Here is a 56,440-nt window from a genome sequence, read left to right as displayed (position 1 = left end):
TCATAACAGGGGCAAAAGTGCTGCCTGACACAATGACAAAAACATCAGATGATATCAGCATACAAGCGGAAAAAGACGGAGAAACCGTTACCTACTCTGCTGAGAAAATGCTTGTTTCCATCGGCAGACAGGCAAATATCGAAGGTATTGGCCTAGAGAACACCGATATTGTTACTGAAAATGGCATGATTTCAGTCAATGAAAGCTGCCAAACGAAGGAGTCTCATATTTATGCAATCGGAGACGTAATCGGTGGCCTGCAGTTAGCTCACGTTGCTTCACATGAGGGAATTATTGCTGTTGAGCATTTTGCAGGTCTCAATCCGCATCCGCTTGATCCGACGCTTGTGCCGAAGTGCATTTACTCAAGCCCTGAAGCTGCCAGTGTCGGCTTAACCGAAGACGAAGCAAAGGCGAACGGGCATAATGTCAAAATCGGCAAGTTCCCGTTTATGGCGATTGGAAAAGCGCTTGTATACGGTGAAAGCGACGGTTTTGTCAAAATCGTGGCGGACCGAGATACAGATGATATTCTCGGCGTTCATATGATCGGCCCGCATGTCACCGACATGATTTCTGAAGCCGGTCTTGCCAAAGTGCTGGACGCAACGCCGTGGGAGGTCGGGCAAACGATTCACCCGCATCCAACGCTTTCTGAAGCAATTGGAGAAGCAGCGCTTGCCGTAGATGGCAAAGCCATTCATTTTTAAAAGCATAAAGGAGGGGCTTGAATGAGTACAAACCGACATCAAGCACTAGGGCTGACTGATCAGGAAGCCGTTGATATGTATAGAACCATGCTGTTAGCTAGAAAAATCGATGAAAGAATGTGGCTGTTAAACCGTTCTGGCAAAATTCCATTTGTAATCTCTTGTCAAGGACAGGAAGCAGCACAGGTAGGAGCGGCTTTCGCACTTGACCGTGAAATGGATTATGTATTGCCGTACTACAGAGACATGGGTGTCGTGCTCGCGTTTGGCATGACAGCAAAGGACTTAATGATGTCCGGGTTTGCAAAAGCAGCAGATCCGAACTCAGGAGGCCGCCAGATGCCGGGACATTTCGGACAAAAGAAAAACCGCATTGTGACGGGATCATCTCCGGTTACAACGCAAGTGCCGCACGCAGTCGGTATTGCGCTTGCGGGACGTATGGAGAAAAAGGATATCGCAGCCTTTGTTACATTTGGGGAAGGGTCTTCAAACCAAGGCGATTTCCACGAAGGGGCAAACTTTGCCGCTGTCCATAAGCTGCCGGTTATTTTCATGTGTGAAAACAACAAATACGCAATCTCAGTGCCTTACGATAAGCAAGTCGCATGTGAGAACATTTCCGACCGTGCCGTAGGCTATGGGATGCCTGGCGTAACTGTGAATGGAAATGATCCGCTGGAAGTTTATCAAGCGGTCAAAGAAGCACGCGAAAGGGCACGCAGAGGAGAAGGCCCGACATTAATTGAAACGATTTCTTACCGCCTTACACCACATTCCAGTGATGACGATGACAGCAGCTACAGAGGCCGTGAAGAAGTAGAGGAAGCGAAAAAAAGTGATCCCCTGCTTACTTATCAAGCTTACTTAAAGGAAACAGGCCTGCTGTCCCATGAGATAGAACAAACCATGCTGGATGAAATTATGGCAATCGTAAATGAAGCGACGGATGAAGCGGAGAACGCCCCATATGCAGCTCCTGAGTCAGCGCTTGATTATGTGTATGCGAAGTAGGGAGGAAGAACAAATGTCAGTAATGTCATATATTGATGCAATCAATTTGGCGATGAAAGAAGAAATGGAACGAGATTCTCGCGTTTTCGTCCTTGGGGAAGATGTAGGAAGAAAAGGCGGTGTGTTTAAAGCGACAGCCGGACTCTATGAACAATTTGGGGAAGAGCGTGTTATGGATACGCCGCTTGCTGAATCTGCGATCGCAGGAGTCGGTATCGGAGCGGCAATGTACGGAATGAGACCGATTGCTGAGATGCAGTTTGCTGATTTCATTATGCCGGCAGTCAACCAAATTATTTCTGAAGCGGCTAAAATCCGCTACCGCAGCAACAATGACTGGAGCTGTCCGATTGTCGTCAGAGCGCCATACGGCGGAGGCGTGCACGGGGCCCTGTATCATTCTCAATCAGTCGAAGCAATTTTCGCCAACCAGCCCGGACTGAAAATTGTCATGCCGTCAACACCATATGACGCGAAAGGGCTCTTAAAAGCCGCAGTTCGTGATGAAGACCCAGTGCTGTTTTTTGAGCACAAGCGGGCATACCGTCTGATAAAGGGAGAGGTTCCGGCTGATGATTATGTCCTGCCAATTGGCAAGGCTGACGTAAAACGGGAAGGCGACGACATCACAGTGATCACATACGGTCTGTGTGTCCACTTCGCCTTACAAGCTGCAGAACGTCTCGAAAAAGATGGCATTTCAGCGCATGTGGTGGATTTAAGAACAGTTTACCCGCTTGATAAAGAAGCCATCATCGAAGCTGCGTCCAAAACTGGAAAGGTTCTTTTGGTCACAGAAGATACAAAAGAAGGCAGCATCATGAGCGAAGTAGCCGCAATTATATCCGAGCATTGTCTGTTCGACTTAGACGCGCCGATCAAACGGCTTGCAGGTCCTGATATTCCGGCTATGCCTTATGCGCCGACAATGGAAAAATACTTTATGGTCAACCCTGATAAAGTGGAAGCGGCGATGAGAGAATTAGCGGAGTTTTAAAGACGTAAGGGAGGATACAATCATGGCAATTGAACAAATGACGATGCCGCAGCTTGGAGAAAGCGTAACAGAGGGGACGATCAGCAAATGGCTTGTCGCCCCCGGTGATAAAGTGAACAAATACGATCCGATCGCGGAAGTCATGACAGATAAGGTAAATGCGGAGGTTCCGTCTTCTTTTACTGGTACAATAACAGAGCTTGTGGGAGAAGAAGGCCAAACCCTGCAAGTCGGAGAAGTGATTTGCAAAATTGAAACAGAAGGCGCGAATCCGGCTGAACAAAAACAAGAACAGCCAGCTGCATCAAAAGCCGCTGAGACTCCTGCTGCAAAAAGTGTCGAAGCCGCTGATCAGCCCAATAAAAAGCGCTACTCGCCAGCTGTACTCCGTTTGGCCGGAGAGCACGGCATTGATCTAGAACAAGTAACAGGAACAGGTGCCGGCGGGCGCATCACACGAAAAGATATTCAGCGCTTAATTGAAACAGGCGGCGCGCAAGAACAGAAGGCTGAGGAGCCGAAAACAGCAGCTCCTGCACCGAAGTCTGCATCAAAACCTGAGCCAAAAGAAGAGACATCATATCCTGCGTCTGCAGCCGGTGATAAAGAAATTCCTGTCACAGGTGTAAGAAAAGCAATTGCTTCCAATATGAAGCGCAGCAAAACAGAAATTCCGCATGCTTGGACGATGATGGAAGTCGACGTCACAAATATGGTTGCATATCGCAACAGTATAAAAGATTCCTTTAAGAAGACAGAAGGCTTTAATTTAACGTTCTTCGCCTTTTTTGTAAAAGCGGTCGCTCAGGCGTTAAAAGAATTCCCGCAAATGAATAGCATGTGGGCGGGGGACAAAATTATTCAGAAAAAGGATATCAATATTTCAATTGCAGTTGCCACAGAGGATTCTTTATTTGTTCCGGTGATTAAAAACGCTGATGAAAAAACAATTAAAGGCATTGCGAAAGAAATTACCGGCCTAGCTAAAAAAGTAAGAGACGGAAAACTCTCAGCAGATGACATGCAGGGAGGCACGTTTACCGTCAACAACACAGGTTCGTTCGGATCTGTTCAGTCGATGGGCATTATCAACTACCCTCAGGCTGCGATTCTTCAAGTAGAATCCATCGTCAAACGCCCGGTTGTCATGGACAATGGCATGATTGCTGTCAGAGACATGGTTAATCTGTGTCTGTCCTTAGATCACAGAGTGCTTGACGGTCTCGTGTGCGGACGATTCCTCGGACGAGTGAAACAAATTTTAGAATCGATTGACGAGAAGACATCTGTTTACTAAATAAGAAAAAAGAGCATTTTTTGAAGTTTTGTTTCAAAAAATGCTCTTTTTCTATTATTCAGCGATTCGTATTTTCATTTCGACACGATATTCTTCTTGTTTTTTCGGGGAGTAATGAATCGGTATGATTAACTCGTATACATCACTGACAACTGTTAATTGGCGGTCTGCGATATACTTGATAAGCTTCTGTAAGTTGAGAAAATAATGTTCAGGCGAAAAATTATACGCGATACACGCATACCTCCCTTTAGGGATCGTTTTGATTTCCATATCCGGCGTAATTGATGAAATCTGTTTATTCGTCAATACAGGCGTGAAAATATGACGGTAAGTCATTTCATCAATGCTGGTGTAGGGCTGAAAAGAGAAAGTAGCGCCGTAGCTATTGTTCGTAAATCCATCTGCTGACTCGATAAATTTTTTTAATTTGCTGTAGGAGGCATTGAGCACGTTTTCAGGCCCGATTCCTTCTGCCTCTGTCTGAATGATCCGTATTTCTTCTTCATCTAAAACAAACACCTCACCGAGCGCGGGATATTCCATCTGCCGTTTCATCCGCTTTTTCACCAATGAAATGGTTTGCTCCAGGGCTGATAAAAAGTCTAATTTCTCCCTGATTTGCCTCTCCTGCTCTGTATAAAAAGCAAACAGTTCTTCCATCTCTAAGTCCTGTGCTTTTTTCATCTCTTCTAAAGGTGTGCCGATATATTTCAATGATTTGATCAAATCCAGATGAATGAGCTGAGAATCTGTATAATAGCGGTAGCTGGTATCCGGGTCGACGTAGGCGGGTTTAAATAAATCAATTTTATCGTAATAACGGAGCGCTTTAATCGACACGTTTGCCAGTTTTGAAACTTCCCCAATTGAGTAATACGATTCCTTCATGTCATCACTCCTTCTATCATCAGTATAAAGAAGAAGCGCATTCTTTGCAGTACACAAAGAATGCGCTTCTTATCACGTGCTGGCTTTAAGATGTGCAGGCGCTTTCCAAGCAATGGTCAGTGCAATCCCTATGGCTAAGGTGACCGTTGCAAAGTAGAAAGGATAGTTTACATCAATATCGAACAGCATTCCGCCGATAATAGGCCCGAATACATTGCCGATACTTGTAAACATTGAATTCATACCGCCGGCAAACCCCTGTTCATTTCCCGCAATTTTTGACAGGTAAGTCGTTACCGCAGGCCGCATGAGATCAAATCCGACAAATACAGTGACCGTAACCAGCAGAATCGCAACATATGAATGGACTGTTGTCAGCAAGAATACCAGACTCGTAGAGAGAATTAAGCTGTACCGAATTAAATGGATTTCGCCAAACCATCTTGTGAAGCGGTCGAATAAGACGACTTGCGTAATGGCGCCAACAATCGCTCCTCCTGTAATCATAATGGCAATGTCGCTGGCCGTAAAACCGAATTTATGATCCACGAATAATGCAAATAAAGATTCAAATGATGCTAAACCAAAAGATGAAATTAAGATAATGAGAAAAGCTATGAAATACATGGGGGCAAAAATCCGTTTAAAGCCTGTCTTCTGCCCTTTTATTTCCTGATTTTCAGGGTTTCGTTCCGGCTCGCGCAGCGTGAGGATTGATAAAATGGCTGCTAACAGTGCAAAAGCTGCCGCAAAGAAAAAAGGCAGCCGGGAATGGACTTCTGCTAAAAATCCCCCGATGCCGGGGCCGATAATAAATCCTGTTGAAATAGCGGCTGACATATAACCGAGCGCTTTTGGCCTCGTTTTAATGGTCGTGATATCTGCAATAAAAGCCGTGACCCCGGGCATAATGAAGGCTGCGCTGATACCGCCCAGCATACGGGAGATAAATAACATCTCAACTGTTTTTCCAATACCGAATAAAAACTCCGACACACTAAAGAACAACAGGCCGATCACGATCATGATCTTGCGCCCGAAGCGATCAACCCATCGTCCGGCTATTGGTGAGACAATGAGCTGTGTAATAGCGAAGCAGGCAACCATATAGCCGACCGCGGTCCCCGATAAATGCAATTCATTCATAATGGTCGGCGTTACTGGAATCACAAGCCCGATCCCCAAAAAAGCAATAAATAAATTGGTTAATAATATCGTTAAGGTAATATTTTTCTTCTCCATATGACTTCCCCTTTTTCAAGTGTGTATCCCTTATACTGTAAGACCTCCTCCTAGGGGAGAGTCAACGGATTTGCAAAATCTTTCTAAAGCCTTATGACAGTTATTCATTTGCGGGAACAAGCATGTCGATATGCTGCGGCAGAACCTGAATGACTGCGGGTGTATGTGTATAAACTTCTCCATCCATATCCGCCTTTTTGGCAGTGTCTGTTTCAATTTCGATACGGGAGGCCTGGACATAGGACAGCTCTCCGGTAAAACGATCAATTGAGCCCTGTTCCATGCTCATCAGCTCCCGCAGCGCGGTGAGGTTGGTATTGCGGCATATGAGAACATCAAGTAAGCCGTCTTCAATACTGGCATCGGGCAGAGGAATTCGATTCGTTCCAATGTATTGGCCATTCATCACAAGCAGCATAACGGCTTCTTCTTTAATTTCTTCTCCATCAATTTTCAATGTCATCGGAAACGATGCAGCGGATGAGACGGTTCGCAATGCACTTGTAAAATAGCTGATTTTTCCCAATAATGCTTTTTCCGTTTCATTAATTTGATTCGACGTTTCTGCAATTAAGCCGATCCCCCAGAAATTTAAAAAATAACGGTCATTCATCTGACATACGTCTACGCTGGTTTTATTTCCTGCCATAAGTGCTTCCGCGGCCTTTGCAAGATTTTGAGGGATGCCAAGCACTCTTGAAAAGTCATTGCACGTGCCGCCGGGCAAAATTCCGACCGCGGGTTTTCTTTCTAGAGCGCTGATAGCATTTATGCATTGATGGATCGTGCCGTCGCCGCCGAGAATGAAGACGGTGTCGACAGAATCATCAATGGATCGGCAAAAATGATACGCATCATCCTTTTTCTTTGTCTGTTTAATAATCACCTCATCTAAATGGTGAGATAAAACCGGCACCACAGCACCAAGTGCTTTTTCTATATTTTTGTTGCCGGCATTTCCGTTATGAATCAGTAACGCTTTCCGGTGGCTCATATCCAACTGCTCCTTTATTTTACTTCTGGTTATATAATCCCCTTTTTCTGTAAGCAGTAAACGAAGAGCAAAAAAAGTGCACGGCGAAGCAAAGTCATTTGCCGATATGGACGTTTCCTTGCTATCATAAGAACAGATGATGAAAAAGGAGAGGTCTTCATTGAACATGGACTTTAATTTATTTATGAATGATATTGTCCGCCAAGCGAGACAAGAAATAACAGCTGCCGGATACACCGAGCTTAAAACAGCCGAAGAGGTGGATGAGGCACTTACGAAAAAAGGAACGACGCTTGTCATGGTAAACTCTGTTTGCGGATGCGCCGGAGGAATTGCAAGACCGGCAGCCTACCATTCCGTTCACTATGATAAAAGACCTGATCAGCTCGTCACCGTTTTTGCCGGACAGGATAAAGAAGCGACAGCGCGTGCGCGTGACTATTTTGAAGGTTATCCGCCATCTTCTCCGTCCTTTGCGATTTTGAAAGACGGAAAGATCATGAAAATGGTAGAGCGCCATGAAATTGAAGGCCATGAGCCGATGGCCGTAGTGGCAAAGCTGCAGGAAGCCTTTGAAGAATATTGTGAAGAAGTATAAGACGAACAACCCGGATGCCCAAGCGGCCCGGGTTTTTTTGTGCATAAATTTCCAAGGATATATGAATAAATATTAAAGGATTATTCAATCGGATTGTACAGCGATTTAATTTTTATCTAGTAATATCAGAAGAGATCACTGGAAAGATAAGCTTAAAGATAATTTTTAAAAATAGTATTGCATAAAAATGAGAAACTGTTTAAAATACAAATTAACGAATAAATATTCAAATACACCAAAAGTAATGAATACGGGGGAAATGGATCATGAAAAAATGGCTCTTATTACTTGTAGCTGCTTGCATCACCTTTGCATTAACTGCGTGCGGCTCAAGCAATTCAGGTTCAGAAAGCGGAAAGAAAAAATTAATTATGGGTACTTCGGCGGATTACAAACCGTTTGAATATAAAGAAGGCGATAATATTGTCGGCTTTGATGTAGAGCTGGCAAAAGCTCTGGCAAAGAAGGCAGGCTATGAAATTGAAGTGCAGGATATGGACTTCAACAGCTTAATTACAGCGCTTAAATCAAAACAGGTGGATCTCGTTCTGTCAGGAATGACACCAACGCCTGAGCGTAAAAAACAAGTTGATTTTTCCGATGTGTATTACACAGCGAACCATATGATTGTCAGCAAAAAAGACAGCGGCATTCAATCTTTGAAAGACCTGAAAGGAAAAACAGTTGGCGTTCAGCTTGGCTCTATTCAGGAAGAGAAGGGGAAAGAGCTTTCTCCGGAATATGGTTTTAAAACAGAAGACCGCAACAGAATATCTGATTTGGTGCAGGAAATCAAATCTGACCGCTTCGATTCCGCGATTATTGAAGACATTGTTGCAGAAGGGTATTTCAAATCAAATGATGACCTGCAAGGCTTTGTGATTCCTGATGCGAAAGCGGAAGAAGCCGGTTCAGCAATTGCTTTCAGAAAGGACAGTGAACTGACAGACAAATTCAATAAAGCGCTCAAGGAAATGGAAGATAACGGAGAGCTTGAGAAATTGAAGAAAAAATGGTTCACTGGCGAGAAGTAAAAAAAGCGGCTCAACTTTTTCGTTGAGCCTTTTTATTGAATAGGAAACTTTTTTCCTGTAAGAAAAGGAGACAAAGGCTATGAATTTGGATTTTTCAGCAACGATCCCCCAAATTCCTTTTATATTAGAAGGCTTGGCAATTACATTAAAAATTGTTGTTGTATCTGCTATTATCGGACTTATACTCGGTATTGTGCTAAGCTTATGCAAGATCAGCACATTCCGCCCGTTTATCTGGATCGCTGATTTTTATACATCAGTGTTCCGAGGCACGCCTTTAGTGCTGCAGCTTATGATTGTCTATTTTGGCCTTCCTCAGCTGCTCGGATTTCAAATTGACCAGTTTTGGGCTGCGGTTGTCGCATTGTCTTTGAATTCCGCCGCTTATGTATCGGAAATTATTAGAGCCGGAATCAATGCCATTGATAAAGGGCAAAAAGAAGCTGCTGTTGCACTCGGTGTCCCGTATGGAAAAATGATGAAGGATCTGCTGCTGCCGCAGGCCTTCAAAAATATATCACCTGCAATTGTGAATGAATTAATTACGTTAACAAAAGAATCGGCGATCGTTACCGTCATCGGGCTTGGTGATGTCATGAGACGCGCATATCAAGCTGGCGCCGCCACTTACAATTACCTTGAGCCGCTTATTATCGCGGGATTGATTTATTATGTGCTTGTCCTGATTTTAACGTTTATCGGCAAGGCTGTAGAAAGGAAGCTGAAATCCAATGATTAAGGTTGAAAAGCTGTCAAAATCATTTGGGAAACACGAAGTATTAAAAAACATTTCAACAACAATCGCTGAGGGTGAGGTTGTTGCCGTGATCGGTCCTTCAGGCTCAGGCAAATCAACGTTCCTACGCTGTTTAAACCTGTTGGAAAAGCCTAACGGCGGAACCATTACAATAAAAGACACAGAGATTACGAAGCCAAAAACCAACACATTAAAGGTCCGGGAAAACATCGGGATGGTTTTTCAGCATTTTCATCTCTTTCCGCACAAAACGGTTCTCGAAAACATTATGTACGCGCCTGTCAATGTAAAAAAAGAATCAAAACAGGCTGCAAAGGAGAAAGCTGAGGACCTGCTCCGCAAAGTCGGTTTGTTTGAAAAGCGAAATGACTATCCAAACCGTTTGTCTGGCGGACAAAAACAGCGTGTCGCGATTGCCAGGGCTCTTGCGATGAATCCGGACATCATGCTGTTTGACGAGCCGACCTCCGCCCTTGATCCGGAGATGGTCAAAGAAGTGCTACAGGTGATGAAAGAGCTGGTCGAAACCGGCATGACCATGGTGATTGTCACACATGAAATGGGCTTCGCAAAAGAAGTGGCAGACCGCGTGCTGTTTATGGACCAAGGAATGATTGTCGAGGACGGCAATCCGAAGGAATTTTTTATGTCGCCAAAATCCAAAAGAGCGCAGGACTTTTTAGAGAAAATATTATAGAATATAAAAAAGAAGAAGGCTGGCCGCCTCTTCTTTTTTATTGAAGAAACAAATAGAAATGGAGTCCGACATGTTTAAAATTGGTTATCGCACAATAAAGACCGCGCTTGGAACAGCTTTGGCTATTTATATAAGCCAGTTATTGCATTTGCAAAACTTCGCATCAGCAGGAATCATCACCATTTTGTGCATACAAATCACACAAAAACGGTCGCTTCAGGCCTCATGGGCCCGCTTTGCGGCATGCTGTCTGGCAATTGTTTTTTCTTATCTCTTTTTCGAGCTTATTGGCTACCACCCGTTTGTGATCGGAGCGCTTCTTTTGATATTCATTCCGATAACGGTTCTGTTAAAAATTAACGAGGGTATCGTCACCAGTTCCGTTATTATCCTTCATTTATACATGTCCGGCGGCATTACGCTTGCTTTCATCTGGAATGAAGTTCAGCTGATTACGGTTGGCATCGGCGTCGCTCTATTGATGAACTTGTATATGCCTAGTCTTGACCGGAAACTGATTGCCTACCGCAAAAAGATAGAGGATAACTTTGCTGTCATTTTTGCAGAAATCGAACGGTATTTGTTAACTGGTGAGCAAGATTGGTCAGGAAAAGAAATTCCGGAAACGCACCAGCTCATTACGGAGGCTAAAAACCTGGCATATCGAGATGTGCAAAACCACATTTTGCGTTATGAAAATCTGCATTATCATTATTTTAAAATGAGAGAAAAGCAATTTGAAATTATCGAACGCCTTCTCCCTAAAGTGACATCGATCTCCATTACGGTAGATCAGGGAAAAATGATCGCTGAATTTATTCATGATTTGCGGGAGGCGATACACCCTGGGAATACAGCGTACAAATTTCTGAAAAGACTTGCTGACATGAGAAAAGAATTTGAGGAGATGCCGCTTCCGGCGACTAGAGAGGAATTTGAAGCGAGGGCCGCTCTCTTCCATCTTCTCGGCGAAATGGAACAATATTTAGTGATTAAAAGTTATTTTAAAGGAATAAAAGCGCAAAAATCACTCGGATGATTCGCATGAGCTCTTCCTTCATTGGTCAACCTAATGAAAAAGGAGGAGCTTATGCGTTTTTTCTTATGTTCGATTTTTATGATGATTTCACCGATTTGGCCGCTCGGCGAAAATCCGCTGCCGGGTGATCCGTATATTATTGTCAACAAGCGAACAAATGAACTTGCTGTTATCCTCGACAACAAAGTAGAAGGCGTGTATAGTGTGGCGACTGGAAAAACAGATGATTTGACGCCTGAAGGAGAGTTTTCGGTAACGGTAAAAGCGGAAAATCCTTACTACAGAAAGAAAAATATTGAAGGGGGATCTCCTGACAACCCGCTTGGGGCCAGATGGATCGGATTTGACGCGAAAGGAACGGACGGGCGGATTTATGGAATTCATGGGACAAACCGAGAGGAATCAGTAGGGAAATTTGTGTCTAACGGCTGTATACGTATGCATAACGATGAGGTCGTTCATTTGTTTCAAACGATACCAGTAGGAACGAGAGTGCTGATCACGGACGACAACCGCTCTTTTGAGGAGATTGCCATCGAGCATAAAGCTCTGATAAAAAAGCAGGATATTCCCATTGAATAAGGCGCCTGCTTTTTTATCGTTATAAAAACATGACGATTCCTGAGAGTACAGTTGAAAGAATAAAAACTCCCAAAATCACGATCAAAACGCTTTTCATCAGTTTTTGAGACATGATTTTCACTCCTTAAACAATCTGTCTATATTTTAGCGTGTTTTGAATGGGTGGACAAGCGATATCTATTAGCGAAAGCAGGGATGCAAATGAACAGGCTTGACCATATCGGGATAGCCGTTTTTTCGATAAAAGATGCTAGAAGCTTTTATGAAAATGTATTGGGGCTTGCATTTCTTCATCAAGAAACGGTTGAAGAACAAAAGGTGAATGTTGCTTTTTTTCAAGCTGGTAGCGTCAAACTTGAGCTGATAGAGCCGTTGACAGCTGACAGCCCCGTCCGTTTATTTTTGGAGAAGAAAGGGCAGGGACTGCATCATATTGCGTTTTTGTGCAACGGCCTATCTGAACAGCTTCAAGCATTGTCTGACCGGCATGTTCGATTGATTGACAGGTATCCAAGACAGGGGGCAAATGGGAAAAAGATCGCGTTTATTTCCCCTCGGGAAACAAACGGTGTTCTTATAGAGCTTTGTGAACCGAAAGGAGACCAACACAATGAGCATGAATGAGCACATGGATCATTTATACACGAAACGCAAGCAGGCAGAAGAAGGCGGAGGACAGGAAAAGCTGGCTCAGCAGCGGCAAAAGGGCAAGCTCACTGCTCGGGAAAGGATCATATTTCTTCTAGATCAGGACAGCTTTATCGAATTAAACCCCTTCATGGAAAGTCAAGTGTTAACAAGAGAACAGCGCATGTTAGGGGATGGGGTCGTGACAGGGTACGGCACAATTGACGGCCGCTCAGTTTATGTATTTGCGCAAGACTTCACAGTATTCGGAGGGGCGCTTGGCGAAACCCATGCCAGGAAAATCTGCGCTTTGATGGATCTGGCAGCAAAAAATAAGGCGCCGATTATCGGGCTGAATGACTCAGGTGGTGCGAGAATTCAAGAGGGTGTGGTATCATTAGATGGATACGGTCACATATTTTACCGAAACGTCTTATATTCCGGAGTCATTCCGCAAATATCGGTTATTTTAGGGCCGTGCGCTGGAGGCGCTGTATATTCTCCGGCACTCACAGATTTTATATTTATGGCTGAACAGACCGGCCGGATGTTTATTACCGGCCCGAAGGTGATTGAAAAAGTGACAGGGGAACAGGTTGATGCGGAGAGCTTAGGCGGAGCGGGGATACATAATGCCGTCAGCGGAAACGCCCACTTTTCCGGACATACGGAGAAGGAGGTTCTGACAGGGGTGAGAAAACTGCTGTCTTATTTGCCGCTGAATGGCCGGACAACAGAGCCGAAGCCAGCGAAAGAGGCGTCCAGACCATTATTAAACCATCTTGTCCCTGCTGATACGACAAAGCCTTATGATGTTCGGAAGGTGATCAGGGAGCTGGCTGACCCGCAGTCTTTTTTTGAGATTCAGCCATTTTTTGCGAAGAACATTGTCATTGGGTTTGCAAGGCTGGGTGAAAAAGCAATCGGCATTGTGGCGAGCCAGCCGAAGCATCTGGCGGGAAGCCTGACGATTGACGCTGCTGATAAAGCAGCAAGGTTCATCCGTTTTTGTGACGCATTTGATATCCCGCTATTGACTGTCGAAGATGTCCCGGGGTTTCTGCCGGGTATTCAGCAAGAGCACAATGGAATCATCAGGCATGGAGCAAAATTATTGTTTGCTTATGCTGAAGCTACTGTCCCAAAAGTCACACTCATCATTAGAAAAGCGTACGGCGGCGCCTATGTGGCCATGAACAGCAAAGCGATCGGAGCGGACCTTGTGTTTGCATGGCCGAATGCTGAAATCGCAGTGATGGGTCCAGAAGGTGCGGCATCGATTTTGTATGAAAAGGAAATCAAAGCTTCAGCTGACCCGCAAAAGACGAAACGCGAAAAAACAGCTGAATACAAAAAGCAAAACGCCGGCCCATACAAAGCGGCCGCTTGTGGAATGGTCGATGACATCATTTTGCCGGAAGAATCAAGGGGAAGACTGATTCAAGCTTTTCATATGCTTGCACATAAGACAGAAGAGAGACCGAAAAAAAAGCACGGTAACATACCGCTTTAACATGGAGGGACTTACAAATGGTGAATGAAAAACGCCTGCTGGAAGAATTTTTAGAGCTTGTCCAAATTGACTCAGAAACAAAGCACGAAGCTGAAATCTGCAAAGTGCTGAAACGAAAATTTTCTGATTTAGGTGTGGACGTTAAAGAAGACGATACAATGGATATCACGGGCCACGGAGCCGGTAACCTGATTTGCACGCTAAAAGGGACAAAACAAACAGATACGATCTATTTTACATCTCATATGGACACAGTTGTACCCGGAAACGGCGTAAAACCAGTTGTAGAGAACGGTTACGTCAAAACTGACGGCACGACGATTTTAGGCGCTGATGATAAAGCGGGATTGGCTGCAATGTTTGAGGCGATTAAGGTGCTGAAAGAAGAAAACATTGAACACGGCACGATTGAATTCATCATCACAGTAGGGGAAGAATCGGGTCTGATCGGAGCGAAGGCTCTTGACCGTTCTATGATCACTGCATCCTACGGCTATGCCCTTGATTCAGACGGAAAAGTTGGAAATATCATTGTGGCCGCGCCGACACAGGCGAAGGTAAGAGCGGCAATTTTCGGGAAAACCGCTCACGCCGGGGTTGAACCTGAAAAAGGCATTTCAGCGATTACAATCGCTAGCAAAGCCATTTCAAAAATGCCATTGGGCCGTATCGATGAAGAAACAACAGCTAATATCGGCCGGTTTGAAGGCGGCACACAAACAAACATTGTGTGCGACGAAGTTCATATTCTTGCTGAAGCGCGCTCTTTAGTTCCTGAGAAAATGGAAGCTCAGGTTCAAAAAATGAAAGCTGCTTTTGAAGAGGCAGCTGCTGATATGGGCGGACGCGCAGAAGTCGAAATTGAGGTTATGTATCCGGGCTTTAAATATCAAGACGGCGACCAAGTTGTTGAAATCGCGAAAAAAGCGGCTGCTAAAATCGGACGTCCAAGCGAGCTGCAAACGAGCGGCGGCGGAAGCGACGCGAACGTAATCGCTGGTCATGGCATCCCGACGGTCAATCTTGCTGTCGGTTATGAGCAAATTCATACAAAAAATGAAAAAATGCCGATCGAAGAGCTCGTTAAAACGGCAGAAATGGTTGTTGCCATTATTGAAGAGGCGGCAAAATAAAAAAAGAAAACCCGAGTGCGATTTCCCGCATCGGGTTTTTTTAGCTCCATTTCCTAAGCGGCCAAAATAACACATCCTGTTTTTTAGCGTAATGAAGCAAGGGGTCTGACTCTGGCAATGTAATGCCGTGAGCATCAGTCACCGTATTGACTGAAATTTCCGCTTCGGCGTTTTGCAGCAGCCATGGATGATGATGGATGTCTTCGTAATAGAGCTTATTGCGATAAGTGGTGTAGAGCCTGTATCGTTCTGTCAGCCAGTAATCGAGCGAATCCTTTTCTGCTGTAAAAGGCGCTGAAATGGGCCGGTATGCGGTGTGGAATGCTGCTTCTTTGTCATCTTTCCGCTTGCTGACATAGTCAATGGCATCACCGTTTTTTTCGGCTTTCATATTCGCGTAAAAATAAGGCAGATGAAAGAATGTGCGAGCGCCAAGGACCGCCAGACGATGATCGGCATCTAAGCTAAAAAAATAAATGCCGGGCTTGCCTTTATACGTGACATAGGTGCGGAGGTTAAGCTCAGGAAATGCACGCGCACCGGGAATGGCAGGAAGATAACGCGCCCTCAGGTTCGTGAGCATAAAGGGAAGCATGCTGATCCAAGCTTGCCCGTTATATGTATCTAATTCTAAAACGGACGGTACCAAAGCGCGAAGGATAGAAACATCAACAGGCCAGTGAGCAAATAAGACATCATTCCAGGTTTGTCTCATGATCCAGATTCCTTCAGGTACAGAAATGTTTTTTTGCTGAAAGTGTTCCGTCAACGTATATGCTCCTTTCGTTTGGAGGTGAGTAAAGGTATTCCCTATTTCCTTCTTTTTAAACGATACGGCTATTTTTTGGATGGCCATTTCTGCTTCAGCGATGATAAACAAGACTGTTTGGCGCGGTATGCTTTGCAAGTAACAAAAAACAACCCCGGCTTTTCGCACGGGGTTGCTTTTTTATTTCACCGAAGTAAGAGCGGCTGTTTTTTTACTATTATGATGCGTCATCTGAAGGACGATGTTTTGCACTGTCAAAAACAGTCCGCTTGTAAACCAGTACAGCGGAAGGGCTGCCGGCACATTAAGCGAGAAAATCGTCATCATCACAGGGAAGATGAACACCATCAATTTTGCGGATTGCTGCGCCGCAGGGTTTTGCGGGACAGCGGAATATTTCGCGCTCAGTTTTTGAGCGATATAGGCTTGGACAAAATACATAATCCCTGCACTAAGGGACATGAGAATATCAGATTGCCCTAAACTGAACCATAGAAACGAGTGTGACGCAATTTCAGGTGTTGAGCGAATCGCGTAATAAAGCCCAATCATAATCGGAGACTGAATCAGCATTGGAAGACAGCCCATCGCAAGCGGGTTGATATTATGCTCCTGATACAGCTTCATCATTTCCATTTGCAGCTCTTTTTGCTTTTCCGGGTCCTTCGTCTTTTTCAACTTAACCTGGATACTGTCAACCTGAGGTTTAATAACGGCCATTTTCTCTTGGAAGATGCGCTGTTTTTTGAACTGATTGACAAACAAAGGCAATACAACTATACGCACAATAATGGTTACGAGGATAATAGAGAGTCCGTATTCTCCGTGAAACAGCCCGGCAACACCCTTAAGCAGAGCGGAAAACGGTTCGATTAAATAATCGTGGAAAAAACCTACGTTGCTGAGGCCTCCCACCTGATTAGTCGCTGCAAATGCAGCATTGCCCGAGCATAATACGATCAAAAAGATACCCATAGCCAAAAGTTTTTGATATGTTTTTAACAATTTTGTTCTCCTCCTTTTTATAAATGCGGTTTATAAAAGAAGAGAACCGGCGTCTTCCTCATCGTTCACAGGCGAATTCATGCGGAAGACTTTACGTATCCAAGTTGTAATGCGATGATATATAATAATAAGAAAGTCTGTTCGGTTAATGTGAAAGACCGTCTGATGTTCATCTGTTCGTTTTGATTTCCATTGCTCGCCCGCACGGCACTCCCGTAAGAGGAATGCAATCCCGATTGCCGTTAGAGCAGGAAGAATAATTGTGAAAAAATCGACTAAGAATAAAACGTCATTTATCGATTCCACAAACATTGTCATCACATCCATTCAATAGCTTCATTTTACTATATGTACAAGCTGTTGTCTAATGATCGAAAAGGAGATTTGTTTATGCCGGGAAAGAGCCGAATTATTTTCCATATTGATATGAATAGCTTTTATGCGTCGGTTGAAATGGCATATGATCCGGCTCTCCGGGGAAAGCCGGTCGCAGTTGCCGGAAACGTAAAGGAGCGAAAGGGCATTGTGGTGACATGCAGCTACGAAGCAAGAGCGCGCGGCGTCAAAACAACGATGCCGGTTTGGCAAGCGAAGCGCCATTGTCCTGAGCTCATCGTTCTTCCGCCGAACTTTGACCGCTATAGAAACTCTTCACGAGCGATGTTTACCATTCTCCGTGAATATACTGACCTGGTGGAGCCTGTCTCCATCGACGAAGGCTATATGGACATGACCGATACACCATACAGCAGCCGCGCTCTGGAGACGGCAAAAGAAATCCAAAGCAGATTGCAAAAAGAGCTGCTGCTTCCGTCAAGCATAGGGATTGCGCCGAATAAATTTCTTGCTAAGATGGCGTCTGATATGAAAAAACCGCTTGGAATTACGATCTTAAGAAAGAGGCAAGTGCCTGATATCCTGTGGCCGCTTCCTGTTGGAGAGATGCACGGAGTCGGTAAAAAGACAGCGGAAAAACTGAAGGGACTCGGCATCCATACAATCGGAGAGCTAGCTGCAGCTGATGAACACTCGCTGAAGCGCCTGCTTGGCATCAACGGTCCGCGCCTTAAAAATAAAGCAAATGGCATTCACCATGCGCCGGTTGACCCGGAGCGCATTTACGAATTTAAAAGCGTCGGCAACTCATCGACACTTTCCCATGATTCCAGTGATGAAGAAGAGCTGTTAGGCGTTTTTAGAAAGCTTGCCGCTTCTGTGAGTGACCGTTTACAGCGCAAGGAAGTCATGGCTTCAAAGCTATTTATTATGATTAGATATGCGGATTGGAAAACCATCACAAGAAGCACTACGCTGAGAAATCCGATCGATCAAAAAAATGAAATCCTGAAAGAAGCAGAGCACCTCTTTTTTAAACACTGGAATAAAAATCCTGTCAGACTGCTTGGCATTACCGGAACCGATTTGGTAGAAAAAGAGCAGGCCTATAAGCAGCTCGATTTGTTCAGCTTTAATGAGGATGCGAAGGATGAGCCCATTCAGCAGATGATGGAAAAGCTGAATAAAAAGTACGGTACCAAACTGATCAGAAAAGGGGCAACGTTAAAAAAAGAAGAGAGCAAAACAAAGGGAACAAGCTTTAATAAAGATTTTTTTCAAGATGAAAAGAAAAGCTGAATCGCTTGAAAAAAAGGGTGAATGTATGGTAATTTCTTTATTATAAATATCATTTTATTTTAATTTAAATTTTAAAATGATTAAACGTTTGCAGAAGGGACGTTAGAATATGTCAAAACAACAAATCGGCGTTATCGGACTTGCGGTCATGGGTAAAAATCTGGCTTTAAATATCGAAAGCCGGGGATTTTCTGTTTCTGTTTACAACAGATCAAGCAGTAAAACTGAGGAGTTTTTACAGGAGGCAAAAGGAAAAAATGTTGTTGGCACTTACAGCATTGAAGAATTTGTCCAATCCTTGGAAACACCGCGCAAAATCTTATTAATGGTTAAAGCGGGAACTGCAACAGATGCGACAATTCAATCTCTTCTTCCTCATCTAGAGAAGGATGATATTTTAATTGACGGCGGTAATACATACTATAAAGATACACAGCGCCGTAACAAAGAACTCGCTGAAAGCGGCATTCATTTTATCGGAACAGGCGTTTCCGGCGGAGAAGAAGGGGCGCTTAAAGGACCTTCTATCATGCCTGGCGGACAAAAAGAAGCACATGAGCTTGTAAAACCGATTCTTGAAGCCATTTCTGCAAAAGTTGACGGAGAACCTTGTACGACATATATCGGTCCGGACGGCGCCGGCCATTACGTAAAAATGGTGCACAACGGAATTGAATACGGAGATATGCAGCTGATCTCTGAATCATATTTCATTCTGAAACAGGTGCTGGGCCTTTCTGCTGATGAGCTTCACGAAGTTTTCGCTGAATGGAATAAAGGTGAGCTTGACAGCTACTTGATTGAGATTACAGCTGACATCTTTACGAAAAAAGACGAAGAAACAGGCAAACCGCTTGTTGATGTGATTCTTGATAAAGCAGGCCAAAAAGGAACAGGAAAATGGACAAGCCAAAGCGCACTTGACTTAGGCGTTCCGCTTCCGATTATTACTGAATCTGTATTCGCGCGCTTTATCTCAGCTATGAAGGAAGAGCGTGTGAAAGCGAGCGGCCTTCTTTCAGGACCAGAAGTGAAGCCTGTTACAGAAAATAAAGAAGAGCTGATTGAAGCGGTCAGAAAAGCGTTGTTCATGAGTAAGATCTGCTCGTACGCGCAAGGATTTGCCCAAATGAAAGCTGCTTCTGAAGAATACAACTGGGATCTGAAATATGGTGAAATCGCTATGATCTTCCGCGGTGGCTGCATCATTCGCGCGGCATTCCTTCAGAAGATCAAAGAAGCTTACGATCGCGAGCCTGAGCTTGACAACCTGCTTCTTGACAGCTATTTCAAGAATATTGTAGAAAGCTACCAAGGAGCGCTTCGCCAAGTGATTTCACTTGCAGTTGCCCAAGGTGTGCCGGTGCCATCATTCTCAAGCGCATTAGCCTACTATGACAGCTACCGCACAGCCGTACTGCCTGCAAACTTAATCCAAGCACAGCGCGACTACTTTGGCGCTCATACTTATGAGCGTACTGACAAAGAAGGCATCTTCCATACTGAATGGATGAAGTAATCAATAGAAACCCCCGAAGCTCTTAAGCTTTGGGGGTTTTGTTATTAAAGAGATTGTTATACCTTTGTTCAGCGTAAAAAAGCCGAAAATGCTTGTAAACATTTTCGGCTTTTTTCTTCTTATTATATATTCCACCAGTGTAAGCTGTCTTTCGCCAAAAGATCATCAGATTCTTTCGGTCCCATTGAGCCTGATTCATAGTTAGGAGATAAGGTTTTGTTTGCTGCCCATGTTTCAGAAATAGAGTCGACAAAGCTCCAAGAAAGGGCAACTTCATCCCAGTGTGCAAAGTTTGTTGCATCGCCAAGAAGACAGTCGTGAATTAGTTTTTCATATGCTTCAGGGGTGTTCAACTCGTCATTGCAATTGCTGCAATAATCGAGTTTGATTGGCTGTGCGTGTGCTGCTCCGCCAAGCTTTTTAGCATTTAAGTAAAGCGTAATGCCTTCGTCAGGCTGGATATGAATGACAAGCAAGTTCGGATTCATGTTGTTTTCATTACCGTAGTACAGATTCATCGGAATGTCCTTAAATTGAACGACAATTTTTGTGGTCTTTTCTTTCATTCGTTTTCCTGTACGGATATAGAATGGAACACCAGCCCATCTGAAGTTGTCAATCAAGAGCTTGCCGGCAACAAAGGTTTCTGTATTGGAGTCAGGAGCGACATTATCTTCTTCTGTATAAGAAGGAACCGGTACACCGTCAATTTCACCAGCTTGATATTGTCCGCGCACAAAGTATTCATCCACTTCGTCTTTTGCAATAGGACGCAGTGCTCTCAGCACCTTCACTTTTTCGCTGCGGATTTCTTCTGTGTTCAATTTGATAGGCGGCTCCATTGCAAGAAGGGCAACCATCTGCATAATATGGTTTTGCACCATGTCGCGAAGGGCGCCTGATTTTTCGTAATATCTTGCGCGGTCTTCAACGCCTAGTGATTCGCTAGATGTGATTTGAATGTTTGAAATGTAGCGGTTTGTCCAAAGCGGTTCGAAAATCGCATTGGCAAATCGAATCACTTCAATGTTCTGAACCATTTGTTTGCCTAGATAATGGTCGATTCTGTAAATTTGATCTTCCGTAAATGCTTCGCGGATTTCTTTATTCAATGCCTGTGCGCTTGGCAGATCATGGCCGAACGGTTTTTCGATGACAAGGCGGGACCAGCCGGTTGTAGCTGTTACACCCTCTGATTTTAATGTTTTTGCAATCGTTCCGAAGAATTCAGGAGCCATTGCCAAGTAGAACATTCTGTTGTTAGGAATTTGATATGTATCTTCCAGCTGGTTAAGCAATACGTTTAGCTCTTGATAAGAACCAGGGTTTGTCACGTCAAACGGGTGATAGTAAAAATGAGACGTGAAATCATCTATATGCTTATCTGCAGATGAGGAAATGGATGTTTTAACAGTTTGGCGAAGATCCTCATTAGACCAAGGTCTTCTTCCAACTCCTACCACTGCAAACTCTTCTCCGATTTGTCCGTTTTGATATAAACGGTGAATAGACGGATACAATTTTCGTTTTGCTAAATCTCCAGTTGCACCGAATATGACAATTACTGCTTTTGGTTGTTGGTTTGTTTTCACTAAAAGTACCTCACTTTATTCGAAGCTTTATTTTAGTACACCCCGTATATTTCCTTCATTTTAAATCTAAAATTCAACGAAAGCAAACATTTAAGCCCTTTTTTAAGCAGAATGCTGAAAAAATGTTTCTAGCACGAAAGGATTGTTCTTTTCAGAGGCAAGATTCACATTTTGAGCTTGATCCTGTATTCTTGTAGGTATCTGGTTCTAGTAGGAGGAAGGAAACGTGGAATTACTTTTTTTAGGGACGGGAGCCGGCATTCCCGCCAAGGCGAGAAATGTAACGTCGGTGGCATTAAAATTGCTTGAAGAAAGGCGTTCGGTATGGCTTTTTGACTGCGGGGAAGCCACACAGCATCAAATTTTACATACAACGATTAAACCTCGTAAAATAGAGAAAATCTTTATTACACACATGCACGGCGATCATGTATACGGACTTCCGGGGCTTCTGGGGAGCCGTTCCTTTCAAGGCGGAGAGGACGAGCTGACAGTGTACGGACCTAAAGGGATCAAGGCGTTTATTGAAACAAGCCTTGCCGTCACGAAGACCCATTTGACATATCCGCTTGCGGTCCAGGAAATTGAAGAAGGAATCGTGTTTGAGGACGATCAGTTTATTGTCACAGCGGTATCTGTTATTCATGGAGTGGAAGCCTTCGGGTACCGTGTGCAGGAAAAAGACGTACCGGGTTCCTTGAAGGCTGATGTATTAAAAGAAATGAACATCCCGCCCGGACCTGTATATCAGAAAATCAAAAAAGGCGAAACGGTAACGCTTGAAGACGGACGAATCATCAATGGGAATGATTTTCTGGAGCCTCCTAAAAAGGGAAGATCTGTTGTGTTCTCCGGTGATACGAGAGTAAGTGACAAACTAAAAGAGCTTGCGAGGGATTGTGATGTGCTTGTTCATGAAGCAACCTTTGCTAAGGAAGACCGTAAACTTGCTTATGATTATTATCACAGTACAACGGAACAAGCGGCTGTAACAGCGAAAGAAGCAAGAGCAAAGCAGCTCATTTTAACCCATATCAGCGCAAGATATCAGGGAGATGCTTCTTTGGAGCTTCAAAAAGAAGCGGTTGACGTTTTCCCCAATAGCGTGGCGGCATATGATTTCTTAGAGGTAAACGTCCCGCGAGGCTGAAGGCGGAGCTCTTATTTGACAATTTGTGATGACGTTGTATAATAAAACGTAATCATTACGCTTTATAAGGAGGTGTTAATTATGAGAGTAAATGTTACTTTAGCCTGCACTGAAACGGGAGACCGAAATTACATCACAACAAAAAATAAACGCACCAATCCAGACCGTTTGGAGCTGAAAAAATATTCACCGCGTTTAAAGAAATATACCCTTCACCGTGAAACAAAATAATATAAAAGACCGGGAATCCCTTACGGCCCGGTCTTTTTTTACGTTAATTGACTGCCTGGTAAAGAGGAGCGGCCTGCTGGCACGCTGCGCACCATACGTCATAAATAGCCAAGTGAACGATATGAGGTTCATCATGATGGATGTTGTGGGAGCTGTTTTTAGCTTGAATCCAGCCGCTTTGGTTAGATAGAGACAATATGCTGCTGTGCAAGTTTTGCCACTCCTGTTCAGCAGCGAATTTCTCAGTCCGTTCTCCTGATGACAACACAAGAAGAGGCATGTTTCCTAAGTGGACTTGCCGCTTTTTGAGCTCCTGCAGACTTTTTGAAAACTCTGCATGTGTGCCCTCAAGCATCATCTTTCTCGTATGTGATTTGTGCATTTCTTCGGGTATAAAGGTAAAGCTGGCGCAATCGCCTAAAGCTGGGTCAAGAAGGACCATGCCTATAATATCATACTTGTTTTTGCAGGCCCATAAACCGGTGATGACAGCTCCGTATGAGTGTGAAACAGCCAAATAAGGAGGTTTTACATCAGCTGCTTTAAGCAAACTCTCCAATTCTTTCACTTGTTGATCAGCTGTTCGTTTAGCTCTGCTTTGCCCGCTTTTTCCTATGCCTGCCCGATCATATGTGAAAATGCCAAATTCATCATCAATGTCCGCCATTAATGGTTTCCACGTCTCAGAAGAAGTACCATAGCCGGCCTCAAAGACAATCGTTACACCGCTTGATCCTTTCCGGTGCTGTGTATGAAACGCACATCCGTCAATTGTATATGTCTTTTCCATCCAAGCTGATTTCATTGGAGTCATCTCCTCTAATTGGTTCTACTAGGGAGACGGAGAACCTTAGCCGATCGTTTCTCTAAAAATAAAAAAAGAGATATCCTCTACAGGATATCTCTTATGGGCATTACCAGCCTCTTTCGTATTGAACAGGGGCCGGAATCTCTGTATTGAGCTGTTTCGCAGCAGTTCTTGCAAAGAATGGATCCCGCAAAAGCTCTCTGCCGATAAAGATGAGGTCGGCACGTCCGTTTTGCAGAATTTCTTCAGCCATTGAACCGTCTGTAATCATGCCGACGGCACCAGTAGCCATGTCCGCCTGTTCACGGATTTTCTCAGCGAAGCTGACCTGATAGCCAGGGAATACGTTAATGTCTGCGTGAACAAGGGCGCCTGAGCTGCAGTCAATTAAGTCAACTCCCTGCTCCTTCATCCATTTTGCAAAACCGATGTGATCGGCAATGTCCAATCCTTTATCAGTGTAGTCAGAAGCAGATACACGGACAAATAAAGGACCGTCCCATACTTGTTTGACTTCATCAATGATCTCTCTCAAGAAACGATAGCGGTTTTCAGGTGAGCCGCCGTATTCATCTGTGCGATGGTTGGAAAGCGGAGACAAAAATTCATGAATTAAATATCCGTGCGCCGCATGAATTTCAATCACATCAAAGCCGGCTTCTTTTGCGCGGGCAGCCGCTTGCTTGAACTCCTGAACTGTTTCTTTTACTTTTTCTGCTGACATTTCTACAGGTGTTGCTGATTGTTCGTCAAACGCAATCGCCGATGGAGCGAAGATATCTCCTTCAAGCTCAGCTTTACGTCCGGCATGGGCAAGCTGAATGCCGATTTTTGAACCTTGTTCTTTGACCTGCTCAGTCAGTTTGGCAAAGCCTTCAATATGCTCGTCGCTCCAAATGCCTAAGTCTTGGTCAGTGATTCGTCCTTGAGGGTTAACCGCTGACGCCTCTACAATAATCAGTCCGACCTGGCCGATTGCGCGCGATATGTAATGTGCCATGTGGAACGGTGTCAATTTTCCGTCCTTTTCATGAGAAGAATACATGCACATTGGCGACATGACAATGCGGTTTTTTAACGTCATATCTTTAATTGTAATAGGTGTGAATAATTTTCTGGCCATTTCTTTCGCCTCCCGTAAGGTTTTTAGAGATTGATTATATCAAGTCATTTCTTTCCCGTCATATAAACTGCTCAAAAGAACCGCTTTTGTCAAACATTTCTGTATAATAGACGAGAAATCAGTTTATTTTTCAGTATTGAAGCATTTTTATTCATAGGAGGGGCGGAATCAATGAATTGGCAGACGAAGGACGAATTGCTGGCACTTTTAACTTCTCTTGTGCAATACGAAAGCATCACCGGTTCAAAGGGCGAGGCAGCGCTTGCAGAGTATCTTTATTTTATTTTGAAGGACAAGCCCTATTTTCAAAAGCACCCTGATGATGTAACACTTCATCCGATGGACGATGGCAGATCTTTTCTTACGGCTCTAGTCAAAAAGAAGAATGTCAAAAAGACAGTGCTTCTGCTGAGTCATTTTGATGTCGTTGACATAGAAGATTACGGCGAATTTAAACATATGGCTTGCAAGCCTGCTGAGCTTTTGAGCTCCTTTTTAGAGAAAAAAGAGCTGCTCCCGGAACGGGTGAGAAGAGATGCCGAAAGCGGAGACTGGCTGTTCGGAAGAGGGACGATGGATATGAAAGCGGGGCTTTGTGTTCAACTGTCGATGCTGGAGAGGGCAATGAACGGGCATTTTGAGGGCAATCTGCTGTTGATAACGGTTCCGGACGAGGAAGTGAATTCAAGAGGCATGATTGAAGCGGTTCCTGCCTTGAAGGAAATGGAGAAAAAGCATGATATCACATTAACCGCTTGCCTGAATGCCGAACCGATGTTTGAAAAATTTCCCGGCGATCAGCAGCAATATTTTTATACAGGAAGCATTGGAAAGGTGCTTGCGGGTTTTTTCTGCAAGGGGATTGAGACACATGTTGGAGAGCCGTTTTCAGGCCTAAACGCAAATTTAATGGTATCTGAGATTAACCGTTTGCTTGAACTGAATGCTGATTATTGCGAAAAGGTTGATGGCGAGGTCACTCCGCCGCCGGTAAACTTAATGCAAAAGGACTTGAAAGAGGCATATTCAGTCCAGACACCGCATACAGCTGTCACATTATTTAATGTGCTGTCAATGAAACGCTCAGCTAGTGAGCTGCATCAGATGCTGCTTAAAACAGCAGAACAGGCGGCGGAGGAAATCATGTCGAACGTTCGGAAGAAAACACAGGATTTTCAACAATTTGAGCCATTTCAGCCGATTGAGCGGGATGTCACTGTTTTGACATTTGATGAGCTGGTCTCGCGTGCAAAAAAGCGTGCGGGGATCTCGGAAACAGAGCGGGCTCTAAATTATGCCTTTGCTAACAGGGGCGGGCTTGGAGACAGGGATTTTTCGACGAAAATTGTTTCTGAGCTTGCTTCGCTTTGTAAGGAGGATGCGCCGCTCATCGTTCTGTTTTATAGTCCGCCGCTTTATCCAGCTGTTTCTTCAAAGGATGATCAATTGATCAGAAATACAGCAGATCAGTTAAAGCATTATGCGGCTGAGCGATACGGCATTGCATTACGGGAGGTTCAGTACTTCCCCGGACTTTCGGACTTGAGTTATCTTCAGCTGGAAAAGCAGGAGGTTGATGCATACACAAGCAATATGCCGCTCTTTAACAGAGGATATTCATTGCCAAGCGGTAAAAATCAGGCTTTATATGTCCCGGTTTTAAATGTCGGTCCGGCTGGTAAAGACCCGCATAAATGGACGGAAAGATTGTATATGCCTTATTCCTTTGAAGTGCTTCCCGATTTGCTTTCATTTACGATCTCCGCGCTATTAAAGCAATCAGAATCTGCCGGCCAGCTGCTGCGGGAAAAATAAAAAACAGAAGGCACTGTGCCTTCTGTTTTTGTCCTTACATCTAAGAATGTCTCTCTAAGGCGGCACCGGCAAACTGTTCTTTGATTTCTGCGCTCCGTTTAGCTGTTTCTTCAATACAGTGAATAATTGCTTCTTCAAAGCGGGAGTCCTGTAAAGCGCGAAGACCTGCCTCTGTAGTGCCCCCAGGACTGGTGATTTCTTTACGCAGCTTTTCCGGCTGTTTGCCGCTTTGGAGGAGCATATCTGTTGCCCCTGCCATTGTCTGCAAAATGAGTGCTTTTGCCGTTTCTTTATCTAATCCTAATTTTTGTGCTGCTTTTTCCATTGCCTCAATATAACGATACACATAGGCCGGGCCGCTGCCTGCGATTGCAGTGACAGCGTCAAGATGCCGCTCCTCAACCAGTGTTGCATCACCGATTGTTTCCAATAGAGCTTTTGCGGCAATAATATCATTCTTGCTTGCTTCCGTGCTTACGGAAAATCCGGTTGCTGATTTTCTGATTGCCGCTGATGTATTAGGCATGACGCGAATGACCGCGAGCTTTCTGCCAAAATAATGCTGAATGGTTTCGATGGTAAGGCCTGCAAGTACTGAAATGACAAGCTGGTCCTTGATATACGGCCGGATGCTGTCGATGCTTTCCGCCGCGTCTTTCGGTTTGAAAGCGAGGATAATGATATCGGTGTGAGTGAAAAACTCATTTTTATCTCTGCATGGACGCACGCCGTACGTTTCCTTTAATTCAATCAGACGCTCGTCATTTGAGCGATTTGTAATATAGATATGTTCTGGTTTTGTGATGCCGCTTTGCAAAATGCCGTTGATCATTGCTTCTGCCATTGACCCGGCGCCGACAAATCCTATCTTTTTCATTGATATCCTCCTTCTATCAGAACAACAAAAAACCTTTTCATCACGTAAAGGACGAAAAGGTTCGCGGTACCACCCTCATTAGCACAAATTGTGCTCAGCTCAAATCCCCGTAACGCGGGAAACGTTTAGGTTTTCCTAACCGCGACTTGAGGGCAGGTTCTACAAACAAGCGGGCCGCAACACCTTTCAGCCGGGGGTATCGCTCTCTTAGGCCATTGCCTTGTATACTATTCCTCGTCATAGCGTTCCAATGGTTCTCGTTTTAGTTTGTTGTTCATTATGCAATGGCGGACAAGCTAATGTCAATAGCTTTTTCAAAAAGGTTTGTTCTCATTCTGCAATAATGACACAAGACCGAGAAAAAGCTAAAATATGAATAATGAATGAAGACAAGGAGCGAAAGGATGACAACTGAAGATGTAATTGCGATCCGCGTCCCGACGCCGTTTGCTGTCGGCGATGTTATCGTTTATCTCGTAAAAGGTGATGCGCTGACACTTATCGATGCCGGGCCGAATACAAAAGAGGCTGCCAGAGCCCTACAAGAGCAGCTTGCCGCTGTAAATGTGAAAATATCAGATATCGAGCAGGTTGTACTGACTCACCATCATGCTGACCATGCAGGCTTGCTTGATGTCTTTTCAGATGAAATCGAAGTGATTGGGCATGCGTTCAACGAACCTTATATCAGCCGAAATCAAGCCTTTGTGGATTGGCAAAAACGTTTTTTTCAAAAGCTGCTGCCTGAATTAGGCGTTCCATTTGATACGGGGAAGGCGGAAAAGCTGATTCGGTCAGCGTACGCATTTTCCTGTACGAGATCTCTGACAAAATCAATCAGAGAAGGTATGGGCATAGATGGGCTTGAGGGCTGGTCTGTGTTGGAGATGCCTGGACATGCTGAATCGCATATCGTTCTGTTCCATGAAAAAAGCGGAAGGATGCTTGGCGGCGATCTACTGCTGGCAAACAGCTCATCTAATCCGATTTTGGAAGCGCCGAAAGCGGGAGACGTCAGGTCAAAGCCTTTAGTGGATTATCAGCGGTCATTGCGAAGGCTGTCTCAACTTGATCCAACAATCGTATTTCCTGGTCACGGCGAGCCTATCACCAGTGTACAAGCGCTGATTGAGAAGCGTTTTGACAAGCAGAGGAACAGGACGGAGGATGTCCGTCGCATGCTGGATGAAAAGCCGATGACCGCTTTTCAGATCTGTCAGCAGCTTTTTCCTGCTGTATATGAAAAAGAATTGTTTTTAACGATGTCAGAAACGGCAGGTCACCTTGATGTGTTGGAGGCTGAAGAAGCCATCACGTCATATTGGGAAGGAAATACCGCATACTTTAAAACAATGAAGAGGTGAAATGGGTGAAACATATAGCGGGAAAAAGGATTTGGATAACCGGCGCTTCAGGAGGGCTTGGTGAAAGAATCGCATACTTATGCGCGGCTGAAGGAGCCCATGTCCTTCTGTCGGCTAGACGCGAGGATCGTTTGATAGAAATCAAAAGGAAAATAACCGAGGAATGGAGCGGACAGTGTGAGATTTTTCCTCTGGATGTCGGCCGCCTAGAGGATATCGCCCGGGTCCGCGATCAGATCGGCTCGGTTGATGTACTGATTAACAATGCAGGCTTCGGTATATTTGAAACGGTTTTAGACTCTACATTGGATGACATGAAAGCGATGTTTGATGTGAATGTCTTCGGCCTGATCGCCTGTACAAAAGCGGTGCTTCCGCAAATGCTTGAGCAAAAAAAGGGCCATATCATCAATATCGCCTCTCAAGCGGGGAAAATCGCAACACCGAAGTCGAGCCTGTATTCCGCGACCAAACATGCCGTGTTAGGTTACTCAAACGCTTTGCGGATGGAGCTTTCGGGAACCGGCATTTATGTGACAACAGTCAACCCGGGACCGATTCAGACGGACTTTTTTTCCATTGCTGATAAAGGCGGGGACTACGCCAAAAATGTCGGCCGCTGGATGCTTGATCCTGATGACGTGGCAGCTCAAATTACAGCTGCAATTTTTACGAAAAAGCGGGAGATCAATCTTCCGCGTTTAATGAATGCCGGCACTAAGCTGTATCAGCTGTTTCCAGCTCTTGTAGAAAAGCTGGCAGGACGCGCGCTCATGAAAAAATAATGATAGAACTGCCTGTGGTGGAGTGGCTTGTTTCTCACGAGGCAGTTTTTGATAGTGGAAGGGAGAGATTGTTGAATGTCATTTCATTCAGAAGTCCTTCATGCTCTGCTTAAAGATCTGTTTATTCAGAAACTGATTGATGCAGAGCCTGTATTCTGGGAAAATTCGGGCAAGAAAGAGGGGCCAATACCCCGTGCAGATGAGTGGGCAACCGAGATAGCGGAAGCGGAAAAAAGAATGCGGCGGTTTGCACCTTACATTGCCGAGGTGTTTCCTGAGACGAAAGGCGCTAAAGGAATCATCGAGTCTCCGCTTTTTGAGGTGCAGCATATGAAGGAAAAGCTGGAAGCAACATATCAGCAGCCATTTCCGGGAAGATGGCTTTTAAAGTGCGACCATGAGCTTCCGATTTCAGGATCGATTAAAGCGAGGGGCGGGATTTATGAAGTGTTAAAGCATGCTGAAAATCTCGCGCTTCAAGAAGGGATGCTTCAGGAAACCGATGATTACCGCATCTTACAGGAAGAGCGGTTTGCCGGGTTTTTCTCCCGCTATTCGATTGCTGTCGGTTCGACAGGAAATCTAGGTTTAAGCATCGGCATCATCGGCGCGGCACTCGGGTTTCGTGTGACAGTGCATATGTCCGCCGATGCTAAGCAGTGGAAAAAGGATCTCCTCCGCCAAAAGGGAGTCACTGTTATGGAGTACGAAACAGATTACAGCGAAGCAGTGAACGAAGGGAGACGGCAGGCGGAACAAGATCCATTCTGTTATTTTATTGATGATGAATATTCTCGACAGCTGTTTTTAGGATATGCTGTTGCCGCAAGCCGATTAAAAACACAGCTTGACTGTATGAATATAAAGCCAAGTCTTGAGACGCCCTTGTTTGTGTATCTGCCGTGCGGAGTCGGCGGAGGACCGGGCGGTGTAGCATTTGGGCTGAAGCTTTTATACGGAGATCATGTTCATGTGTTTTTCGCAGAACCAACTCATTCACCTTGTATGCTGTTAGGGCTTTATTCAGGACTTCACGAGAAGATCTCCGTCCAGGATATCGGCCTGGATAATCAGACGGCTGCTGACGGACTTGCCGTAGGGAGGCCGTCAGGATTTGTCGGCAAGCTGATTGAACCGCTTCTGAGCGGCTGTTATACGGTAGAGGACAATATGCTTTATACTTTGCTTCATATGCTGGCTGTATCTGAAGATAAATATTTAGAGCCCTCTGCTCTTGCCGGCATGTTCGGGCCGGTTCAGCTTTTTTCGACAGAAGAGGGAAGGCGCTATGCTCAGAAATATAAGATGGAACATGCCGTACATGTCGTCTGGGGAACGGGAGGAAGCATGGTTCCAAAAGATGAAATGGCTGCGTATAACCGAATTGGTGCTGATTTGCTAAAAAAACGAAATGAAAAATAAGCAGACAGTGAAAAGGTTTTCCGTTACAATCTTTGTAAGGGTTTTAACCTACAGAGAGTCAGGTGTAAACAGTGAAAAATAAAGAACTTAACCTACATACTTTATATACACAGCACAATCGGGAGTCTTGGTCTGGTTTTGGGGGGCATTTGTCGATTGCTGTATCTGAAGAAGAGGCAAAAGCTGTGGAAGGATTGAATGATTATCTATCTGTTGAAGAAGTGGAGACGATCTATATTCCGCTTGTTCGCTTGCTTCATTTACATGTCAAGTCTGCGGCTGAACGCAATAAGCATGTCAATGTTTTTTTGAAGCACCCACATTCAGCCAAAATTCCGTTTATTATCGGCATTGCCGGCAGTGTCGCAGTCGGAAAAAGCACGACGGCGCGGATCTTGCAGAAGCTGCTTTCGCGTTTGCCTGACCGTCCAAAAGTGAGCCTTATCACGACAGATGGTTTTTTATTTCCTACTGCCGAGCTGAAAAAGAAAAATATGATGTCTAGAAAAGGGTTTCCTGAAAGCTATGATGTAAAGGCGCTGCTTGAGTTTTTGAATGACTTAAAATCAGGAAAGGACAGCGTAAAGGCCCCGGTGTATTCCCATCTAACCTATGACCGCGAGGAAGGTGTGTTCGAGGTTGTAGAACAGGCGGATATTGTGATTATTGAAGGCATTAATGTTCTTCAGTCGCCCACCTTGGAGGATGACCGGGAAAACCCGCGTATTTTTGTTTCCGATTTCTTTGATTTTTCGATTTATGTGGATGCGGAGGAAAGCCGGATTTTCACTTGGTATTTAGAGCGTTTTCGCCTTCTTCGGGAAACTGCTTTTCAAAATCCTGATTCATATTTTCATAAATTTAAAGACTTGTCCGATCAGGAGGCTGACGAGATGGCAGCCTCGATTTGGGAGAGTGTCAACCGGCCGAATTTATATGAAAATATTTTGCCGACTAAATTCAGGTCAGATCTCATTTTGCGTAAGGGAGACGGGCATAAGGTCGAGGAAGTGCTGGTAAGGAGGGTATGAAATTGTGCATCATATTGAACTGTATGTCTCTGATTTGGAGGCGTCTAGGCGGTTTTGGGGCTGGTTCTTAAAAGAACTTGGCTATAAAGAGTATCAAAAATGGAGCTCAGGCATCAGCTGGAAGAAAGATCGTTTTTACCTAGTGATTGTGCAGGCGAAAGAGCCATTTCTAGAGCCGGAATACCATAGATGCCGAGTCGGTCTGAACCATCTCGCATTTCATGCTGAATCCAAGCTTCAAGTCGATCAGATGACTGAAAAATTGACGGCAAAAGGTTATCGTGTGTTGTACCGAGACAGGCATCCTTTTGCCGGAGGAGACGGGCATTATGCAGTTTTTTGTGAGGATCCAGACCGGATTAAGGTAGAGCTCGTTGCCCCAAGCTGTTAATCGTGATCTTCGGACAGGCTGTTCAGCTTTTTCTCAATGTGATCCAGCTGCGCTTTTCGGTTTTTCGCATACTTGAAGCCTGTAACAGCCGCAAAGACGACAGCGGCAAATATAATAAATACAAACAGCTGAAACATCACATCACCTATATTCATGTTCTTCACCTCATGTTTGCGGGAGAGATTCATTCTCTTCCGTTTTTTATGTAAAGCGGCTTTTCCAGACGGGAACGGTGTTTTGTGGTCTCCATTTTCATTTGCCGATAGGCGAACGCTAAAAATGGCAGGCCGAGCAGGGTAATGCCGCTCAGAACAGAAAAAATATAAATCGGCCGGCCAGCGCCAAACAGGTCTATACATATCCCCCCGACCCAAGGGCCGATGACGTTTCCGAGCTGTGAAAAACCGATTGCCCCGAAATAAGTGCCTTTTAATCCTGGTTTTGCAATCTGGTCTACATACAAATCCATCATAGAGAATAAAAGCACTTCGCCGATTGTAAATGTGATGACAATCATCACAATTGATGGAACACCGTGTGATACGGTGAAAATGGCCATGCTGATGCTAACCATCACATTACCGAGCATCAGAGAACAAAGCGGCGAAAACCGTTTTGCAAAATGGACAATGGGAAATTGCGTCGCCAACACAACGATTGCGTTTAATGTCAGCATCAGCCCATACAGCTTCGTTCCATTGCCGATCAAGGGGTTCTGCGCCATATACTGAGGGAATGTGGAACTGAATTGTGAGTAGCCGAAGGTGCATAGCGTAATGCCGACCAAAGCAATGGTAAAAAGATAATCCTTTTGCGTGACCATAAACGCTTCCCGCACGCTCCTATTTCGGGACTGGGCTGGTGCTGATAAGGATGGATGTTTTTTAAATTGGAGGGCAAGCATAATTCCGTATAGTCCGTAAATGACTGCAGGCACCAAAAAGGGCGTAGTCGATTGCGATGAGCCGAAATATAGGCCAAGCACAGGTCCGAAGACAACGCCGATATTAATAGCCGCATAGCGTAAATTAAAAACTAGCAGTCTCGTTTTTTCTTCTGTCATATCAGACAGCAAGGCCTTTGAAGCGGGCTCAAACAGTGATTTGCAAAGACCGTTTAATGCGTTTACTACAAAAAACACCCAGAGATGAGATGCCGCCGCAAAGCCTGCAAATACCAGCATCCATCCGAAAATCGATACAAGCATCATGTTTTTTCTGCCGAATTTATCTGAGATATATCCGCCGTAAAAGCTTGCGAGGATGCCGACTGATGAGCTCGCGGCGATGACCAGCCCTGCATAGGAAGCTGATGCGCCTTGGACGGCTGTCAAATAAATCGCTAAAAAAGGAATGCTCATCGATGTTGCCATTCTGCCGAAAATGGTTCCGATTATAATTGTCCAGCTGATCGGGTGGATGTCTTTCCATTTCTTCATGAATTATATTCTCTCCTGTATGTATGATCTTTCTCTATCATATATGAAAAAATTTCCTTCTCCAATAGATCGTTCAAAATATTTCGTTATTGACATGTAGTATGCCTGATTGTATGGATGGCAATATACTATGCGTTGAGGATGCGTGTGGCGGGGGTTACATCTTGAAATTGAAGGTGATGACAGAAGGAAAATGACGGTATGTCCGAATTCAGTGAGGGTGTGTTTGAAACATTAAAAGAGTTTAAGCCGCCAGGACGTAGATCATATCGGCAGTGAAACCGGCTATGAGATCAAGATGTACGCTGAAAACCGATGGACCGCATGACAGAACAAGAGAGCACATCTCTTCGAAAAAGTGTATACGCGTGATCATGGACAGCTTATTCCGTTTTGCGCGAGCATTGAGGGGAATTTTACGCCAGGCCATATGAATCTATGGAGCGTGAGAAAATCCTGCTTTTTTTCTGTAAGCCTGAGACTGTTTATTTGTTTCAGGCGGTGTTTTCAAGGGGAAGCCGCATCAGCGGCTGAAAGTCATGCGTTTAAGAGAACAAGCCTTGGTTTGTGACATAGTCATAAATGATATCTTCTATATGCGCATGCAAATCCTCATCCGGTTCTTCATTCCGTCTCTCTTGTAGAGCCGCTTTCAGGCTTTGTTTTTCATACGGGCTTAACGGATCTATAGCAACGTTTCTGCCGTATTGCCGCAATGCCTGTTCCATCATTTTTTCGACAAATTTCTCCATCATGACTCTCCTATCCTTATGCTTCGCTTTTATTCTACTAAATGTTTTTCTTCTCTCAAACCCTTGGATCATATTTTCTGTCAGACAAGAATCATTTACCAGTATAAAACGAACATACTTTCGCATATAATGAAAAACGAACATAAGTTCTTTTTAGAGGTGTGTATGATGAAAGAAAAAGTGATTTTTCTCGTTGACATGCAATCGTTTTATGCATCTGTAGAGAAAGCGGAAAATCCACATTTGAAAAATAGGCCCGTCATTGTTTCGGGTGACCCTGAAAAAAGGGGCGGAGTCGTATTGGCTGCCTGCCCGCTGGCGAAACAAAAGGGTGTGGTGAATGCTTCACGGCTGTGGGAGGCGCAGGAAAAGTGTCCTGAGGCTGTTGTGCTCCGGCCGCGTATGCAGCGGTATATTGATGTATCACTGCAAATTACGGCCATTCTCGAGGAGTATACAGACCTTGTGGAGCCTTATTCTATCGATGAACAGTTCATGGACATTACAGGCAGCCAGAAGCTGTTTGGGACGCCGATGGAGATCGCGAAAAGCATTCAGGGCAGAATCATGCGGGAGATCGGCGTTTATGCACGGGTCGGAATCGGCCCTAACAAAGCGCTGGCCAAAATTGCGTGTGACAATTTTGCCAAAAAGAATAAGAACGGTATTTTTACCTTAACGAAAGAAAATATGAAAACCGAAATGTGGCCGCTCCCGGTGGGCAGCATGTTTGGCGTCGGGAGCCGCATGAAGCATCATTTAAATCGGATGGGCATCAGCACGATCGGCGGGCTCGCGGCTTTTCCGCTCGATCTTTTAAAAAAGAAATGGGGCATTAACGGCCACGTGCTGTGGATGACGGCAAACGGAATCGACTATTCCCCTGTGTCAACTTCGTCTCTGGACGGGCAAAAGGCGATAGGCCATGGAATGACTCTCCCGAGAGACTACGAACACTTTGACAAAGAAATCAAGGTCGTATTGCTTGAGCTGAGTGAAGAAGTGTGCAGGCGAAGCCGAAACGCCGGGGTCATGGGGCAGACGGTGTCAGTGAGCTGCCGGGGTGCTGATTTTGATTGGCCGACGGGCTTCAACCGGCAAGTGAAGCTGGCAGAGCCGACTAATTCTACTCAGGATGTATATGAGGCTGTACGCCGGCTGTTTCTTACATTTTGGGACGGGAAACCTGTCCGCCGCCTCGGTGTCAATCTGTCTCAGCTCTCATCTGATGACATATGGCAGCTCAATTTATTTCAGGATTATGCAAAGAAAATGAGCCTAGGCTATGTGATGGACGGCATTAAAAATCGATTCGGCGACACAGCAATCATCAGGGCGGCGTCACTGACAGCGGCAGGCCAGGCATTTGAACGTGCGGCTAAAATAGGGGGGCATTATAAATGAACGATCATTTAAAAAGGGGCAACCTGCTGTGGGAAGGGAGCAGGATGTTTCTGCCGGAACATAAGCAAAGCCTGCTGGAGAGAAAGCGGCTTAAACAAAAGCTGCAGAAGCCGATCCTTGATCCCGATAAGCTGGAAGAGATGAATCAAACGCTTTGCGCCGCGATGGAGTTCGCTCAGGATATCACTGTCAGCTGCTTTCAGGACGGTGAGATTGTCCGCTGCACCGGGAAGATCTGCCGGTATGAAGAGTTTGAAAAAGCAGTATGGATAAAAGGAGACGAGGATCAGCTTTATAAGCTGAGACTTGATCAAGTGCTTGATATTGTGCTGTAAAGTCTCTCCTCCTGCTTGGGGGAGAAATAGGCTAAAATGATGAAACATTGTTCCCTCGGCAGTCTGGAAACGTATGATAAAGGAAAGAAGGCATTTACAATTCCAGCCAGGCAAAATATAATTTTTATATTGTGAGAAAAAGAGCTGACATTCGTTTTGCCAGACGGAGGGAGATCAAATCGTAATGGATATTCGAACAATCACGTCTTCAGATTATGAAATGGTAACGTCTGTACTGAATGAATGGTGGGGCGGCAGACAGCTGAAAGAAAAATTGCCGAGACTATTTTTTGAGCATTTTCAGGACACAAGCTTTATTACATCCGAACATAACAGCATGACGGGATTTTTAATCGGATTTCAATCGCAATCGGATCCTGAAACGGCGTACATTCATTTTTCCGGTGTGCATCCAGATTTCAGAAAAATGCAAATTGGGAAACAATTGTATGATGTATTTATCGAAACAGTAAAACAAAGAGGCTGCACCCGGGTAAAGTGCGTCACTTCACCTGTGAATAAGGTATCAATCGCATATCACACAAAATTGGGGTTTGATATTGAAAAGGGCACCAAGACGGTAAATGGCATCTCAGTGTTTGCAAACTATGATGGCCCAGGCCAAGACAGGGTACTGTTTGTCAAAAACATATGAGGGGGAAATATGATGAATTTTTTATCAAAAACACCTGAGCCTCCTTACTATGCAGTCATTTTTTCTTCTGTCAAAAGCGAAAATGACACAGGATATGGAGAAACAGCGGAGCGGATGGTATCGCTTGCGGCGGATCAGCCTGGATTTTTAGGCGTGGAAAGCGTACGTGAAGCGGATGGAAGGGGCATCACAGTTTCCTATTGGGACAGTATGGACGCAATTAACCATTGGAGGCATCACACTGAACATCAAGCAGCAAAAGAAAAAGGAAAAAGCGTTTGGTACGAGTCGTATGCAGTCCGCGTCGCAAAAGTCGACAGACAGCGGCTGTTTCAGGAGAACACGAATGATTGAATTTCTCCAGCATAAGGAAGATACGATAGCGCGTGAGATTTTAGCCGTACAGATCCCCGCCTACATAAAGGAAACAGAGATTATCGGTTTTGACGGTATTCCCGCTTTACAAGAGAAGGTGAAGGATATTCAAGCATCCCATGAACGGTTTGCGGGATATCGGAAAAACGGCAAGCTGATCGGTGTCATTTCATATGAGAAAAACATGCATCATCTCACCATTTGCAGGCTTGTTGTGCATCCTGACGGTTTCAGAAAAGGAATTGGACGAGCACTTCTGCAATTTGTCATTGATTATAATGAAGACGCTGAGAAAATCGAAGTAGTCACAGCCGAGAACAATACCCCGGCCGTGTCACTCTATACACAGGCTGGATTCCAAAAGGCAGAAACCGTCAAAGCAGCGCAGGGTCTATTGCTGTCGGTCTTTCATTTGTATCCGAAAAGAAAAGTTGAGGTCATTCTCTATAACGAAAAATGGGCAGAATGTTTCGATGAAGAAAAAGAACGGCTGAAACTTGTGTTCGGGCCGGAGATTATCGCTGTTCATCACATCGGAAGCACATCAATACCGAACATGGCAGCGAAGCCAATCATTGATATGTTAATTGAAGTCAGAAGCATTGAAGCCGTGAGCCAATTTGATGAACAAATGAAGGCTAACGGCTATACACCAAAAGGTGAGAACGGCATAGCGGGCAGGCGTTATTTCCAAAAGGGCGGAAATAAACGCACTCATCATGTCCATATGTACGAACAGGGAAACCCTGCTATTGAAAGGCATCTGTTATTCAGAGATTATCTCAGAGCTCATCCAAACATAGCGAAAGAATACGCCGTTCTCAAAAAACGGCTGGCGGCCCAGCATCCTGACAGCATCAATCAGTACATACAAGGGAAAGATGAGTGGATCAAGACTGCAGAAGAAAATGCGAAGCGATGGAAAAAAGGCAGAAACAATGCGAATGGCAGTGTTGTATGCTACAATAGCGAAAATGATGAAAACGGGGGTTTCACCTTATGAACATACATGTGACAGATGCAGCAAAACAGGCACTGCAGCAGGCGTTTGACGCCAACCCGGGGAAAAAAGCCCAGCTTCGTTACGATGCAGAAGGATGCGGCTGCGCGGTAAGCGGTGTCCCGACAATCTGGCTGGCAGAAGAATTAACGGGACAGTGCGAGCAGCTGGAAACGAACGGCATTCCGCTGTATATCCAATCGTCACAAAAAGTGTTTTTTGACGATCAAATGACGATCGATTACAATGAAAAAGCCAAAACATTGGCGCTGAAAAGCCCGGCTGAAATGCTCAGCCCCAGAATGAGCATATTAGTAAAGTAGGAGACGCGAAACGTGGAACAAAAGCTGAAGGCAATGAAGAACACAGCACAAAATAAAACGTGGGTATCCTTCCTGAATCAAAACCATCCCTATACCTTGCTTCACTGGTCAATTGGAGGAGCAGAGTCCATCAAGAAAGATGTCTGGCTATTGCAGGATGAAATGACCTTCGAGACGCAGGAGTTTACAACGATAGATCTTGCGATTGAATGGATCAGAGAAAATATGGATGGCATTACCGACGTTCTGTAACATAAAAAAGCGAAAGAGCCGAAGAGGCCTTTCGCTTTTTTATTCTGTTGAATCATTCATGTTGTCTAAAAACTCCTGCACTGTTTTTCGGTACGTATCCCGATTTTTGGTATATGACATGGCGTGTTCACCGTTCTCGGCAATGTACAGCGCTTTCGGCCCGCGTTTCTTTTCATAAAGCCGCTCGGTTGAAGAAACAGGAATGTAGTCATCATCCTTACTGTGAATAAAGAGGACCGGCTTTTCGATTTTATCAATGACAGCAAGCGGAGATACTTCACGTGCGCGATAGCCGCCTCTCAGCTTCAAAAAGAAGTCGGCGATAGGAAGCAGGGGCCAAGACGGGAGCCTGTATTCCGCTCTCAGCCGGTAGGCAAGCTGTTCATCAAAACATGCGAACGGACAATCGGCAATATAAAAATCAGCGCCATCGCTGCAGTGTGCACCAGCGTAAAGCAGGGCGGTCACAGCTCCCATCGACTCACCGTGAATTCCGATCAATCCGCGATGATTTGTTTTGTTTTTGAGCCAGCTGACAACCTTATTGAGATCATCCTTTTCGTAAAACCCGTAGCTGGTCGTCTTTCCGCCGCTTTGGCCATGCCGGCGGTGGTCATAAATGAGCACATTCCAGCCGAGATCAAGAAATAAATGCATATACTTAAGAGAATTCAGCACATTCATGGTTACCCCGTGGCAGATGATGATGGTATTTGGTGTGTCATGCGGTGCGACATGGTATCCTTTTATGTCGTACCCGTAAGCGGAGGGTATCACAAAAGCGGTTTTCTCCATTTGCTCAAATGATTCAAACACATCATGTCCGTTGTCTGTCTCTCTTTTGATAATGTCTTCATCCGTTTTTTTCTTGATGAATAGAATCATATTTGAAAAAACAATTCCGATTGCGATGACAGCTGTTACGAGAGCGCCAATGGCCAAAAGGATTTTCTTCAAAAGTCACAGCACCTTTCAACTAAATATAGGTAATTCGTGTTTAAAATCATTATACCTAAACACTGCTCCGCTGAGAAAGTGATCAGAAGAGAGTCTGCTTGTTCAGTGTATATGCTCCGTGATAAACTGTCTTCAAAACAAAACATGGGGGAAGTCTCAATGAAAAAACAAAAATCCGCTGACAAACACCAGCTAAAAGACGGCCTTCAATCCGATATCAAAGCAAAGCTTATGGAGATGAAGAGCCAATTGAAGGAAGAGGATGAAAAGAGGCAGGAAAGAGAAAAAGCAGAACAGATTAGAAAGAAAAAAGAGATCGAAAAAAATAAGAGCTTTGAAGAACTCCTAAATGAAAGCCAAATGGATTGGCATCAATATAAATAAACCAGCACCCGTACAGGTGCTGGTTTTTCTGCTATGAGCGATGAGCTTTGTAAATGTCTTGTTTCGCATGAGATTGGAGCGCTTTGATTTCCTCTTCGGTTAAACGCCGTGCATTTGCTGCCTGAATATTTTCCCGTAACTGCTCAATCTTACTGGCGCCTGTAATCACTGAAGCGACAGCCGGCTGTGCTAGCAGATACTGCAGCGACTTTTCTGTCATGGAAAGATCGGGAGCCACTTCCTCCATTGCCTTGCGTGCATTTGTCAGTTCCTCGAATGAATAGGACAAGTACCCGTTTTGTTTCATGCTGTCTGAAGCTTGATCAAGCGGTTTTTCAGTTAAGAGCCCTTTGGCAACAGGACCTCTGGCGACTACGCTGATTTGATGTTCCTCTAAAAGCGGGAGCCATTCCTCAGGGCGTCTGTCAAACAGGCTGAATTGCATCATAATGCTGACGATGTTTGATTTTTTTACATATTCTTTAATCACATTCGGGCGGATGGAAGAAATGCCGTAGTAGCGGATGACACCTTCTTGTTTTAATTCCTCAAACGCTTCGATCGTTTCATCAATGTTGTCCTCTATCGTGCCGCCGTGAAGCTGATAAAGGTCGATATAATCTGTTTTCAGACGTGTAAGGCTCTTTTTTACCGCCTCTTTTATGTAAGCTTTTGAAGGGTCCCAATACCAGCCCTCGCTTCCGTCATCCCAACGGTTTCCCGCTTTTGTTGCCAGTATAATATCCTGGCGTCTGTTTTGGATCGCATCACCGACAATTTCTTCGTTGCGTCCCCGGTCATACAAATCCGCTGTATCCAAATAGTTGATGCCAAGCTCGATCGCTTCATCCAGAATGGACAAAGCTTGGTTTTTTTCAGTTCCAAGAGACATACAGCCGAGTCCGACTTCACTAATGTCTAAATCAGATGTACCCAATTTGCGCTTTCTCATGTGCACACTCCTTTTTTAGGCTTTGTATTGACCGTAATATAAAGGAGCTAAAGTTTCAACTTTTATGGCTTTGAGATCCAATCTTTCACATATTGAAATGTGCGTCCATACTCTTTTAACTTCGCCCGAATTTCCCATGCTTTTCCGACTAAGACAACACCTTTTGGCATGCGGTGCACTTTCACGAAGAAGCCCCCTTTTGCTCTAGTATGATAAAATGTATGGGGCATCATATAGAGACAGAACGGGAGATGAAGAAATGAAATCATTAGAAGAAAAAACAATTGCCAAAGAACAGATCTTTTCGGGTAAAGTCATTGATCTTTATGTCGAGGATGTAGAGCTGCCAAACGGCAAAGCCAGTAAACGTGAAATTGTGAAACACCCTGGAGCTGTAGCGGTACTAGCCGTCACAGATGAAGGGAAAATCATCATGGTCAAACAATTCCGTAAGCCGCTTGAGCGGACGATCGTTGAAATTCCGGCCGGTAAGCTTGAAAAAGGTGAGGAGCCGGAGTATACGGCACTTCGGGAACTTGAAGAGGAAACCGGTTATACAGCAAAAAAACTGACAAAAATAACTGCGTTTTATACATCACCCGGATTTGCAGATGAGATCGTTCACGTTTTTCTTGCTGAGGAGCTTTCTGTGCTTGAAGAAAAACGGGAGCTTGATGAGGACGAGTTTGTTGAAGTGATGGAGGTGACGCTTGAAGATGCGCTAAAGCTGGTTGAATCGCGTGAAGTATATGATGCTAAAACAGCCTACGCGATTCAGTATCTTCAACTGAAAGAAGCGCTCCAAGCACAAAAATGAAAAAGATTTACGCGGATTTGCACATTCATATCGGCCGGACCTTTACAGGAAGGGCTGTCAAAATAACAGGCGCCAAAACATTAACGCTGGACAGAATTTTGGTTGAAGCCAGTGAACATAAAGGAATTGAACTCCTCGGCATTATCGACTGTCATTCTCCGGAAGTCATTCTAGAGCTTGAGGAAGGCATTTCATCTGGAAAATATCGCGAGCTTGACGGGGGAGGAATCCGTTATCGCAGCACGACTCTTTTATTGGGGAGCGAGCTGGAGATTTATGATGAAGCCTGTAGCGGACCAATCCATGTGCTCGTATTTATGCCGACGCTGGCTGATATGAAACAGTTTTCAAACTGGCTGTCAGCCCGGCTGAAAAATATTCATTTAAGCTCGCAGCGGATTTATGAAACGGGCTTAAACCTGCAAAAAAAAGTGCAGGATATGGGCGGCTTGTTTATCCCCGCCCATATCTTTACGCCGCATAAAAGCTTATATGGAAAAGGGGTTAAATCAAGCTTAACTGAGGTTTTTGATCCATCTATGATAGACGCGGTGGAGCTTGGATTAAGCTGTGATACAGACATGGCATCACAGGTATCTGAATTGAATCCGTATCCTTTTTTAACAAATTCTGATGCGCATTCGTTGGGGAAAATCGGCAGAGAATATAATGAACTATATGTGCAGTCAGCTGATTTTACTGAATTTGCTCTTGCATTAAAGGGACAAGATGACAGGAAAATTATCGCAAATTATGGCTTGGACCCGTTATTGGGGAAATATTATCAGACTGCTTGCGAAGCGTGCGGAGAGCCTGCTGTAAGCGGGGAAACAGCGTGCGTGAATTGCGGAAATGCCAGATTTACCAAGGGAGTCAGCGAAAGATTGCGTGAATTGAGTGATCAGCTTGAAGTTCGCGTCCCGCGTCCGCGATATGTACATCAGATCCCGCTGCAATTTGTTCCGGGTGTAGGCCCGAAAACGCTGGACAAACTAAAAAAAGCCTTCGGAACAGAAATGGCTGTTCTTCATGAGGCTGCAGAAGAAGATTTGGCTCGCGTTGTCCCGCCGAAAACCGCGGCGCTTATCGTAAAAGCGAGATCCGGAAAACTGGAATTGAAAGCCGGAGGAGGAGGAACCTACGGTAAAATTAAACCGTGAGCTAAAGATTAACTCAGTTCCTCCTGTACTTTTCTTTTTGTGCGTATAAAGGTAATCAGCTGGATGATTTCATCTTCACTCAGCGGCTGGCCATCAACAGAAATGGTAAAGTCAAGGCTGCTCCACGTGGCCAATTCTATGGCCTGAGGAGCAGTCTGTTTTTGTTTCTCGCGGCCTAAAAGTTCATCGCAGGTTGTGTCAAAGAGGTCAGCCAGCATGGCAAGCGCTTCAAGTGAAGGCCGTCGGTAGCCTGACTCGTAGCCGGCATATGTGCTTTTTGCGATACCGAGAAGGTCAGCTGTATATTGAAGCGACCAATTTTTCTTTTTTCTCAATTCAGTTAAACGATCTAGATTCATGAACTTCCGCTCCTTTTTCACCTTGAGCTGATTATATCATATAGGTATTAGGAAGTGTACGCGAATTGAATAATAATGTCTTGCGTATTTTATTTTCCGTGTCTATAATTGCATTAAAAGTATGCGAAAAGCGAATACCTTCTCGCAACCCATCTTTAGATACAGTGAAGAGGTGCATGGTATGAAAAAATTATTGATGTTGACAACTGGGGGAACAATTGCTTCAGTTGAAGGGGAAAATGGGCTGGCTCCCGGAGTCAAGGCTGATGAATTATTAAGTTACGTATCAAAACTTGATAACGATTACACAATGGAAACTCAGTCGCTTATGAATATAGACAGCACCAATATGCAGCCTGAATACTGGGTGGAAATAGCGGAAGCCGTTAAGGAAAATTATGATGCCTATGACGGGTTTGTTATTACTCACGGTACAGATACAATGGCCTATACATCTGCAGCACTATCGTATATGCTGCAGCATGCCAAAAAGCCGATTGTCATCACCGGCTCGCAGATTCCGATCACGTTCCAAAAAACCGATGCCAAAAAAAATATTACTGATGCCATTCGATTTGCCTGTGAAGGCGTGGGCGGCGTTTATGTTGTATTTGACGGCAGAGTCATTCAGGGAACGCGTGCGATCAAATTAAGAACGAAAAGCTACGACGCATTTGAAAGCATCAATTACCCATATATCGCTTTTATCAATGAAGACGGGATTGAATACAACAAACAAGTAACGGAACCTGAGAACGACACCTTCACAGTTGACACTTCACTATGCACAGATGTATGTCTGCTGAAGCTGCATCCAGGCTTAAAGCCCGAAATGTTTGATGCCCTGAAAAGCATGTACAAAGGAATTGTCATTGAGAGTTATGGCAGCGGAGGGGTGCCGTTTGAAGGCAGGGACATTTTGTCAAAAGTGAATGAGCTGATCGAAAGCGGCATTGTCGTCGTCATTACGACTCAATGTCTTGAAGAAGGCGAAGACATGAGCATTTACGAGGTTGGCCGCAGAGTCAACCAAGACTTAATTATCCGATCAAGAAATATGAACACAGAAGCAATTGTGCCAAAATTGATGTGGGCGCTAGGTCAGTCTTCGGATCTTCCTGTCGTCAAGAGAATTATGGAAACGCCGATAGCTGATGACGTTGTCCTGTAAAATGTAAAAACGATAACCAGCAAAGAGAAAGAAGGTTAAAGATTATGTTAAACGGCCAAAAAGAATATCGCGTGGAAAAAGACTTCCTTGGGGAAAAACAAATTGAGGCAGATGTTTATTACGGAATTCAGACGCTCCGTGCTTCTGAAAATTTCCCGATCACAGGATACAAAATCCATGAGGAAATGATTAACGCACTGGCGATTGTGAAAAAAGCTGCGGCTCTTGCCAACATGGACGTGAAACGGCTGTATGAAGGAATTGGCCAAGCTATCGTACAAGCCGCTGACGAGATTCTGGAAGGCAAGTGGCACGATCAGTTTATCGTCGATCCGATTCAGGGCGGTGCCGGAACTTCTATGAACATGAACGCGAATGAGGTTATCGGAAACCGGGCGCTTGAAATCATGGGACATAAAAAGGGAGATTATATCCATTTAAGTCCAAACACACATGTGAACATGTCACAGTCTACGAACGATGTGTTCCCGACTGCTATTCATATTTCCACATTGAAGCTCTTAGAAAAACTGCTGAAAACAATGGAAGATATGCATAGTGTGTTTAAGCAAAAAGCACAGGAGTTTGACTCTGTTATTAAAATGGGCCGGACACACCTTCAAGATGCGGTTCCGATCCGTCTTGGCCAGGAATTCGAAGCTTACAGCCGTGTTCTCGAGCGTGATATCAAACGAATCAAGCAATCGCGCCAGCACCTATATGAAGTCAACATGGGCGCAACTGCTGTTGGTACAGGGCTGAACGCTGATCCTGAATATATCAAACAGGTAGTAAAGCACCTTGCTGATATTAGCGGGCTTCCTCTTGTCGGCGCTGACCATCTTGTTGATGCGACACAAAATACAGATGCCTATACAGAGGTATCAGCTTCATTAAAAGTCTGCATGATGAACATGTCGAAGATCGCAAACGACCTGCGCTTAATGGCGTCGGGACCGCGCGCCGGACTTGCGGAAATTTCTCTGCCTGCACGTCAGCCGGGTTCATCTATTATGCCGGGGAAAGTCAATCCGGTTATGGCGGAGCTGATCAACCAAATTGCGTTCCAGGTTATCGGAAACGACAATACAATCTGCCTTGCTTCAGAAGCCGGCCAGCTTGAGTTGAACGTCATGGAGCCCGTGCTTGTCTTTAATTTGCTTCAATCCATCAGCATCATGAACAACGGCTTCCGTTCGTTCACTGACAACTGCTTAAAGGGCATTGAAGCCAACGAAAAGCGGTTGAAGCAATACGTAGAAAAAAGCGCAGGCGTGATCACAGCTGTCAATCCGCATCTTGGATATGAAGCGGCTGCCAGAATTGCCCGGGAAGCGATTATGACAGGCCAATCAGTCCGTGACCTTTGCCTGCAGCATGATGTGCTGACTGAAGAAGAATTGGATATTATTTTAAACCCATATGAGATGACCAAACCAGGTATCGCAGGGAAAGAACTATTAGAAAAATAAAATTTGTATAAAATACAGCTTATTCATCTCCGAATAGTCGGATGAATAAGCTGTTTACAACATAGGGATGAGGAAGTATAGTATACGTGTTGCACTATATATTGAAAGCGTTTTAGCTTTTACATGAAGGGGGACTTCTTTTGAAGGATGTAAGATTGCCAACACTATTTGAAATTATTATTGTACTAGGAGTATTTTTAGCACTTGTTCTATCGTTTACAGTCTTTCTCGACTTGCCGATACAGCTGGCGCTTTTTGTTTCATGGTTTATTGCAATGCTTTTAGGTATAAGACTCGGTTATTCTTATAAAGATTTACAAAATGCGATTGTACATGGGATATCAAATGGCCTTGAAGCCGTACTGATTCTCGTTTCAGTTGGGGCGCTCATCGGAACATGGATTGCCGGAGGCGTTGTGCCGACTTTGATTTATTACGGACTGGAATTTATTCACCCAAGTATCTTTTTACTGGCAACGTTAATTATTTGTTCCATTATGTCTGTGGCAACAGGAACGTCATGGGGAACAGTCGGAACTGCCGGTATTGCCATGATCGCAATTGGAGAGGGTTTAGGCATTCCGCTTCCTCTAGTAGCGGGAGCTATTCTTTCAGGTGCTTATTTCGGGGACAAGCTGTCTCCGCTGTCTGACAGTACAGTTCTAGCTTCTTCACTATCAAAAGTCGATGTATTGGCTCACGTGAGAGCAATGCTTTATTTATCAATACCTGCTTATGTCATTACAGCTATACTCTTTACAGTTGTTGGATTTATGTACGGCGGGAAAAATATTGATCTTGATAAAGTTGAATTCTTAAAATCATCTTTGCAAAACACGTTTGACATTCATATTTGGATGCTGATCCCGGCAGTTGTCGTCATAGTCTTATTGGCGATGAAAAAGCCATCTATGCCGGTTATCGTAATTGGCGCTTTACTCGGTGCAATCTGGGCTGTTGTTTTCCAAGGAATGGATATTGCCCATGCGATTGCAACTGCGTACAACGGTTTCTCTATTAAAACTGATGTTGAATTTTTGAACGGCTTGTTAAACCGCGGTGGAATTGTCGGTATGCTTGATTCTCTCGTCGTCATCATCTTTGGCCTTGGTTTTGGCGGTCTGCTTGAGAAACTCGGCGTGTTAAAAGTCATTGTTTCAACGTTTGAAAAGAAATTAACTTCAGCCGGCAATGTCACATTGTCTACACTGATCGTAGCGTTTTTAGCGAACATCTTCGGCTGTGCGATGTATGTATCTCTTATTTTGACTCCGAAAATTATGGAAGACAGCTATGATCGCTTGCATCTGGACAGAAGAGTGTTATCACGTAACTCAGAGGTCGGGGGAACATTGACTTCGGGGATGGTACCTTGGTCTGATAATGGGATTTACATGGCTGGTATTTTAGGTGTTTCTACCTTCTCTTATCTGCCGTTTATGTGGCTCAGTTTTGTAGCAATAGGTCTTGCAATTATCTATGGTTATACAGGAAAATTTATATGGTATACGAAAAACAATACAGTTAAAGCCGAAAAACTAGGCTAATAGGGGAGGATCACTGAATGATAGCGAAACACATGATTCGGACACTGATGATCGAAACGCCTTCGGTTCCCGGAAATCTTGGAAGGGTGGCTACGGCAATCGGCCTTCTGGGCGGAGATATTGGTGAAGTGGAGACGGTAAAGGTCGGACCCAATTACACAATGCGGAATATTACCGTTCAAGTGGAGAATGAAGAACAGCTTCAGGAAGTGATCGCGGCTGTACAGGCCCTCGGAGAAGGGATCAGGCTTCACACTGTATCTGATGAAGTCCTGTCCGCACATGAAGGCGGAAAAATCCAAATGAAAAGCAAAATGCCGATCCGTTCACTGGCAGAGCTGGGACGTGTCTACACACCAGGTGTTGCGGACGTGTGCCGACTGATCGAAAAAGAACCTGAAAAAGCTTCTATTTATACAACGATCAGCAATTCTGTTGCAATTGTAACGGATGGAACTGCAATTTTAGGCCTTGGGAATATCGGCTCTGTGGCTGGCATGCCTGTCATGGAAGGAAAGGCTGCTTTATTTGATCAGCTGGCGGGCATTAGCGGCATTCCGATACTGCTTGATACGAGTGATCCTGAAGAAATCATCAAAACAGTAAAACATATTTCTCCGGGCTTTAGCGGCATCCTTCTTGAGGATATCGGTTCGCCGCATTGTTTTGAAATCGAGGATCGCCTAAAAGAGGAGCTGAACATCCCTGTTATGCACGATGACCAGCATGGTACAGCTGTAGTGACGCTGGCAGCTGCCATTTCGGCATGCAGGAGTGCGGGAGTTGACCTGAAAGAAGCGAAAGTGGGGCAAATCGGCCTTGGCGCAGCAGGCGTGGCCATCTGCCGGATGTTCATGGCTTATGGTGTGAATGCTGTGTACGGCACAGACAAATCAGAGTCAGCAATGAACCGTCTCGAACAATACGGCGGACAGGCAGTTTCCAGTATTGAGGAGCTTATGGAAACATGTGATATTGTCATTGCTACAACGGGCGTTCCGGGTTTAATAAAACCGGCATTTGTACGTTCTGGTCAAGTGATTCTGGCTTTATCGAATCCGAAGCCGGAAATTGAGCCGGAGGCCGCACTGCAGGCTGGCGCCGCATATGCAGCTGACGGGCGTTCTGTTAATAATGTACTCGGTTTTCCGGGGATTTTTAGAGGAGCGCTTAACGCAAAAAGCACGGAGATTAATCATGATATGCTTGTCGCAGCAGCAGAGGCCATCGCAGCTTGCACTAAACAAGGTGATGTTGTCCCTCAGCCGCTTGATTCAAAAGTCCATCATGCGGTAGCAGCAGCTGTCGAGCATGCAGCTCTTACAGCAGTGAAATAAATGTAGCTAAACAGCACCTGTCGTAGCAGGTGCTGTTTTTTTCTTATTATTGTTCAATTTTGTTATCATTACTATGAAAAAAAGGGAGTGATCACATGGCAAAAAGCCAAGCGAAAAAGAAGCGGGAGCATCGATTGAGAAACGGCGGACGTGACGTCTTATTATCAAGAGGCAGCACACCATCTTTCAGCACACATGAAAGAATGACAAAAAGCAAAAAAGAGATTTTGAATAAACGGAAGCATAAGAATCCTTATGATCATACAGCAGTTGATGATAAGGATTTTTTTGTGCCCCAAAAAGTCGCCTAGCATTCGTCTCTATCGTTTCTTTTTGAAAAAGGGCATGTTTTTCCGTTTCTTTCATACAATCTATTAAATCAAATCACTAGAACGGGCGGGAGGAAACGGTATGCGAAAAATCTCTTATAAGGACATGTTTCTCAGGCATGTCAAAGATCATCTCTCTCTTTATATATTTGTGTCAGTGCTGTTTTTCATGGGTGTCATCTTTGGCGCGATTATTGTCAACAGTATGACCATCAGCCAGAAAGAAGATTTATACTACTACTTAAGTCAATTTTTTGGACAGCTTTCGGATGGAAAACAGGCAAGTTCAGCTGATATGTTTGGGCAAAGTATCTTTCATAATGCAAAGTATTTAGGCCTGATGTGGATACTGGGAATTTCCGTCATTGGGATGCCGATTATTTTCATTATGATCTTTCTGAAAGGGATCGTCGTCGGCTTTACTGTCGGGTTCCTAGTCAATCAGATGGGAGTAAGCGGGTTTTTCCTATCATTTGTCTCCGTTTTGCCGCAAAATGTGCTGCTGATTCCGGCTTATCTCATTATGGGCACATGTGCAATTGCGTTTTCTTTAAAGTTAATCAGACAGCTGTTCGTGAAACGAAGCCTGCATGACGCGCCGATTCAATGGTTCGGGCGGTATGCCTTTGTGCTGCTGGTCATTCTGTTTTTAGCGCTGATTTCATCTCTCTTTGAAGCATACTTATCTCCTGTTTTAATGGAAAAGCTTACATCTAGACTTTTTTAAAATCATTATTAAAAGAAAATCATTTTATTTATCAGTTTATAATAATTATAGTTGGAACTCTGCGCGTATTTTGTTATAATGAGTCATGGAATGCGGCGTAGGAGGGAAAGACATGGAAAACCGTATTGATCGAATTAAGAAACAACTGCACTCATCCAGCTATAAACTTACGCCACAGCGTGAAGCGACAGTAAGAGTGCTGCTTGAAAACGAAGAAGACCATTTAAGCGCAGAAGATGTATACCTCCTCGTAAAAGAGAAATCTCCTGAGATCGGTCTCGCTACAGTATACCGTACGCTTGAATTATTAACTGAATTAAAAGTCGTAGATAAAATTAACTTTGGAGACGGTGTGTCCCGTTATGACCTTCGGAAAGAGGGCGCAGCTCACTTTCATCACCACTTGGTGTGCATGGAGTGCGGAGCCGTTGATGAAATTGAAGAAGATTTGCTTGAAGACGTGGAAGAAATCATTGAACGTGATTGGAAATTTAAGATTAAAGATCATAGATTGACGTTTCACGGCATTTGCCACCGCTGTAACGGAAAAGAAACTGAATAGACGGTGCCGAGCGCGAACCTTTTCTCATGGGGAAAGGGTTTTTTGCTGTTTCTATGTATAAAACCTTTCTGATTTGGCATATGGTTTATATAACTGGAACCATAGGAAAGGATCGATTAGGACATGGGAAGATTCCTGAAAACAGCTGTCGATGCATTGAAAGTTTTCATCCTGTTTACCGGTTTTACCGCTTTGTTCTATTATGCTATGATATGGGTGAATCAAGAGTATGAAAACTATCATCGGTATGATAAACCGGAAGGCTCCGCTGTAAAAGTTGTTGAAATGGATCAGGATGAAAAAGGCGGATGGTTCGACCGGTTGATCTTTTTTTACCAAAACGGGGAGTAGATCAAGAGTGAAAGATCAAATAAAGGATTTCATCCACTACGTCATGGTAGAGAGAGGGCTCTCTCAAAATACGATCGTATCCTATGAACGTGACTTGAAAAGCTATTCTCTCTACTTAACAGAAACCCTTCATGTTACAGATTGGAATCACGTTACCCGCATACATATTATCCAATACTTAAAGCATTTGAAGGACTCGGGGAAATCCGGCAAGACATCGGCGCGGCATTTGGCATCCATTCGCTCTTTTCATCAATTTCTGCTCAGGGAAAAAGTAACGGATAAGGACCCTTCCGTTCATATCGAAACACAAAAGACGGAACGGGCGCTTCCGAAGGTGCTCGCACTCAATGAAGTCGAGCGATTATTGGACACGCCTAAGCTGACGAGCCCTTTCGGATATCGGGATAAAGCAATGCTGGAGCTGCTTTATGCGACAGGCATACGAGTCAGTGAAATGATTGAGTTGAAAACGACAGATGTTCATTTATCTATGGGGTTTGTCCGATGCTTCGGCAAAGGAAGAAAAGAACGGATTGTGCCAATTGGTGAAGCCGCCGCTTCCGCCATTGAGGAATATATGACAAAAGCCAGGGGAAAACTGTTAAAAAATAATGTATCTGACGCCCTCTTTTTAAATCATCACGGCAAACAGATCAGCCGCCAGGGATTTTGGAAGAACCTGAAAAAAATCGCGTTGGAAGCCGGCATTAAGAAAGAGCTGACTCCGCATACACTCAGGCATTCCTTTGCGACGCATCTGCTTGAGAACGGGGCAGATTTAAGAGCGGTGCAGGAAATGCTCGGTCATGCGGATATATCCACAACGCAAATTTATACGCATGTGACGAAAACAAGGCTGAAGGATGTGTACAAGCAGTTTCATCCGCGAGCATAGCCGCAGGTGGCTGCGGCTTTTTTGTTTAGAGCGACAGAAAATATTGAAGTTTCTCATTATTTCCAAATGCATTGTCAACGGGAATGAAAACGGTTTATACTTGAGTTGTCAGACCTCTTAGCGATACAATAGACGTATAGAAAAAAAGGAGGCTTTCAAGATGCCTGCATACAAATATAATCGTGTGTTTTTAATTGTGATGGACTCAGTCGGAATCGGCGAAGCGCCGGATGCCGCTGACTTTAATGACGAAGGCGCTCATACGCTCGGTCATATTGCCGAGCATATGAACGGATTACATATGCCGAATATGGCAAAGCTCGGCCTTGGTCTTATCGAAGATATCAAAGGTGTAGAAAAAACAGAACACCCGCTTGCCTACTATGGAAAAATGCAAGAAGCGTCAAACGGAAAAGATACGATGACCGGCCATTGGGAGATTATGGGTTTATATATTGATAAACCATTTAAAGTGTTCCCGGAAGGCTTTCCTGATGAATTGCTTCAAGAGCTGGAAAAGAGATCTGGCCGCAAAATTATTGGAAACAAGCCGGCTTCCGGCACAGCGATTTTGGATGAGCTTGGTCAGGAGCACATGGAGACAGGGGCTTTAATTGTTTACACGTCTGCTGACTCTGTTCTGCAAATTGCCGCTCACGAAGAGGTTGTGCCGCTTGAGGAGCTGTATCGCATTTGCGAAACGGCGAGAGAGCTGACGCTTGATCCGAAATATATGGTTGGCCGCATTATTGCACGGCCGTTCGTCGGAGAGCCGGGTCAATTCAAACGGACGCCAAACCGCCATGACTATGCCCTTAAACCGTTTGATCGCACTGTCATGAATGAATTGAAAGACAGCGGCTTAGATGTGATTTCAATCGGTAAAATCTCTGATATTTACGACGGAGAAGGCATTACTTCTTCACGCAGAACGGTTTCTAATATGGACGGAATGGACAAGGTGATCGATACGCTGGGAGAAGATTTTACGGGTCTGAGCTTTGCGAACCTTGTTGATTTTGACGCGTTATTCGGACACCGCCGTGACCCTGAAGGCTACGGACGCGCGCTTGAAGAATTTGATGCGCGGCTTCCGGAAGTGTTTGAAAAAATGAGAGAAGACGATCTGTTAATTATTACAGCCGACCACGGCAATGATCCGATTCATCATGGGACTGACCATACACGCGAGTATGTGCCGATTCTCGCTTACAGCAAAAAACATAAGAAAGCGCAAATGCTGCCGCTTGCAGATACATTTGCCGATATTGGCGCAACGATCGCTGATAATTTCCAAACAAATAAACCGAAATACGGGAAAAGCTTTTTATCTTTATTACAATAGGGGGACTGTTTCTTGAAGGACAGAATTGAACGCGCAGCCGCTTTTATTAAACAAAACCTGCCGGAATCTCCAAAGATCGGCCTTATTTTAGGCTCAGGTCTTGGCATTTTGGCGGACGAAATCGAAAATCCGGTCAAGCTGAAATATGAAGATATACCTGAATTCCCGGTATCTACTGTTGAAGGGCATGCCGGACAGCTTGTGCTTGGCACTCTTGAAGGAGTTTCCGTCATTGCAATGCAGGGCCGCTTTCATTTTTATGAAGGCTACTCAATGGAGAAAGTCACATTCCCTGTACGCGTGATGAAAGCGCTCGGTGTGGAAGCGTTGATCGTGACAAATGCCGCAGGCGGTGTCAACACTGAATTCCGTGCGGGAGATTTAATGATTATTACCGATCATATCAACTTTATGGGAACAAACCCGTTAATCGGGCCAAACGAAGCAGATTTCGGCGCCAGATTTCCAGATATGTCTTCAGCCTATGACAAAGATCTGTCCAGCCTGGCTGAAAAGATTGCGAAAGACCTTAATATCCCAATTCAAAAAGGCGTGTACACTGCTGTGACAGGACCTTCTTACGAAACACCGGCAGAAGTCCGTTTCTTAAGAACGATGGGCTCTGATGCAGTCGGCATGTCTACTGTTCCGGAAGTCATTGTAGCGAATCATGCGGGAATGCGGGTTCTTGGCATTTCCTGCATCTCTAACGCGGCAGCCGGAATTCTGGATCAGCCTTTAAGTCACGATGAAGTGATGGAAGTGACCGAAAAAGTAAAAGCTGGATTCTTAAAGCTTGTTAAAGCGATCGTCGCTCAGTACGAATAAATATGAATCAATGCAGGACCAAAAGACAGCTGTGTCTGACATCACACAGCTGTCTTTTTTTATGCCCAAAATTCGAAACATTTTCCATCAGTGGCGTATAAAACCATCACGCTTGGAAAAAATAAAAAGGATTATGAAATGGAGGGCTTTTGAGATGAAACGTCTTTTATCCACTTTGTTGATTGGTATAATGCTGCTTGCATTTGCACCGTCTGCATTTGCAAAACAAGACGGAAAACGTACATCGGAGCTTGCTCATGAAGCGAAGTCTGCGGTGCTGATAGAACGTGACACGGGAAAAGTGCTTTACAACAAGAACAGCAATGAGAGACTGGCGCCTGCAAGCATGACGAAAATTATGACGATGCTTTTGATTATGGAAGCTTTAGATAAAGGCAAAATCAAAATGAGTGATAAGGTCCGTACAAGCGAACATGCGGCGTCAATGGGCGGCTCACAGATATTCCTTGAGCCCGGCGAAGAAATGACTGTCAAAGAAATGCTGAAAGGCATCGCAATCGCTTCGGGAAATGACGCTTCCGTCGCCATGGCTGAATTTATTTCCGGCTCTGAAGAAGAATTTGTGAAGAAAATGAATAAAAAAGCAAAAGAGCTGGGATTGAAAAATACATCCTTTAAAAACCCAACAGGACTGACCGAGGAAGGACACTACAGCTCTGCTTATGACATGGCAATCATGGCTAAGGAATTATTGAAATACGAATCAATTACGAAGTTTACCGGCACGTATGAAGATTATCTGCGTGAAAATACAGATAAAAAGTTTTGGCTTGTAAATACAAATCGCCTTATCAAATTTTATCCTGGTGTAGACGGCGTAAAAACAGGTTATACAGGCGAAGCGAAATATTGTCTGACTGCTTCGGCTAAAAAAGGAAACATGCGGGCCATAGCGGTTGTATTCGGAGCGAGCACGCCTAAAGAAAGAAACGCGCAAGTGACAAAAATGCTTGACTTCGCCTTTAGCCAGTATGAAACGCATCCTTTATATAAACGAAATGAAACAGTAGCAAAAGTAAAGGTCAAAAAAGGGAAACAAAAATTGATCGAACTCACTACATCTGAGCCGATTTCAATATTGACGAAAAAAGGCGAGGATATGAACGATGTGAAAAAAGAAATCAAGATGAAGGACAATATTAGTGCTCCGATTCAAAAAGGCCAAGAGCTTGGCACTCTTGTTCTGAAAAAGGATGGAGAAGTACTCGCTGAAAGTCCTGTTGCTGCAAAAGAAGATATGAAGAAAGCCGGGTTTATCACATTCTTGAAGCGGACGATGGGAGACTGGACAAAATTTAAGTAATTATGCCGAATGACCACTAGTTTTGTCACGGTGAAGGAATTCATTCCGTCGAAATCGAAACACTCATTATCCGATCATATCAAGGAGGAATGAGCATGAGCCTTGGAATTGACATGCATGTCAAAGAATCTGTGCTTTGTATTCGATTAACAGGCGAACTCGATCACCATACGGCTGAAACCCTGAAGCAAAAAGTGACTCAATCATTGGAGAAGGATGATATTCGCCATATCGTGCTGAACTTGGAGGACCTTTCCTTTATGGACAGCTCAGGGCTTGGCGTTATTTTAGGAAGATACAAGCAAATTAAGCAAATTGGCGGGGAAATGGTTGTTTGCGCTATCTCTCCTGCGGTGAAGCGATTGTTTGATATGTCGGGTCTGTTTAAAATTATCCGATTTGAACAATCTGAACAGCAGGCGCTCCTGACACTGGGGGTGGCATCATGAAAAATGAAATGCACCTTGAGTTTTCTGCCCTCAGTCAGAATGAATCGTTCGCCCGTGTGACAGTTGCTTCATTTATAGCTCAGCTGGACCCGACAATGGATGAACTGACTGAAATCAAAACAGTCGTGTCAGAGGCTGTCACGAATGCGATTATCCATGGATATGAAGAGAACTGTGAAGGGAAAGTTTACATTTCAGTGACGCTGGAAGATCATGTCGTATATATGACTATTCGTGATGAAGGCTTAGGCATTACAGATCTTGAAGAAGCCCGTCAGCCTCTATTTACGACTAA

At 44.5% G+C, this 56,440-nt stretch carries 65 protein-coding genes (2 of these 65 only partly in view); 47 read left to right on the top strand and 18 right to left on the bottom strand.

Annotation, left to right across the window (positions count from 1 at the left end; genetic code table 11):
* The 4 genes in view from lpdA to bfmBB are tightly spaced (at most 22 nt apart) and all read left to right on the top strand, a layout consistent with a single transcriptional unit that may run on beyond the window.
* Positions 1–710, top strand: the final stretch of a protein-coding gene (lpdA, locus tag KXZ66_RS12670; protein WP_014477284.1) for a dihydrolipoyl dehydrogenase. The gene continues 715 nt to the left of window position 1, outside the view; 710 of the gene's 1,425 nt are visible here — the last part of the coding sequence; its start codon lies beyond the left edge, outside the window; it ends in the stop codon at positions 708–710.
* Positions 711–731: 21 nt separating this feature from the next.
* On the top strand, positions 732–1,724 hold the full coding sequence (bfmBAA, locus tag KXZ66_RS12665; RefSeq protein WP_097080583.1) for a 3-methyl-2-oxobutanoate dehydrogenase subunit alpha: 993 nt from the start codon (positions 732–734) through the stop codon (positions 1,722–1,724).
* Between the two features lie 13 nt (positions 1,725–1,737).
* On the top strand, positions 1,738–2,721 hold the full coding sequence (gene bfmBAB, locus KXZ66_RS12660) for a 3-methyl-2-oxobutanoate dehydrogenase subunit beta (protein ID WP_004398638.1): 984 nt from the start codon (positions 1,738–1,740) through the stop codon (positions 2,719–2,721).
* 22 nt (positions 2,722–2,743) lie between these two features.
* Positions 2,744–4,018: a branched-chain alpha-keto dehydrogenase complex dihydrolipoyllysine-residue (2-methylpropanoyl)transferase gene (gene bfmBB / locus KXZ66_RS12655; RefSeq protein ID WP_219144582.1), complete on the top strand. Its 1,275-nt coding sequence runs from the start codon at positions 2,744–2,746 to the stop codon at positions 4,016–4,018.
* A gap of 54 nt (positions 4,019–4,072) precedes the next feature.
* Here bfmBB and bmrR read toward each other — a convergent pair whose 3' ends face one another.
* From bmrR to KXZ66_RS12640, 3 genes are all read right to left on the bottom strand, one after another.
* Positions 4,073–4,909: a multidrug efflux transcriptional regulator BmrR gene (gene bmrR / locus KXZ66_RS12650; RefSeq protein ID WP_070547513.1), complete on the bottom strand. Its 837-nt coding sequence runs from the start codon at positions 4,907–4,909 to the stop codon at positions 4,073–4,075.
* Positions 4,910–4,981: 72 nt separating this feature from the next.
* A complete protein-coding gene (bmr, locus tag KXZ66_RS12645) occupies positions 4,982–6,151 on the bottom strand; it encodes a multidrug efflux MFS transporter Bmr (RefSeq protein WP_003230328.1) in 1,170 nt (389 codons plus the stop codon).
* A 100-nt stretch (positions 6,152–6,251) separates the two neighbouring features.
* On the bottom strand, positions 6,252–7,145 hold the full coding sequence (locus KXZ66_RS12640; RefSeq protein WP_167568613.1) for a diacylglycerol kinase family lipid kinase: 894 nt from the start codon (positions 7,143–7,145) through the stop codon (positions 6,252–6,254).
* Positions 7,146–7,305: 160 nt separating this feature from the next.
* Between KXZ66_RS12640 and brxB the strand changes: the two genes are divergently transcribed.
* The 6 genes from brxB to KXZ66_RS12610 all read left to right on the top strand — a co-directional run bounded on the left by brxB (position 7,306) and on the right by KXZ66_RS12610 (position 11,852).
* Complete coding sequence (brxB, locus tag KXZ66_RS12635; RefSeq protein ID WP_003226477.1) at positions 7,306–7,743, top strand: bacilliredoxin BrxB; 438 nt, start codon at positions 7,306–7,308, stop codon at positions 7,741–7,743.
* 266 nt (positions 7,744–8,009) lie between these two features.
* On the top strand, positions 8,010–8,777 hold the full coding sequence (artP, locus tag KXZ66_RS12630) for an arginine ABC transporter substrate-binding protein ArtP (protein WP_021479986.1): 768 nt from the start codon (positions 8,010–8,012) through the stop codon (positions 8,775–8,777).
* 79 nt (positions 8,778–8,856) lie between these two features.
* Positions 8,857–9,516, top strand: a complete 660-nt coding sequence (artQ, locus tag KXZ66_RS12625) for an arginine ABC transporter permease ArtQ (protein ID WP_003230340.1) — start codon at positions 8,857–8,859, stop codon at positions 9,514–9,516.
* Positions 9,509–10,231 (top strand): arginine ABC transporter ATP-binding protein ArtM, encoded by a 723-nt coding sequence (gene artR, locus KXZ66_RS12620; protein WP_014480208.1) that lies wholly within the window; start codon positions 9,509–9,511, stop codon positions 10,229–10,231. Before artQ ends, artR begins: the two co-directional genes overlap by 8 nt.
* Positions 10,232–10,301: 70 nt before the next feature.
* A complete protein-coding gene (locus KXZ66_RS12615) occupies positions 10,302–11,270 on the top strand; it encodes an aromatic acid exporter family protein (RefSeq protein ID WP_014480207.1) in 969 nt (322 codons plus the stop codon).
* A 51-nt stretch (positions 11,271–11,321) separates the two neighbouring features.
* Complete coding sequence (locus KXZ66_RS12610; protein ID WP_043940164.1) at positions 11,322–11,852, top strand: L,D-transpeptidase; 531 nt, start codon at positions 11,322–11,324, stop codon at positions 11,850–11,852.
* Positions 11,853–11,871: 19 nt separating this feature from the next.
* Here the strand turns inward: KXZ66_RS12610 and prli42 are convergent, their stop codons facing one another.
* Positions 11,872–11,964, bottom strand: a complete 93-nt coding sequence (gene prli42, locus KXZ66_RS12605; RefSeq protein ID WP_003226489.1) for a stressosome-associated protein Prli42 — start codon at positions 11,962–11,964, stop codon at positions 11,872–11,874.
* A gap of 89 nt (positions 11,965–12,053) precedes the next feature.
* On the opposite strand from prli42, the gene mce reads away from it, so the two are divergent.
* From mce to KXZ66_RS12590, 3 genes are read left to right on the top strand one after another with little or no spacing between them, the layout of a single operon-like run.
* A complete protein-coding gene (mce, locus tag KXZ66_RS12600; protein ID WP_021479984.1) occupies positions 12,054–12,476 on the top strand; it encodes a methylmalonyl-CoA epimerase in 423 nt (140 codons plus the stop codon).
* Positions 12,469–13,992 (top strand): acyl-CoA carboxylase subunit beta, encoded by a 1,524-nt coding sequence (locus KXZ66_RS12595; protein ID WP_144500746.1) that lies wholly within the window; start codon positions 12,469–12,471, stop codon positions 13,990–13,992. Before mce ends, KXZ66_RS12595 begins: the two co-directional genes overlap by 8 nt.
* 17 nt (positions 13,993–14,009) lie before the next feature.
* Positions 14,010–15,125, top strand: a complete 1,116-nt coding sequence (locus KXZ66_RS12590) for a tripeptidase T (protein ID WP_003230352.1) — start codon at positions 14,010–14,012, stop codon at positions 15,123–15,125.
* A gap of 40 nt (positions 15,126–15,165) precedes the next feature.
* On the opposite strand, the gene KXZ66_RS12585 is transcribed toward KXZ66_RS12590, so the two are convergent.
* The 3 genes from KXZ66_RS12585 to mifM form a co-directional block, all read right to left on the bottom strand.
* Positions 15,166–15,894 carry a YqjF family protein gene (locus tag KXZ66_RS12585; RefSeq protein WP_219144978.1) on the bottom strand — a complete coding sequence of 243 codons (729 nt, stop codon included), beginning with the start codon at positions 15,892–15,894 and terminating at the stop codon, positions 15,166–15,168.
* 180 nt (positions 15,895–16,074) lie between these two features.
* Positions 16,075–16,899 carry a membrane protein insertase YidC gene (locus KXZ66_RS12580; protein WP_219144581.1) on the bottom strand — a complete coding sequence of 275 codons (825 nt, stop codon included), beginning with the start codon at positions 16,897–16,899 and terminating at the stop codon, positions 16,075–16,077.
* Between the two features lie 30 nt (positions 16,900–16,929).
* A complete protein-coding gene (gene mifM / locus KXZ66_RS12575; protein ID WP_010886563.1) occupies positions 16,930–17,217 on the bottom strand; it encodes a membrane protein insertion/folding monitor MifM in 288 nt (95 codons plus the stop codon).
* A gap of 72 nt (positions 17,218–17,289) precedes the next feature.
* Between mifM and KXZ66_RS12570 the strand changes: the two genes are divergently transcribed.
* The gene (locus tag KXZ66_RS12570; RefSeq protein ID WP_085186454.1) at positions 17,290–18,534 is read left to right on the top strand and encodes a DNA polymerase IV; all 1,245 of its coding nucleotides are present in this window, start codon (positions 17,290–17,292) and stop codon (positions 18,532–18,534) included.
* Between the two features lie 109 nt (positions 18,535–18,643).
* Entirely contained in the window at positions 18,644–20,053 is a 1,410-nt protein-coding gene (gene gndA / locus KXZ66_RS12565) for an NADP-dependent phosphogluconate dehydrogenase (RefSeq protein WP_003230365.1), read from the top strand.
* 122 nt (positions 20,054–20,175) lie between these two features.
* Here gndA and zwf read toward each other — a convergent pair whose 3' ends face one another.
* Positions 20,176–21,645, bottom strand: coding sequence for a glucose-6-phosphate dehydrogenase (gene zwf / locus KXZ66_RS12560; protein WP_151870185.1), 1,470 nt, complete (start codon positions 21,643–21,645; stop codon positions 20,176–20,178).
* 226 nt (positions 21,646–21,871) lie between these two features.
* Between zwf and rnz the strand changes: the two genes are divergently transcribed.
* Positions 21,872–22,795 (top strand): ribonuclease Z, encoded by a 924-nt coding sequence (gene rnz, locus KXZ66_RS12555; RefSeq protein ID WP_014477267.1) that lies wholly within the window; start codon positions 21,872–21,874, stop codon positions 22,793–22,795.
* 81 nt (positions 22,796–22,876) lie between these two features.
* Positions 22,877–23,026: a 50S ribosomal protein L33 gene (gene rpmG / locus KXZ66_RS12550; RefSeq protein ID WP_003226511.1), complete on the top strand. Its 150-nt coding sequence runs from the start codon at positions 22,877–22,879 to the stop codon at positions 23,024–23,026.
* 43 nt (positions 23,027–23,069) lie between these two features.
* Here the strand turns inward: rpmG and KXZ66_RS12545 are convergent, their stop codons facing one another.
* Positions 23,070–23,831: an alpha/beta fold hydrolase gene (locus tag KXZ66_RS12545; RefSeq protein ID WP_014477266.1), complete on the bottom strand. Its 762-nt coding sequence runs from the start codon at positions 23,829–23,831 to the stop codon at positions 23,070–23,072.
* 109 nt (positions 23,832–23,940) lie between these two features.
* Positions 23,941–24,957, bottom strand: coding sequence for an NADPH dehydrogenase NamA (namA, locus tag KXZ66_RS12540; protein ID WP_003230377.1), 1,017 nt, complete (start codon positions 24,955–24,957; stop codon positions 23,941–23,943).
* A 171-nt stretch (positions 24,958–25,128) separates the two neighbouring features.
* On the opposite strand from namA, the gene KXZ66_RS12535 reads away from it, so the two are divergent.
* Positions 25,129–26,772 (top strand): M20/M25/M40 family metallo-hydrolase, encoded by a 1,644-nt coding sequence (locus KXZ66_RS12535; protein WP_038829764.1) that lies wholly within the window; start codon positions 25,129–25,131, stop codon positions 26,770–26,772.
* A 40-nt stretch (positions 26,773–26,812) separates the two neighbouring features.
* On the opposite strand, the gene proC is transcribed toward KXZ66_RS12535, so the two are convergent.
* The gene (gene proC / locus KXZ66_RS12530) at positions 26,813–27,649 is read right to left on the bottom strand and encodes a pyrroline-5-carboxylate reductase (RefSeq protein ID WP_038829765.1); all 837 of its coding nucleotides are present in this window, start codon (positions 27,647–27,649) and stop codon (positions 26,813–26,815) included.
* A gap of 404 nt (positions 27,650–28,053) precedes the next feature.
* On the opposite strand from proC, the gene KXZ66_RS12525 reads away from it, so the two are divergent.
* The 5 genes from KXZ66_RS12525 (at position 28,054) to KXZ66_RS12505 (ending at position 32,642) form a co-directional block, all read left to right on the top strand.
* A complete protein-coding gene (locus KXZ66_RS12525) occupies positions 28,054–29,013 on the top strand; it encodes an MBL fold metallo-hydrolase (protein WP_219144580.1) in 960 nt (319 codons plus the stop codon).
* A gap of 5 nt (positions 29,014–29,018) precedes the next feature.
* On the top strand, positions 29,019–29,798 hold the full coding sequence (locus KXZ66_RS12520; RefSeq protein WP_015483409.1) for an SDR family oxidoreductase: 780 nt from the start codon (positions 29,019–29,021) through the stop codon (positions 29,796–29,798).
* A gap of 75 nt (positions 29,799–29,873) precedes the next feature.
* Positions 29,874–31,220, top strand: coding sequence for a D-serine ammonia-lyase (gene dsdA / locus KXZ66_RS12515; RefSeq protein ID WP_219144579.1), 1,347 nt, complete (start codon positions 29,874–29,876; stop codon positions 31,218–31,220).
* A gap of 71 nt (positions 31,221–31,291) precedes the next feature.
* Complete coding sequence (coaA, locus tag KXZ66_RS12510; RefSeq protein WP_003245966.1) at positions 31,292–32,251, top strand: type I pantothenate kinase; 960 nt, start codon at positions 31,292–31,294, stop codon at positions 32,249–32,251.
* A gap of 4 nt (positions 32,252–32,255) precedes the next feature.
* Positions 32,256–32,642: a VOC family protein gene (locus tag KXZ66_RS12505; RefSeq protein WP_004398989.1), complete on the top strand. Its 387-nt coding sequence runs from the start codon at positions 32,256–32,258 to the stop codon at positions 32,640–32,642.
* Here KXZ66_RS12505 and KXZ66_RS12500 read toward each other — a convergent pair.
* From KXZ66_RS12500 to KXZ66_RS12490, 3 genes are all read right to left on the bottom strand, one after another.
* Positions 32,639–32,797 carry a hypothetical protein gene (locus KXZ66_RS12500; protein WP_219144578.1) on the bottom strand — a complete coding sequence of 53 codons (159 nt, stop codon included), beginning with the start codon at positions 32,795–32,797 and terminating at the stop codon, positions 32,639–32,641. The genes KXZ66_RS12505 and KXZ66_RS12500 overlap by 4 nt on opposite strands.
* Positions 32,798–32,826: 29 nt before the next feature.
* Positions 32,827–34,080, bottom strand: a complete 1,254-nt coding sequence (locus KXZ66_RS12495; RefSeq protein ID WP_077671410.1) for an MDR family MFS transporter — start codon at positions 34,078–34,080, stop codon at positions 32,827–32,829.
* Between the two features lie 545 nt (positions 34,081–34,625).
* Positions 34,626–34,832: a YqzH family protein gene (locus tag KXZ66_RS12490; RefSeq protein WP_014477257.1), complete on the bottom strand. Its 207-nt coding sequence runs from the start codon at positions 34,830–34,832 to the stop codon at positions 34,626–34,628.
* Positions 34,833–34,997: 165 nt separating this feature from the next.
* Here KXZ66_RS12490 and KXZ66_RS12485 point away from each other — a divergent pair, with 165 nt between their 5' ends.
* The 7 genes from KXZ66_RS12485 (at position 34,998) to KXZ66_RS12455 (ending at position 39,176) form a co-directional block, all read left to right on the top strand.
* Positions 34,998–36,236, top strand: a complete 1,239-nt coding sequence (locus tag KXZ66_RS12485) for a DNA polymerase IV (RefSeq protein WP_010886562.1) — start codon at positions 34,998–35,000, stop codon at positions 36,234–36,236.
* A complete protein-coding gene (locus KXZ66_RS12480; RefSeq protein WP_003230403.1) occupies positions 36,233–36,571 on the top strand; it encodes a YolD-like family protein in 339 nt (112 codons plus the stop codon). Before KXZ66_RS12485 ends, KXZ66_RS12480 begins: the two co-directional genes overlap by 4 nt.
* Positions 36,572–36,755: 184 nt before the next feature.
* Positions 36,756–37,226 carry a GNAT family N-acetyltransferase gene (locus KXZ66_RS12475; protein ID WP_004398668.1) on the top strand — a complete coding sequence of 157 codons (471 nt, stop codon included), beginning with the start codon at positions 36,756–36,758 and terminating at the stop codon, positions 37,224–37,226.
* A gap of 9 nt (positions 37,227–37,235) precedes the next feature.
* Positions 37,236–37,580, top strand: a complete 345-nt coding sequence (locus tag KXZ66_RS12470; protein WP_003230407.1) for an antibiotic biosynthesis monooxygenase family protein — start codon at positions 37,236–37,238, stop codon at positions 37,578–37,580.
* The gene (locus KXZ66_RS12465) at positions 37,573–38,604 is read left to right on the top strand and encodes a bifunctional GNAT family N-acetyltransferase/GrpB family protein (RefSeq protein WP_124048149.1); all 1,032 of its coding nucleotides are present in this window, start codon (positions 37,573–37,575) and stop codon (positions 38,602–38,604) included. The genes KXZ66_RS12470 and KXZ66_RS12465 overlap by 8 nt, the downstream gene beginning before the upstream one ends.
* Positions 38,601–38,924, top strand: a complete 324-nt coding sequence (locus KXZ66_RS12460) for an iron-sulfur cluster biosynthesis family protein (protein ID WP_003226552.1) — start codon at positions 38,601–38,603, stop codon at positions 38,922–38,924. Before KXZ66_RS12465 ends, KXZ66_RS12460 begins: the two co-directional genes overlap by 4 nt.
* Positions 38,925–38,936: 12 nt before the next feature.
* Positions 38,937–39,176 (top strand): YqkC family protein, encoded by a 240-nt coding sequence (locus KXZ66_RS12455; RefSeq protein ID WP_003230411.1) that lies wholly within the window; start codon positions 38,937–38,939, stop codon positions 39,174–39,176.
* Between the two features lie 39 nt (positions 39,177–39,215).
* On the opposite strand, the gene KXZ66_RS12450 is transcribed toward KXZ66_RS12455, so the two are convergent.
* A complete protein-coding gene (locus KXZ66_RS12450; protein WP_003230413.1) occupies positions 39,216–40,133 on the bottom strand; it encodes an alpha/beta hydrolase in 918 nt (305 codons plus the stop codon).
* A 159-nt stretch (positions 40,134–40,292) separates the two neighbouring features.
* On the opposite strand from KXZ66_RS12450, the gene KXZ66_RS12445 reads away from it, so the two are divergent.
* Positions 40,293–40,517 carry a YqkE family protein gene (locus KXZ66_RS12445; protein WP_003230416.1) on the top strand — a complete coding sequence of 75 codons (225 nt, stop codon included), beginning with the start codon at positions 40,293–40,295 and terminating at the stop codon, positions 40,515–40,517.
* Between the two features lie 31 nt (positions 40,518–40,548).
* On the opposite strand, the gene KXZ66_RS12440 is transcribed toward KXZ66_RS12445, so the two are convergent.
* Positions 40,549–41,469 carry an aldo/keto reductase gene (locus tag KXZ66_RS12440; RefSeq protein WP_072173304.1) on the bottom strand — a complete coding sequence of 307 codons (921 nt, stop codon included), beginning with the start codon at positions 41,467–41,469 and terminating at the stop codon, positions 40,549–40,551.
* A gap of 62 nt (positions 41,470–41,531) precedes the next feature.
* On the bottom strand, positions 41,532–41,654 hold the full coding sequence (gene mciZ, locus KXZ66_RS12435) for a Z-ring formation inhibitor MciZ (protein ID WP_003230420.1): 123 nt from the start codon (positions 41,652–41,654) through the stop codon (positions 41,532–41,534).
* A 74-nt stretch (positions 41,655–41,728) separates the two neighbouring features.
* On the opposite strand from mciZ, the gene nudF reads away from it, so the two are divergent.
* Positions 41,729–42,286 carry an ADP-ribose pyrophosphatase gene (nudF, locus tag KXZ66_RS12430; protein ID WP_004398600.1) on the top strand — a complete coding sequence of 186 codons (558 nt, stop codon included), beginning with the start codon at positions 41,729–41,731 and terminating at the stop codon, positions 42,284–42,286.
* Positions 42,283–43,446 (top strand): TIGR00375 family protein, encoded by a 1,164-nt coding sequence (locus KXZ66_RS12425; RefSeq protein ID WP_043857763.1) that lies wholly within the window; start codon positions 42,283–42,285, stop codon positions 43,444–43,446. The genes nudF and KXZ66_RS12425 overlap by 4 nt, the downstream gene beginning before the upstream one ends.
* 8 nt (positions 43,447–43,454) lie before the next feature.
* Here the strand turns inward: KXZ66_RS12425 and ansR are convergent, their stop codons facing one another.
* Positions 43,455–43,805: an HTH-type transcriptional regulator AnsR gene (gene ansR, locus KXZ66_RS12420; RefSeq protein ID WP_004399024.1), complete on the bottom strand. Its 351-nt coding sequence runs from the start codon at positions 43,803–43,805 to the stop codon at positions 43,455–43,457.
* A 181-nt stretch (positions 43,806–43,986) separates the two neighbouring features.
* Here ansR and ansA point away from each other — a divergent pair, with 181 nt between their 5' ends.
* The 14 genes from ansA to spoIIAB form a co-directional block, all read left to right on the top strand.
* Positions 43,987–44,976, top strand: a complete 990-nt coding sequence (gene ansA / locus KXZ66_RS12415) for an asparaginase (protein ID WP_004399032.1) — start codon at positions 43,987–43,989, stop codon at positions 44,974–44,976.
* 44 nt (positions 44,977–45,020) lie between these two features.
* On the top strand, positions 45,021–46,448 hold the full coding sequence (gene aspA / locus KXZ66_RS12410; protein ID WP_014477246.1) for an aspartate ammonia-lyase: 1,428 nt from the start codon (positions 45,021–45,023) through the stop codon (positions 46,446–46,448).
* Positions 46,449–46,588: 140 nt separating this feature from the next.
* Entirely contained in the window at positions 46,589–47,995 is a 1,407-nt protein-coding gene (mleN, locus tag KXZ66_RS12405) for a malate-H+/Na+-lactate antiporter MleN (protein WP_014480178.1), read from the top strand.
* 17 nt (positions 47,996–48,012) lie between these two features.
* Complete coding sequence (locus tag KXZ66_RS12400) at positions 48,013–49,332, top strand: NAD-dependent malic enzyme (protein ID WP_004398731.1); 1,320 nt, start codon at positions 48,013–48,015, stop codon at positions 49,330–49,332.
* A 95-nt stretch (positions 49,333–49,427) separates the two neighbouring features.
* On the top strand, positions 49,428–49,643 hold the full coding sequence (locus KXZ66_RS12395) for a hypothetical protein (RefSeq protein ID WP_029317958.1): 216 nt from the start codon (positions 49,428–49,430) through the stop codon (positions 49,641–49,643).
* 100 nt (positions 49,644–49,743) lie between these two features.
* On the top strand, positions 49,744–50,388 hold the full coding sequence (spoIIM, locus tag KXZ66_RS12390; protein ID WP_004398593.1) for a stage II sporulation protein M: 645 nt from the start codon (positions 49,744–49,746) through the stop codon (positions 50,386–50,388).
* Positions 50,389–50,500: 112 nt separating this feature from the next.
* Positions 50,501–50,950, top strand: coding sequence for a ferric iron uptake transcriptional regulator (gene fur, locus KXZ66_RS12385; RefSeq protein WP_003223972.1), 450 nt, complete (start codon positions 50,501–50,503; stop codon positions 50,948–50,950).
* Positions 50,951–51,073: 123 nt separating this feature from the next.
* Positions 51,074–51,301, top strand: coding sequence for a YqzK family protein (locus KXZ66_RS12380; protein WP_003230440.1), 228 nt, complete (start codon positions 51,074–51,076; stop codon positions 51,299–51,301).
* A 7-nt stretch (positions 51,302–51,308) separates the two neighbouring features.
* Positions 51,309–52,199 carry a site-specific tyrosine recombinase XerD gene (gene xerD, locus KXZ66_RS12375; RefSeq protein ID WP_014480176.1) on the top strand — a complete coding sequence of 297 codons (891 nt, stop codon included), beginning with the start codon at positions 51,309–51,311 and terminating at the stop codon, positions 52,197–52,199.
* A 160-nt stretch (positions 52,200–52,359) separates the two neighbouring features.
* Positions 52,360–53,544, top strand: coding sequence for a phosphopentomutase (gene deoB, locus KXZ66_RS12370; protein ID WP_015251776.1), 1,185 nt, complete (start codon positions 52,360–52,362; stop codon positions 53,542–53,544).
* A 12-nt stretch (positions 53,545–53,556) separates the two neighbouring features.
* On the top strand, positions 53,557–54,372 hold the full coding sequence (locus tag KXZ66_RS12365; protein WP_003230447.1) for a purine nucleoside phosphorylase I, inosine and guanosine-specific: 816 nt from the start codon (positions 53,557–53,559) through the stop codon (positions 54,370–54,372).
* A 154-nt stretch (positions 54,373–54,526) separates the two neighbouring features.
* Entirely contained in the window at positions 54,527–55,696 is a 1,170-nt protein-coding gene (gene dacF, locus KXZ66_RS12360; protein ID WP_120028335.1) for a D-alanyl-D-alanine carboxypeptidase DacF, read from the top strand.
* Positions 55,697–55,791: 95 nt separating this feature from the next.
* Positions 55,792–56,145 carry an anti-sigma F factor antagonist gene (gene spoIIAA / locus KXZ66_RS12355; RefSeq protein WP_003223957.1) on the top strand — a complete coding sequence of 118 codons (354 nt, stop codon included), beginning with the start codon at positions 55,792–55,794 and terminating at the stop codon, positions 56,143–56,145.
* Positions 56,142–56,440: the 5' portion of an anti-sigma F factor gene (spoIIAB, locus tag KXZ66_RS12350; RefSeq protein ID WP_003230452.1), read on the top strand. It continues 142 nt past the right edge of the window; only the first 299 of its 441 coding nucleotides appear in the window; it begins with the start codon at positions 56,142–56,144; the stop codon falls past the right edge of the window. Before spoIIAA ends, spoIIAB begins: the two co-directional genes overlap by 4 nt.

The sequence above is a fragment of the Bacillus sp. LJBS17 genome (genome assembly GCF_019334685.1).
Classification (GTDB): Bacteria; Bacillota; Bacilli; order Bacillales; family Bacillaceae; genus Bacillus; species Bacillus subtilis.
This window is presented reverse-complemented; position numbering and strand designations above follow the sequence as displayed.

Coding starts and splice junctions, on each gene's coding strand:
- bfmBAA (WP_097080583.1), top strand. CDS start 732: ATGAGTACAAACCGACATCAAGCACTAGGGCTGACTGATCAGGAAGCC.
- bfmBAB (WP_004398638.1), top strand. CDS start 1,738: ATGTCAGTAATGTCATATATTGATGCAATCAATTTGGCGATGAAAGAA.
- bfmBB (WP_219144582.1), top strand. CDS start 2,744: ATGGCAATTGAACAAATGACGATGCCGCAGCTTGGAGAAAGCGTAACA.
- bmrR (WP_070547513.1), bottom strand. CDS start 4,909: ATGAAGGAATCGTATTACTCAATTGGGGAAGTTTCAAAACTGGCAAAC.
- bmr (WP_003230328.1), bottom strand. CDS start 6,151: ATGGAGAAGAAAAATATTACCTTAACGATATTATTAACCAATTTATTT.
- KXZ66_RS12640 (WP_167568613.1), bottom strand. CDS start 7,145: ATGAGCCACCGGAAAGCGTTACTGATTCATAACGGAAATGCCGGCAAC.
- artP (WP_021479986.1), top strand. CDS start 8,010: ATGAAAAAATGGCTCTTATTACTTGTAGCTGCTTGCATCACCTTTGCA.
- artQ (WP_003230340.1), top strand. CDS start 8,857: ATGAATTTGGATTTTTCAGCAACGATCCCCCAAATTCCTTTTATATTA.
- artR (WP_014480208.1), top strand. CDS start 9,509: ATGATTAAGGTTGAAAAGCTGTCAAAATCATTTGGGAAACACGAAGTA.
- KXZ66_RS12615 (WP_014480207.1), top strand. CDS start 10,302: ATGTTTAAAATTGGTTATCGCACAATAAAGACCGCGCTTGGAACAGCT.
- KXZ66_RS12610 (WP_043940164.1), top strand. CDS start 11,322: ATGCGTTTTTTCTTATGTTCGATTTTTATGATGATTTCACCGATTTGG.
- prli42 (WP_003226489.1), bottom strand. CDS start 11,964: ATGTCTCAAAAACTGATGAAAAGCGTTTTGATCGTGATTTTGGGAGTT.
- mce (WP_021479984.1), top strand. CDS start 12,054: ATGAACAGGCTTGACCATATCGGGATAGCCGTTTTTTCGATAAAAGAT.
- KXZ66_RS12595 (WP_144500746.1), top strand. CDS start 12,469: ATGAATGAGCACATGGATCATTTATACACGAAACGCAAGCAGGCAGAA.
- KXZ66_RS12590 (WP_003230352.1), top strand. CDS start 14,010: ATGGTGAATGAAAAACGCCTGCTGGAAGAATTTTTAGAGCTTGTCCAA.
- mifM (WP_010886563.1), bottom strand. CDS start 17,217: ATGACAATGTTTGTGGAATCGATAAATGACGTTTTATTCTTAGTCGAT.
- KXZ66_RS12570 (WP_085186454.1), top strand. CDS start 17,290: ATGCCGGGAAAGAGCCGAATTATTTTCCATATTGATATGAATAGCTTT.
- gndA (WP_003230365.1), top strand. CDS start 18,644: ATGTCAAAACAACAAATCGGCGTTATCGGACTTGCGGTCATGGGTAAA.
- rpmG (WP_003226511.1), top strand. CDS start 22,877: ATGAGAGTAAATGTTACTTTAGCCTGCACTGAAACGGGAGACCGAAAT.
- KXZ66_RS12545 (WP_014477266.1), bottom strand. CDS start 23,831: ATGAAATCAGCTTGGATGGAAAAGACATATACAATTGACGGATGTGCG.
- namA (WP_003230377.1), bottom strand. CDS start 24,957: ATGGCCAGAAAATTATTCACACCTATTACAATTAAAGATATGACGTTA.
- KXZ66_RS12535 (WP_038829764.1), top strand. CDS start 25,129: ATGAATTGGCAGACGAAGGACGAATTGCTGGCACTTTTAACTTCTCTT.
- proC (WP_038829765.1), bottom strand. CDS start 27,649: ATGAAAAAGATAGGATTTGTCGGCGCCGGGTCAATGGCAGAAGCAATG.
- KXZ66_RS12525 (WP_219144580.1), top strand. CDS start 28,054: ATGACAACTGAAGATGTAATTGCGATCCGCGTCCCGACGCCGTTTGCT.
- dsdA (WP_219144579.1), top strand. CDS start 29,874: ATGTCATTTCATTCAGAAGTCCTTCATGCTCTGCTTAAAGATCTGTTT.
- KXZ66_RS12500 (WP_219144578.1), bottom strand. CDS start 32,797: ATGAATATAGGTGATGTGATGTTTCAGCTGTTTGTATTTATTATATTT.
- KXZ66_RS12495 (WP_077671410.1), bottom strand. CDS start 34,080: ATGAAGAAATGGAAAGACATCCACCCGATCAGCTGGACAATTATAATC.
- KXZ66_RS12490 (WP_014477257.1), bottom strand. CDS start 34,832: ATGGAGAAATTTGTCGAAAAAATGATGGAACAGGCATTGCGGCAATAC.
- KXZ66_RS12485 (WP_010886562.1), top strand. CDS start 34,998: ATGATGAAAGAAAAAGTGATTTTTCTCGTTGACATGCAATCGTTTTAT.
- KXZ66_RS12480 (WP_003230403.1), top strand. CDS start 36,233: ATGAACGATCATTTAAAAAGGGGCAACCTGCTGTGGGAAGGGAGCAGG.
- KXZ66_RS12475 (WP_004398668.1), top strand. CDS start 36,756: ATGGATATTCGAACAATCACGTCTTCAGATTATGAAATGGTAACGTCT.
- KXZ66_RS12470 (WP_003230407.1), top strand. CDS start 37,236: ATGATGAATTTTTTATCAAAAACACCTGAGCCTCCTTACTATGCAGTC.
- KXZ66_RS12465 (WP_124048149.1), top strand. CDS start 37,573: ATGATTGAATTTCTCCAGCATAAGGAAGATACGATAGCGCGTGAGATT.
- KXZ66_RS12460 (WP_003226552.1), top strand. CDS start 38,601: ATGAACATACATGTGACAGATGCAGCAAAACAGGCACTGCAGCAGGCG.
- KXZ66_RS12445 (WP_003230416.1), top strand. CDS start 40,293: ATGAAAAAACAAAAATCCGCTGACAAACACCAGCTAAAAGACGGCCTT.
- KXZ66_RS12440 (WP_072173304.1), bottom strand. CDS start 41,469: ATGAGAAAGCGCAAATTGGGTACATCTGATTTAGACATTAGTGAAGTC.
- nudF (WP_004398600.1), top strand. CDS start 41,729: ATGAAATCATTAGAAGAAAAAACAATTGCCAAAGAACAGATCTTTTCG.
- KXZ66_RS12425 (WP_043857763.1), top strand. CDS start 42,283: ATGAAAAAGATTTACGCGGATTTGCACATTCATATCGGCCGGACCTTT.
- ansR (WP_004399024.1), bottom strand. CDS start 43,805: ATGAATCTAGATCGTTTAACTGAATTGAGAAAAAAGAAAAATTGGTCG.
- ansA (WP_004399032.1), top strand. CDS start 43,987: ATGAAAAAATTATTGATGTTGACAACTGGGGGAACAATTGCTTCAGTT.
- aspA (WP_014477246.1), top strand. CDS start 45,021: ATGTTAAACGGCCAAAAAGAATATCGCGTGGAAAAAGACTTCCTTGGG.
- KXZ66_RS12400 (WP_004398731.1), top strand. CDS start 48,013: ATGATAGCGAAACACATGATTCGGACACTGATGATCGAAACGCCTTCG.
- KXZ66_RS12395 (WP_029317958.1), top strand. CDS start 49,428: ATGGCAAAAAGCCAAGCGAAAAAGAAGCGGGAGCATCGATTGAGAAAC.
- spoIIM (WP_004398593.1), top strand. CDS start 49,744: ATGCGAAAAATCTCTTATAAGGACATGTTTCTCAGGCATGTCAAAGAT.
- fur (WP_003223972.1), top strand. CDS start 50,501: ATGGAAAACCGTATTGATCGAATTAAGAAACAACTGCACTCATCCAGC.
- KXZ66_RS12380 (WP_003230440.1), top strand. CDS start 51,074: ATGGGAAGATTCCTGAAAACAGCTGTCGATGCATTGAAAGTTTTCATC.
- deoB (WP_015251776.1), top strand. CDS start 52,360: ATGCCTGCATACAAATATAATCGTGTGTTTTTAATTGTGATGGACTCA.
- dacF (WP_120028335.1), top strand. CDS start 54,527: ATGAAACGTCTTTTATCCACTTTGTTGATTGGTATAATGCTGCTTGCA.
- spoIIAA (WP_003223957.1), top strand. CDS start 55,792: ATGAGCCTTGGAATTGACATGCATGTCAAAGAATCTGTGCTTTGTATT.